Consider the following 57671-nt stretch of genomic DNA (forward strand, 5'->3'; position numbering starts at 1 on the left):
GCCAATTGGCGGTTTTTTTAAGGATAAGATAATCCATTTCATCGGGTGGTACTGAGCCCTAATTATTTACTCGTCATCCACTTTAGGAGCGACTTTCTTTTTAGGAATAAATACGGTGTCACCCACGGCCACATTATTATGAAAGCTCTTATCACGCTTAACCGGTTTCTTTGGTGTTCTCTTTGCTTGAGGCTTAGCTTTTTTGTTATCCGCTTTACCACCACGGTAATCTTTTTTCGCAGGCTTTAAGCCTTTGAACTTACCCTTCAAGCCTTCGAGCACTGAGAAACTAAGATCTTGCTGAAGATACATTTCTACGCGCTTAAAACTGTCCCAGTCTTTAGGGCCAACCAAAGATACAGCATCGCCTTTGCTACCAGCTCGGCCTGTACGACCAACACGGTGAACGTATTCTTCGGTATGTTTTGGCATATCAAAGTTAATTACGTGAGTCACATTAGAAATATCCAGCCCGCGCGAAGCGATATCGGTTGTCACTAGAACCTTGAATACAGCACGCTCGAACTGACTCATGATAGTGTTACGCTGAGGTTGAGTTAGGCTGCCGCTGAGTGCAATGGCTTTAAGCTTCTTCTCATTCAACTTTTCAGTGAGACGTTCAGTGTCAGCACGAGTCGCGGTAAAGATGATAACTTGTTTGTATTCCGCCTCTTCGAGCACTCTATCTAAAATAGCTTCTTTGTGATCTAGGTGGTCACATAAATAGAATTTCTGAGTAATGTCTTTATGTTCTTGGTTTGAAACACCCACCGAAATGCGCTTAGGGGTATCCAACATTTCTGAGGCGATCTCATTAACGTCAGAATGCTCTAGTGTGGCTGAGAACATCAAAGTCTGGCGGCGACGATGCTTTGCTGCATTATGAATTTTGCGTAACTCTGGCGCAAAACCAAGATCCAACATACGGTCGGCTTCATCCAGAACCAATGTATCTAACCCATCTAGATGAAGTGAGCGGTGCTCTAGGTGATCGGCCAAGCGGCCCGGCGTTGCCACAACAAACCTTGGATAACGACGAAGCGCTTTCACTTGATCATTGAAGTTCTCACCACCAACAACCAAAGCAGCCTCATAAGAAAGACCACCCAGCATCGTTTTAAGCTCTCCGTAAACCTGCCTTGCAAGCTCACGAGTTGGAGCCAGTATTAACCCTCGAGGATCCCTCGCTGAAAATGCTTTGCTCTTTAGCGCTTTATGGAGCATAGGGAGCACAAACGCTAATGTTTTACCTGAACCTGTTTTCGACGAAGCTAAAAGATCCTTACCAGCGATCGCCACCGGAATGGCTTGCTGTTGGATCTCTGTCGCTTTTCTAAAATCGTAGTGGCTGAGGTTTTTTAGTAAACGATTGTCTAAACCTAAATCTTTAAAGTGCAAAGGACTCTCCAGTTAATAACTATATACTCCCATTTATGGTCAATGCGCATACGCTCTAACACTAGGGAAAACAAAAACGCGATATAATACCGTGAAACAGGCTAGTATAGATATAGATCACACAAAATTAATCTGAATCTCGAGTTCATTAGCCCTTCTAATTTCATATATTCAAATCAAAGTGCTTTTATCTAGACTCAAGTATTATGTGAATAAATTAGATGAGCTTTGTCTCTTAAATGTGAGATATCTCCATTTTTTTTTGCTAATTACTTAAATTCTGGGCTTTTTTTGACGTTCTTTAACTAGGAGTTCTGTTAAATTGTTACTACAATTTACTTCGTCACTATATTGTTATAGAAATTTATAGGGCGAATCTTCGAAGACAACGATAATTTAAGGAATTTATATATGAACAAGATGTTAATCGCAGCTGCAGCATCGTCAGTACTTCTTCTTGCAGGTTGTGCTACACCTGATCAAGAAACAATGGCAAAAATGGATGACATGAACAGCCAACTGACTCAACTTCAAGACGATGTTTCATCACTAAAAAGCGAACATGCGATGCTAAAATCTGAAGCTCAAAAAGCGAAAGAAGCAGTGATGGCAGCGAAAGAAGAAGCTGATCGTGCAAACGAACGTATTGATAACATTGCCCAGTCTTACACCAAGTAAAACATTCAGCGTCATATGTTATTAAATAAAGGCCAATCTATCTGATTGGCCTTTTTATTATTCAGTTACTTTGATTCTATTTATTGGCGGGCTTCATACAGGTTGGCCCCAACGACCTCAATCGGCACCCCATTTTGTGCCAAAACCGCCGCTCGGGCTTTGCCATCAGAAATCTTAAATTCATCCAGCCACCAGGTTAATTCTTGCGGTAACAACAAAGCCTTCTTGCTACCGTCATTTCGTGTTAGTGGCTCGTGGGCTTCTAAAAACACACTGCGATCCGGCTCCAAAGCGATTTTAATGGGTTCATCAATGATTTTAACCGGTACGCCAGTGTTTACTTGATTAAACAACCACTCGATATCCTTAGGATCCATGCGAATACACCCCGAGCTTACTCTTAACCCAATACCAAAATTCTTATTCGTTCCATGGATGAGATAATCCCCCGCACCATAAGCCAGTCGAAGTGCATACTCCCCTAGTGGATTTTCAGGCCCAGCAGGCACCACGCGCGGTAGTTCAATCCCCTTTGCCAAATACTCTTTACGAATAGACTCTGGCGGCGTCCAAGTTGGGTTTGCACGCATTTGGCTAATGCGTGTTTCCATTTCTGGCGTGTCTCTGCCAATCTTGCCAATTCCGACCGGGAAAATATGAACAAGGTCAGCGTTTGGATCGAAATAATAGAGACGCAGTTCAGCCAAATTAATCACAATCCCTTCATAATTAACTTGAGGTAGAATCACCTGAGAAGGAATAGTCAGCACATGGTCAACCTGTGGAAGAAACGGATCAACCCCCTTGTTAGCGGCCATTAAAGACAAAAAGCCAACATCGTATTGCTTTGCTATATCGGCAAGGCTCTCACCTTCATTGATCGCATGGTATTGAATTCTACCAACAATACTGCTCCCTTCCGGCGGTAAATCATACGTTGCAGAAAATGCTGATGCACTCACTAGGCACAATGCCGCTAACCGATACCACATGACCTGATCCTTTCAATGCTAATTATTAAAATCATAACTCATTAACGATATGGTTTCTCCCTTGAAGTTACTTTCCGGTGGCGAAGCGTATTCTCTGACCAAAACGTGAACAATGGCCCAATCAAATCGATTGCCTTACCGCTTTCAACATATTTAGTTATCAATACCCGCTATTCTGCTCGCTTTAGGTAAATATGTGATGAACTTCTCAAGGGCTATGACTATTACTCGCTAAAATTGCCCCAACAGAATCAGAACGATTCAACAAAATTGGTAATTTAGGATGAAACCGTCCATAAATACCCGTTAACTTTGGAGAATAACAATGGCTACCCCTCATATTAATGCTCAACTTGGTGATTTCGCAGAAACTGTTTTGATGCCTGGTGATCCTTTACGTGCTAAGTACATTGCAGACACTTTTTTAGATGACGTAAAGCAAGTATGTGACGTACGTAATATGTTCGGTTACACAGGCACTTACAAAGGCAAAAAAGTATCGGTGATGGGCCATGGTATGGGTATTCCATCGTGCTGCATTTATGTTCACGAACTGATTGCTGAATTTGGTGTGAAAAATGTGATTCGTGTGGGTAGCTGTGGCGCAGTGCGTGATGATGTTAAATTGATGGATGTCGTTATTGGTATGGGCGCATCAACCGATTCTAAAGTAAACCGTATTCGTTTTAACAACCACGATTTTGCAGCGATTGCAGATTTTGGTCTTCTAGAAGAATCCGTAAAACAAGCTCGTATTCAAGATGTACCGGTCAAAGTTGGTAACGTATTCTCTGCGGATCTTTTCTACACACCTGAAGCTGATATTTTTGAAAAAATGGAGAAATTAGGCATTTTAGGGGTGGATATGGAAGCTGCAGGTATCTATGGCGTAGCCGCCGATCTTGGTGCCAAAGCCCTGACCATTCTAACCGTTTCAGACCATATCATTCGCGGAGAAAAGCTCAGTTCAGAAGACCGCCAAAAATCATTCAACGATATGATGAAAGTAGCATTAGAGACAGCTATCAATATCTAGTTCATCATAAAGCCGACTACAGAGCTACTCTGTAGTCGGTCAATTCTCGAGGGGGTGATTGTGTCTGACGGCAAGCTACCAAAGGAAGCTGTAGGGTTACAACTCAACTTTTGTAAAACATTGGCGTGTGACAACTTTGGATTGAGCAACGCAGAACGGTATGTTCTGCAACATACGAATCCTAAACGACCAGCGATGGTATGCCGTGAATGTGGCGCCTTCCCCCCCTTACTTAATAACCAAGAAGTTCTAAATGAACTTCAGCGGCTTCAGCATCTCCATAGTGAAGGGCTACCCGCTTGTCGTAACCAAGATTGCGACAACTTCGACCTCTCTGTCCATACTCATAAGACCCTCTATCATGCTTTTGGTTACAGCGGTGATCGGCAACGATACCGATGCAAAGCTTGCCAATCTACTTTTGTCGATAAATGGTCTGGTGGGAACAAAAATCTCTCATTCCAAGAAAATTTGCTTGGGCTATTGTTCATGAGTTATTCGGTGCGTGAAATCTGCCGAAAACTCAATATTAATCCCAAAACCTTTTATGACCATGTCGAGCATATTGCCAGCCGATGTCGTCGAAAATTGGCAATGATTGACGCTAGATGGATGAAACACAGCGACAGTTATCAACTCGCGTCAGATTATGTTGCACTGCAACCTAATAGCGACAACGGAGTGATATGGATTGCAACCGGCGAAGCCAATACCGGTTATATTCTATGTCAGCACGTCAACTACTCGGCTCAAGAACAAGCTGAGGGGTCGATTGATCATGACCCATATACCACACCCGCGCGATTCGTTTCAAAAAAGCACTCATCAGAAGCAAATGAAGCTGCAATCAATACCAATCAACCTCTCAGAGCACGTATTGACCAAAAATATCAAACGATTCTGGCCAGAGGAAATGTTGAAGACCCTATGGGTAACCTTAGTCACTTTAATTACCCTTCGAAAGGCGCTTTAGTTCGTGCTCCTTATACTTCATATGCACACTACTTACATATACTAGAACTCTGCGACGACAATAAACGTTTGAGCGTATTTATGCCTCAAGATCCACTACTTCGCTCAGCAGCACTCAGTGTCTGCGTCTCTCGCATCAAACGCCAAAATGTTGACTTAATGTATGTTGAAGAAGATTCAAATTGGAAAAATATAGAACACAGCCAAAAAGTCGATATTGTTCATATGGGATGGTGGCGCGATCGTTGGGCTATTGCCAACCAAGCCGATAGCGCCAAAGGTATCTGTTATCTTGCAGGCAACAAACCAGACCCAACTCATTGGTTACAAAACGCTTCTATCCATCACACTTCATTTTACCAGCAACGTTTTCAGCTGTTATTTGCGAGTTTTATTAACGAGCCGAGACGAAAATTGCGCCCTGGTGGCATTCTTCCTATGCTCGATATTTTTAGAGCATGGCATAATTTATGCTATCAAGATAAGCAAGGGAAAACCGCGGCACAGAACCTTGGGCTATCCGAACTGCCACTGACTTTAAGGGATCTACTCTCCTAAAAAGGCTTTTCCTTAAAAAAACAAGTGAACTACACCGTAGTTTTCGTTTTATATTAGTGAGGTAGTATATACTTGTGTAAGTTAGTTAGTGCTAAAACACACAAGGCTATTATAATTGTTTTAAAGGATTTAGACCTCATTATCATTGAGTAGGGATACCGTAGATTTGGATAAAACTCAGCACCTTTTAGAAGTTGAAATTGAACAGCTTAAAGCTCGAATCGAATCTGAGCCGGAAAAGGTATTGGTGGCAGCTGAGCAGTGTTATCTTCGAGCAACACAAACTCAGTTTCAAGAGGGCACCATACAAAGCTTGATCATCATGGCTCGATGTTCGTGGTGCTTAATGGATTACCGTAAAGGGCTTAAATTCATCAAAGAAGCCTACCAGTATCAAAATTCACTCGATACCGACGACTATCTTCCTGAAATTTTACATATCCACGCCCTACAATTCTGGGGACAAGCAAAGTACTATTCCGCTCAGCAATATTGGATTAACGCACTTGAGCAAGCCTCACTGGTTGATGAAGTTGAAATTCAAATTGAGTGCCTTATCGGTCTAGGCAACGTTTGGCGCATCACTCATGAATACCAACTGGCCAGCTCAACTCATGAACTCGCGGTAAAAGTCGCCAACAACATGAGGATTGACTGGCTCGAGGGCAAAGCTCGAATCTTACTCGCTTGGGATCTTTACCTACTCAATAATTTCGTCGAAATGCTGACGGTGCTTGACGGTGCAGAAGAGGTACTGAAAGATCACTACGATAAAACATGGACCGCAGAAGTCTGGGACTTTCGAGGCCTGGCATTACTGGGGCTAGAGCGATTAGAAGATGCCGAAATAGCCACAAATACTGCCCATGACTTAGCGATTAAAAATGATCTCGTCTGGATGAAGGCGCACTCTTACATCAGTCGAGCACGACTAGAGCTCCTCAGGAAAAACCCAGAAAAAGCCACAAAATTACTCATTGATGCCGAAATGTCCGCCACTAAATTTGATAATGGTGAGCTACTGTCTCAAATCTGTTTCCAACAATCCCTAGTAGCAGAGCAAAGCAATAATCACGAACAAGCGTTTATTGCGTTTAAAAAGTACCGAAAACATTCACTCGAAATGCTGCGGGAACAAACCGCGCGTATAGGCCTTGATAAAGCTCGTACTTCGAAAAGACAACTTGAGCAACGTGCTCGTAAATTGATCAACAGAATTCGTGGACAGCATGAATTTGACCCAGAAAAACACTTAACGAACATGGTCTCCGAGACTTACTGGTGGGAACAACTCGTCTTATTTAAAACCGAGCTGAAACGCTCCAATCATGCCATCATCATTATCCAGCATGAAGACAATGCCTACTTGGAAGTCTGCACCGAAATAGCACACTCTCTGTGTAACAAACAAGATCTCCTTTCTCGTCTTAGCAGCGATCGAATCGCCCTTTTACTCAGTGACAAAGACGACGTAGCAACAGATGTTTTTCAAATACTAGCAAAAATGATTGAGATCTATCCTTGGCAACGAAAAGGCCTTAAAAGTCGCTTACCTAAGGTTATTCTACAAGACATTCTAACCTTCCCGTTTACGTTAGAGCAACTCGTACAAAGCCAAGAAAAGGAGGTATCCCATGGAAATGCTCATCAATAAAATATCTGATTCTGGGTTAGATGCCTCCTCTGTTACTGGTGAAGAAGCGATCATTTTTTGGAATCATGTACGACAGCACATTGCGACCACAAGCGAAGAAAAAGCCCAAACCTATATTATCAGTGCTGAATATCGTGCTGAGCTGAACCAGATTCAAGCGTGCATTGATGAACTGCGCCTCGCACTAGAGCAACTTCAACTTCCCAAAGACGCTGAATCGATTTTATCGGTCAAAAATAGTCTGAGTGAACATCTTGTTGATATCGGTGATTACTCAGCGGCACTAGCCGAGTATTCCTCTGCTTCCTCTATTGCCGTAGAACATGGATTTATCGATCATTACGCCTTGTCTATCCTTGGGATGGGGAATCTATGTGACGCCTATGGAGATCACAGTCGAGCGTTACGTTACTACCAAAAAATCGACGGCATTGATCATGCGATTTCGAGCCGCTCTCTTCGTTTACGATACAAGCTCTACATGTTGTCTTGTTTTATTGAGCTAGGGCGATTGGCCGCAGCAAACGATCTTATTCGAGAGTGTGAAGAATTAAGTATTTTAGTCAGCAATAAAATCCTGGCAGGTCAAATTCATCTCTATCAAGCAAAACTGTACCGGCAACAAGGGAGAAGCGATGAAGCTTTACTCTCTATCGCGAACATTCAGTACAGCTCAGGTAACATTCAGTCAGCCTGGCTATCTAACATGATTCGCCTTGAATTGGCGTATTGTCTAGGTGATATCAACAGGCCTCAGCTAGCCAACCTTGTCTTGCATAACGCGAGTAAACGTATTACGGCGAATGCCACGCCGATTTTATCCAAACGATTGTTTGATACATTAAGTGATGTCAGTGAAATTCAAGGCGATTTCGAACAAGCATTGAAGTACCAGAAGAAAGGCTATCGTATTGAGTCGGACTTAATGAAGAACATCCCAATTACAGAATTGGGAGCGAGCCAATTACGTCGCTTATCGCGTTATGAATTACAGCTTAAGCTCATTCTATCCGAGATAGAAAACCGTGAATTGAAAGAAACAACCGAGAACCAGAAAAACACGGTTAAAAAACTTCAACAGGATGTCTTCACTGACCCACTGACCGACCTGCATAATCGACGTTGGTTAGATGTAAAGCTCAAAGACTTGCTATTGCACGAAACCCCTTTTTCTTTAATGGTTATCGATATCGACCACTTCAAATCGATTAACGATGAACTCAGCCACTTAGTCGGGGATAAGGCCATTGTTAATGTGTCCCATGAATTATCCGCTTACTTTCGCTTCCGCGGTGCCTCTTGTGTTCGCTTTGGTGGCGAAGAGTTTTTGGTCATTCTAGAGAAATCCACACTCGAACAAGCGGAAATGCATGCGCAAAACTATCGCGAGAGAATTTTTCAATTTGGGTGGAAAGAAATTCTTGGTGAACGAGGGCTAACCGTGAGTATCGGCGTTACCCTTCATCGGGAAGGTGAAAATACCCAGCGAACCTTCTATCGCGCGGATAAAGCGCTTTACCGGGCTAAAGCGAATGGTCGAAACCAAGTATGTACCGAATAACAAGCGTAACAAATGGCCTCTGCTATTCCTTCCAATCTAGCCTAGCTTCTGGTTTTAGCGGCTAGGCCTGGTTGATTTAAACTTGATTGCTTTAAACTTGATTGTTTTAAGCTAGGTGTGGCTACAGGCCTGGCAACTAAAGAAAAAACAACGATATTCCCAATAGCGCAAACAACGTACCAAAGAGACTGAGCTTACTAATGGTTTCACGCCTAATGGCGTAAATGACCAGCATGAACAAAGGGCTGGTTGCAATGAGTGTTTGCGCAATAGCAGGATTCGCATGTTTCAACGCCACCTGTTGTAGCCACAACGCCAAAAACGTTCCGACAAAAATAGCACTGAGTAACCAGATAAATGAACGGCTCCCCATCGAACTCAGATTCCTTTTTATCGCTTTGAACGGTTTATCTTCAACCCACCAAATAATGGCCACAACAGCAAGCACCCCAACCGCTAAGCGAATCAGTGCACCCAGTAAGGGGGGAAGGTTTCCCGCAACTAATGCGTAGTGAGAAATAACCACGCCACTTGCCTGGCACACACTTGCGAGTAGGCCATAGCCAATCCCTGCACGTGAAACCTGGTTAGTCTCACCATTAGGCTGAAACACAACCAACGCGACAGCAAACGTGGTAATAACAACGCCCAACCATGCCTGAATTGAGATAACGGTCCCTAGAAATACCAAAGCAAGCACACCTGATAACGGTGGAGCAAGAGACTCTAGCAACAAGGTTTTATTAGGACCAATTCGCTTTAAAGCCGCGAAGTACGCAGAATCACCAATCGCGATACCTATCACTCCAGACACGGCAAGCACCAAAAAATACTCCGGTGTTAACGTAAATTCTGGGCTTGGGATAAACGGAAGAACAAATAGCATCATCGCAGAAGCGATTGTCCCTTTAACAATATTAAGCTGCATCGCTGTGAACTGGTGGCTAAACTGACTGTAAATCCATGTAGCACTCGCCCACACAACAGCTGCAAATAATGCAGCGACTTCCCCATAGAACATCCACTACCCTCTTATTTTTTATGCGCTTTCTAGCCCATTTAGGTCACTCATTGCTATTAACAGAGAAAAAATACCAATCGTCACCAAATAATTGATTTTTATCTATACATTCAAACTCAACTTACATATCTTTTACATTAAGCACTGAAAGCTCACATACGTTAGCATTTTAGATAAAAGGAAGTACTTATGTTTCTCGATTATTTAGCTCTTGGCCTACTTATATTTGTCGCATTAGTTATCTTTTATGGGATTATTGTCATTCATGACATTCCGTACGAGATCGCAAAGGAAAGAGAGCACCCTCATCAGGATGCGATTCATTACGCAGGCTGGGTCAGTCTTTTCACTCTTCACGCTATCTGGCCTTTCTTATGGATATGGGCAACGTTATGGCGAAAAGAGCGAGGTTGGGGATTCAGTAAGCTCGAAGCGGAACAACACGACATTCATAACCGAGTGGATCAACTCGTCGATCAAATCGAACAGCTTAGAAGTGAAGTTTCGAGCCTAAAATCAGAATCAAATCAGGCTAATCCAAGTCAGGAGGACAAATAATGGATTTACTATTAATTCTTACTTACACCGCCTTCTGTATCGCAATTTTCAAGATATTTAAAATCCCACTGAACAAATGGACGGTACCCACTGCGGTGCTAGGTGGCGTTGTGTTAATTGGTACGTTGATTTTATTGATGAACTATAACCACCCATTCACACAAATTGGTAATCAAGTCTACTCAACAACCCCAATCGTATCTGGTGTTAGAGGTCGAGTGATCGAAGTCCCTGTAGAGCCCAATAAACCATTACGCCAAGGCGATGTGCTGTTTAAAATCGATCCCATTCCATTCCAAGCTGAAGTCGCTAAACTAAAAGCGAAAATCAAGGAAGCCAGCCAGGATGCACTTGGATTAGAGTCTGGTGTAGGAGAAGCAGAATCGACACGCTTAAAAGCCATCGCTGAACGCGACAAGGCACAGCGCGAGTTCGACCGTTACCAACGAGGCTTCGACAAAGGTGCCTTTACAGAGCAAGAACTCGATACCAGACGTCAGGCATTTAAAGCGAGCCAAGCCGCGTTAGAAGTCGCTGAAGCTCAGGTAGCGCAAGCACAAATTGCCTTAGAATCAGAGATTGATGGTGAAAATACCGCTGTCGCTGGTTTGCTGGCCGATCTAAGAAAAGCAGAGTTTAATCTAGAGCAAACGGTCGTGACCGCGCCAACTGACGGTTATGCCACACAACTTGCGCTAAGACCGGGTGTCATGGCGGTTCCTCTGCCACTGGCTCCTGTTATGACTTTCATTCACTCCGAAGAGAAGATCTACACCGCGGCTTTTCGCCAGAACTCGTTACAACGTCTACAACCAGGGTTCGAGGCTGAGTTCCTGTTTAGAGCCTTGCCAGGACGCGTATTCAAAGGAGAGGTTATCGAAGCGCTTCCAGCGATTGGCGAAGGTCAGTTCCAAGCTCGGGGTTCACTCCTAGGAACAGACTCACTGCGTACTAACGGACGAGTTCTGATTACTTTACGCATTAACGATGATCTTTCTGAGTATCATTTACCATTGGGTACCGCAGTAGAAGTTGCCGTCTATTCAGATAGCTTCACTCACGTATCCATTATGCGTAAAATATTGATTCGCATGAAAAGTTGGCAAAACTACTTATACTTAGATCACTAGGTATTCGTCTCAATAGCTATTGATCTAATAGCTAATGTTCTAATAAGTAGTGTTCTAATCACTAGTGATACAAGAAAAAGACAATGGCGAGGCTCATCATCATTTTGAGTTCTCGCCTTCTCAATATCTCACCGCAATTCTGAGGTCCAGCCTTGAGTAACCATAAACTGTCTACTTCTGCTCTTGCAAAAATAAGAGAAATAGATTCTAAACAGCTCTTTGCTGATCTTAAAAAATCAGGGTATATCAATCGTTTTGAAGATAAATGGGTGGTGACTCAGATTGGTGCAAAATTTGGTGGCGAGTACTTTCATCACCCTAAATTTGGTGATTACATTGTCTGGCCCATTCATCTATTGATTGATATAGACCGCTATTCCGGTGAGGCCATGTCTTCTACCGACATAGGCATATCATTCAATCTTAGCGCGAAAAAAATCAATCAGTTGCTCGCCGAGCTGGGCTGGATCACTAAAACAGAGCAAGGATGGTGTGCAACCCGCTCTGGAGCCTGTGTCGGTGCAATTCAAAAAGAAAACCCATCTTCAAAGCAAAGCTTTGTTCTTTGGCATGACTCTATTGCAAACAACAAGCATTTAAAACAGTCGGTTATAGAGTTCCTTGGGCAAGAGGCATCGGCACACTCTACAGATAAGTCACTTTTCAATTTCCGACAAAAATTTGAAGCCAAACACCGCACTTTAGATGGCCACTATGTCTGTTCTATCGGAGAGCTTCGAATCGATAACTGGCTTTATATGAACGGTATACCGCACGCCTATCAGCGCCAATTACCCATTGAAGAAAATGCCCTAAGCGACTTTTATCTCCCAACAGGCAATGTCTATTTGCAATATTGGGGGACAGATTCCAGCCCCACAGGACAAGAGCAAATAACCCAAACCAAAACCCTCTACGAGCAGCACCAACTGAACTTGATCGAGATTTTCCCAAGCGACAGTGACCAGTTAGATGAAGTGCTGCCAAGAAAGCTTCGAGAGTATGGGATTAAAGGCTATTAGCGCTAGAGTCTGACCATTCTTCGAGCATTGCTAGTCCGTTGTTTTGAATCAGTGCTTTCTAGTCCGTACTTTCTTATACGATCTTACGAACGATATGATGAATATTTCGCCGCAGCGGCTTCTTCTTTAGACACTACCGTTTGCCCAATTGGCGCAAGCGAAATCAATGCCAACTTCAAATGTTGTAACGCAAACGGAATGCCAATAATGGTAATAAAACACGCCACTGCCGAAAGAATATGACCAATGGCTAACCAAACACCCGCAAGCAAAAACCAAATTACATTACCAACAAATCCGAAGGCACCTGTTCCAATGTCTTCCTGATTGGTTAGCTCATCCCGGGCTATCGCTTCTTGGCCAAACGGAAAAAACGAAAAGTTTCCCATCACGAAACAAGCACGCCCCCAGGGAATGCCAACAATACTAATAAAAGCTAAAAGGCCAAACATCCACCACATTAGCCCCATAAAAACACCGCCGAACAAAAACCAAATGATATTACCTAATGTACGCATAACCACCTCGATGAAAAAACCGGCTCATAGTGCTCAACCGTTGGAAACGGATCATAGAAATGATGCAGTAACGCTTTCCATTCCTGATACTGCTCCGATTCTCTAAAACCTTCAGTGTGAGCCTGCAATGTGTGCCAATTTACGATTAAAATAAAACGATTAGGATCTTCAATACACCGCTGTAATTGATGATCGATATACCCATACATTGCTGAAATAATAGCTTGGGCTTTTTTGAATGCTTGTTGAAACTCCTCGACAAGCAGCGGCTTCACATCTAAAACAGCCACTTCCGTTATCATAGTGTTGTTTTCCTTAACTCAATATGAACTTTAATTGTTAAAACGCTTGCCATACTGCGGTTACTCCACTTACAGAACACAGTACTAAGGCTCCAGCACGTATTATTTCTTTGGGTAAGGTTTGCGTCGTGGCAATCGCCAATCTATAACCTAGCCAAGATGCAGGAATCAACGGAATCGTAATCCACAAATGGTGTGTATTCAAAAATCCGGCTGGAATCTGAATAATGAGTGAGATAAGAGAACTGAATACGAAGAAGGCCGATAAATTACCACGTAACTGATTGGCCTCCTGATGCTGAAGCAACAGCGCCATTGGAGGGCCTCCGATAGACGAACTCGTACCAAAGAATCCAGAAAAGAAACCCGCAATACCCATGCGCATTGGCGTTGGTTCAATACGATAAGGGAGTAAACTCACCGCAACCGCAAATAGGACCAGAAAGCCCAGCCAAAGGGCCAACACATCCGTAGAAACCATAACCAGAAGAAACCCACCCGCAATCGAGCCCGGAACACGCCCAATCAATGCCATTTTGAGGCCACCTATAGATACGCTGGCGCGATGTTTTCGTGCATTAAGGATAGAGATAAACAGTGCAACTAAACATATTGGCGCTGGTACATAATCTGGAGAGATCAAAAATAACAAAGGCGCAGCAACAATAGCCAGCCCAAAACCAATCGCCGTTTGGACGAAAGAGCCTAAAAAAATCAGAAACATTGCAATTAACGCTGGGGTGGTTATCCATTCGGACACGACACAATTCCTTACATCTAGATGCCAAGCCTCATCATAATCTATCTATATAAAAATCATATAACTAAATAAAAACCCACCGTAATAGCGGGTGGGTTGTATCGACAATAACAGGGGCAGCAACGATTCAAATATTTAGCTTTGAGCAGCTAACCTTACCACTGGCTTATCGTTAATTGGCAAGTGTAACAATGCCGCGATAAACGCCAATGCGACCGTAGACCACCAAATCGGATCGTAAGAGCCATAGTAGTCATAGATAAGCCCACCAACCCAAGCCCCTAAAAAGCTGCCGACTTGGTGAGTAAAAAATACCAACCCATACAATGTCGACAAGTAACGAGCACCAAAGATCTGCCTAACAAGTCCAGAAGTCAAAGGGACGGTTCCAAGCCAGCAAAATCCGATCGCCGCACCAAAAATTGCAGCCGTATGTTCGGTAATGGGCAGGGTTACAAACGCGCCGATAACAAGCGTGCGCATAAAATACAAAGCAGCCATCACGTGACGTTTATTAAAACGATCCCCCATAACTCCCCAAAAATAGGACCCAAAAATATTGAATATGCCCACATACGCTAACGCCATCGCTGCGCTTGAGGCTGGCAAATTTTTGTCTGCCAAATAGCTGGGTAAATGCGTCGCGATAAACATGACATGAAAGCCACAAACAAAGAAACCTGCATGAATGAGCCAGTAACCTTTATGTGAAAAAGCTTCATTGAGTGCTTGTTTCAGGGTTTGATTGTCTTCAGAGTTCGGTGTCAAATTAGGGGCAGACTTAGCGGTTCTCATGAACATTGCAAAGGCAATCATGACCGTACAGAGTAACGCAAATGCCTGCATGGCTCCTTGCCAATCGAAATGCGCAATTAATGTTTGAGCTCCAGGGATGAGTGCAAACATACCAAACGATCCAGCCGCGGTTGTTAATCCAAACGCTTTAGCCGCATGCTGAGCTGGCACTACTTTAGCAACCGCACCTAGCACTATTACATAGCTGGTCGCACTTAACCCTAAACCCACTAAAATCCCCAAAGACAGATAAAGCATGCTCGGATCGACAGCGATTGATGTTAAGTACAAGCCTGCTGAATAAGAGATGGCCCCCAGTATGATAATGCGCTTGGGTCCCCATTTATCCGCCGCCATGCCTACAAATGGCTGAAACACACCAAACAAAAGGTTTTGAAGGGCGATGGCAAAACTAAAAAACTCGCGCCCTGTTCCGAAGTAATCCGAGATAGGCATCATAAAGATACCGAAAGACTGCCTTATCCCTAGGCAAACAACTAAGATGCCAATCCCTAGCCATACTAAAAGTGGAAATCGAAAAATGCTCATAGATTCGTCTTACTCAATGTTAATTAATGGTGGTGCGAATGGTTGATGTCGCCCGTTTGTTGATGACACCCGCTGTTGATTGCTTGCTCAGCTAATAGCGTTAAAAGTCGAGGGGTGTAGTGAACCACCACTAACGATAGAGACAGCAATAACACCATCCTTACAAGTTGAGCCAAAATAGATTGTGAAAACCAAAGGGACTTAAGAAACATCTTGCTCACCAGTGATATTAGGGTTAAAAAATCAGCGCGAAGTGTAGTGACTATTCCCAAATGACGCCAATGACATTTTGGTACAGAGGCTATGCATAATTTGCATACCCACTGTATTCGATGCTATCGAGCTCACTCTTCTCGCCAAGGCTATTCAAATCGGGTTTGAAGTCCGTTCTAAATCAAACACAAGTGCTATATCGAATGGAATAGGTTCCTACTCATAATTCAATCACCCTTTCTCTGGCTGCTCTTATTTATCTTGCTTCTCTGACTGGTGAGGTGTTGCGAAAAGTTTAAAGCCTTCATCTAACCACCCAGTGACACCGCCGATCATCTTCTTAACGGGCCTTCCTAATTTGGCTAATCGAATCGCTGCTTTTTCAGTTCCATTGCAGTGAGGGCCAGCACAGTACACTACAAACAATGTCTCAGCAGGAAATTCACTCAGTCTCTTTTCATTTATTCTCGTGTGGGGAATATTAATCGCACCATCAATATGACCTTGATCAAATAGATTTTCCCCTCTCACATCGACGAGTACAAAGTCTTGACGATCATTCGTTGTCGCGTGGTGAACATCCCAGCAATCGGTTTCAAATATTAGTAATAACTCAAAATGGTTTAATGCCGCTTGGCTATCTGCCGCCTGAACTCTTGAAACTGCACTTGTCATAACGATTCCTTAATCAGTTTGTCCTGGGGTTATTATCAACGGCACCACCCAACAAAAACACTGGCTTAAAAGACAATATACGTTAATAATGAGCCATACTATTCAAGAATGATGACCAAAGATGGCTATGATCAAAGTGGCAATACTGTCTCATGCGGATGTTTCTCTGTTTGAATTGGCGTGTGCCGTAGAGCTTTTTGCTCTGCCAAGGCCAGAATTTGATGATTGGTATCAAGCCGACGTCATTAACCTAGACAACGCAGCAATCACAACTACTGCTCGCATTGGTCTCTCGACTCAGTTTGTCCCATCCATTGACAAATATGATCTCCTCATTATTCCTAGCTGGCCAACGATAGAGAAAACCGTACCGTCCACAATACGAAAACAAGTGAGCCAGTTTCACGCAAGTGGTAAACGAATTCTTTCTTTCTGCTCTGGGGCTTTCTTATTGGCTGAGCTCGGTATTCTTAATGGTAGGAAAGCCACGACTCACTGGAAATTTGAATCTTCATTTCGCCAGCGTTTTCCTCATATTCAATACGCAGCCAATGTTTTGTACTTGTTTGACGGAAATATAGGTTGTTCAGCCGGAAGTGCAGCGGGGTTAGATCTTGGGCTCGCAGTGATAAGAAGTGACTATGGCTACGAAGTGGCAAATCAAGTGGCGAAGCGGTTGGTTGTCTCCGGACATCGGCAAGGGGGGCAGTCTCAATTTGTTGAAACGCCAATGCTCGAAGTGCCAAACCAGTTTTCACACGCACTCGAGTGGGCGCAAGATAACCTCGATAAATCGATCTCAATTGATGAATTGGCCACCAAAGCGAACATGTCTCGCCGTACCTTTGATAGAAAGTTTAGAGGTTGCTTTGATTTGTCACCAAAAGAGTGGATCATTTGCCAGCGTGTTGAACGTGCGAAAGGGCTTCTTGAAAGCAGTAATATGACCATTGAACGGCTGTCACAAGCGTCTGGTTTTGATACATCAATGACGATGCGGCATCACTTTCGACAGTTGGTTGGTGTTTCTCCGAGTATGTACCGGCAGCAATTTTTCCAAAATTCAGGCACGGGTGCGACTCACACCAACGAATCTTTTGCAAAGTAATGTTTCTCAACAAACTCAGAAACCCGTAGTAAGTGCTTACTAAAAAATAGAGTACCACGACAAAGAAGAAAATCCGTGTCACACTCTTTATGCCCCCCTACAGTTAAGGAATACCCTTTGGCGAGTTCTGAGCGGAATATAAAAGTCTGTACGATTAATCTATTTAACTACGTAGAACCGCCGAATGCGTTTTATGATTTTGCGAACATCTATACAAAAGAAGAATGGACAATTAAAACCCGCTGGTTAAGCCAAACCATCACAAAAATCGATGCAGATATCATCGGATTTCAAGAAGTATTCAGTATTGATTCATTAAGAAAAACGATGCACTTGCTTGGCTACACCCATTTTGTCACCGTTGATACGCCAGAGGTTGAGCAAGATTACATATACTCAAATCCTGTTGTGGCACTTGCATCACGACACCCAGTCAGCCAAACCCTCTCTATTAACGCCTCATCAGCTATTGCTCGTTCCCAAAGTAATTTTAAATTTAATCGCACTCCAATTCATGCTGTCGTCGACATACCACAATTAGGTCCGATTGATGTTTATGTGGTCCATTTAAAATCTCAACGTCCGACCGAACTCGACACTCAACCTGACGAAGAGCGGCATGATGAACCATCGACTAGCGAACGTTGGTTACTCGAAAGTCAAGGTAAATGGCTGTCAACGGTTCAACGCGGTATGGAAGTCCACGTTCTTCATCACCATATGATTGAAACTAAAAAGCAAAATGAACGGCCATGCTTACTCATGGGGGATTTTAATCAATCACTGCAAAGTAACGAATTTCATTGCTTAACATCAAGACACCTCTTTCGTCTTAAAGAATCAGAAACGGCTCTATCGGCTTTCCACCTTCATAACAGCCAAGACCTGGTCCTTGAACAAACAGAAATTACCTCAACACCCACCTACTATGTGGGGGCACAAGGAAAAGAACTGGACTATATTCTGCTGTCCAACGAATTCTCTGATTGCTCAGATCAAGCCCGTGGGATCGTCACCGACTACCAGGTCATCGACTCACATTTAGTCAACCCACGCTACGGTCATGACCACATCAGTACCGATCATGGGATCGTAACGGTAAATATTTCAATAATTTAATTCAAAAAACACGCAGTTTGTGGTTTAAATATGGGAATAGCCACTGACCCAATGGAGCAACAGCAGATGGAAATCAAAGTCAGACCCACTCGAGTCGAAGACGCGGCAGCGGTATGTCACGTTTATTCCCAATACCGATCTCAACGCGAAACCTTACAACTGCCCAACCCTTCTGTAGATATGTGGGAAAACCGTTTACAGAACATCCCGACAGGCGTTTACTCCTTCGTGGCTGAAGTGGACGGAAAAGTGGTGGGTAATATTGGATTCGAACACGCTCAAAATCCCCGCCGATCGCACTGTGGCAGTTTTGGTTTAGGGGTTCATGATGAGTACCAAGGAAAAGGCATCGGCAGCAAGCTGATCGAAACAGTACTAGATTTAGCAGATAACTGGCTACAAATAAAGCGGGTTCACATCGAGGTTAACGTCGATAATCACAACGCTATAGCCTGTTATAAAAAGTTCGGGTTCAAAATAGAAGGCGAAGCCGAAAACTCGGCCTTTAGGGACGGACACTACGTAAACACTTACTACATGGCAAGAGTGAAAGCCGATTAAGCTGGATTTTAGGGGGGTTGTTATTATTCGAGTATTCGTCTTGCTCGATAGCTAACCCTACGTATACTCAGTCAGTTGCTTTAATGCCCTTTCTTTCAAAGATTCAGTGTAGTGATTGATCTTCCAATGCCCTGGGCTCCAACCTTTGACAAACCGTTGAAAGTCAGCCCAAGCAATTGGAAACAAAGGTCGCCAAGAGGCTTCTACAGACTCACAATCCAAATGGGGTTGATAGAGTGCCAGTGCCGCTCTCAAATAGAAAAAGTACTCATTGAGTACGTCTTTTTCAGCGTCATGACACGTTTTTGGCTCAATGGCACTGCTCATAAACAATGCCACATCCTTCATCGCACACCCTTTCCCTACATATTGAAAATCAACGGCCGCCGCTTGGGTTCCGCAGACCGTGAAACAAAAATTCGCAAGCTTAGCATCACCGTGAACTAAGGTTTGATAAGGCGCAAGAGTTAAGATCCGATCGATTTTTTTAGCCGCTCGCTTAAGTGCTTCGTCTGCCAATTTTTCTAATTCATCAGGACGAGTTTGCAAGTGCCAGTAGGTTCCCGATGGCCAAAGCCCTTCCCCTTCATGGCCAATATGTTTTGCGTGAAAATGAGCTAGCCATTTCAAACTCGCTGATATTTGAGCTTTCGTCGCGGCCTCACTCACCGTGGTAAACCCCACACTGGCGAGATCTTCCATCACTAACACATGTTTCAAATCGTATTGTTCAATATGAATCGGGGTTGGAACGTAGCAGAGCTGATCGCATTTCACAGCGTACTGGCGATACCATTGCATTTCAACGAGATAAGAATGGAGCTTTCTTTGATGAGATAACTCCGTATTCCACCCTTTTGGGTGACAACTGGGCTTTGGGAGCTCGATGTGTTTAACGATGACACTCTTGTTGTCAGCAGATAGCCTCACCAGCTCACCGTACCCACCCCAAAGAGGTTGAATGACGCTCACTTTAATGGGAGGGGTAATATCCAGTATCGCTGCTAATTGAGAGTAATCTGGCGTCACAATATATCCATCTTATCCAATAAAGCTGATATAGCTTTGCAAAATAATCAGGTTAACAATATCAATAAAGAAAGCACCGACGATAGGCACCACCATAAACGCCTGTGGCGATGGGCCAAACTTATTCACTAAAGAGCCCATGTTCATGACCGCGGTCGGTGTTGCCCCTAGACCAAAGCCACAATGTCCTCCAGCAATAACCGCAGCATCATAATTCGAACCCATTACTTTAAAGGTAATGAAGTAAGAAAATAATCCGAGAACCACCGATTGAACGGCCAAAATAGTGAGGAAGGGAATCGCTAAGTCGAAGATGTTCCACAGTTTCAAACTCATCAATGCCATTGCCAAGAATAGAGACAGTGAGACAGTACCCAAAATGTCGACCGTTTCAGAATCAACCTTATGTACTTTTGTCACTTCCAGTATATTCGTAATAAACACACCGATAAATAACGCATATACAAAGTCTGGAATCATCAGCCAGTCGATGTTAAATGAACTGACCCATTGCTCCAAATACGTTGAACCAGTAACACAAATCAGCAGGATAAACAGAACTTCAATGACCTTTTTGGCGGTTACTTTGTCTTCTTCATATTCGTTATAGGTGACTAATTCAGGGAAGCGTTCATGGGTGTTGATACCACGACCATATTCAGATTCAAGGCCGTTTTTGGATATCAGCTTCTGTGCAACAGGGCTGCCTATAATACCACCAATGATCAAACCAAATGTGGCGGATGCCATCGCTATTTCAAGGGTATTGGCTAAGCCAAAACTATCGGAGAACGTTTGTGACCAAGCCGCTCCAGTACCATGCCCGCCAGACAGTGTAATCGACCCTGCAATTAGGCCCATCAAAGGATCGAGCCCAAAGGTACTCGCGAGTGTCACACCAACGCCATTCTGAATGATGATATAGACAGACGCGACCGCTAAAAATAGAAAGACTTTCGCTCCACCTTTCATTAATTGGGTATAATTGGCCGCAAGCCCAACGGTACTAAAAAACATCAACATGAATGTATTTTGCAATGGCAAAGAAAAAGAAAGGCTAATACCTTTGAAGTGCATAATGGTGATACAAATGGCGATGATCAACCCGCCGACAATAGGCTCTGGAATATTAAACCGTTTTAGAATGGGTAGCTTGGTGTTAACAAAGTGGCCTAAAAATAGGACGCTAATTGCGATTAAGAAAGACTCTAGTGGCCCAACTGAAATTAAATGATTCATATAACCTCTTCCGTTGTTTCACTCATCATCCTTAACGAGTAGGAGTTTCCGCGTTGTAAAAAGAATCACACCAACGCATCTCTCTATTTTAGATGAATTTTTCATACTGATTGCCATGATGAGCAACGCCATTTTACTGACCTGGCTGGCTGATACGAGTATCAAAATCTTAGGTATTGATGCTCTCAGAATGAGAATATGGCGTGCATTATTAAACAGATCGCCCCTAATTGTCGAATTTAATGAAAAATCACGGATGGATTATGCTGCACCTAACCTGACTATTGGAGGGGTACGGTTGCGGATCTGCGGGCAAAAAAATGGCCAATCGCAATAGAGCGATTGGCCGATATAATGTGTGAACAAGAAATTCACTAACAACGTCAGTTGGCTAGGTGACCCTCGGCTTAAGAAGAGTCAATATTCATATAGCAGTTATCGTGCCAACTTTAAAAACCCATAAATTGAGCATATAGATCGCATAAACCTCACCTTTTTAGTGATATTCAAGATCTGATTTTGCATTTTGCAAATGCATTATGCACAAAACGGCAAAATGCTACTCTACTGGTTTCTTATTAATAAAAGACATAGTATTACCAATTTCTTGTCGCGTAATCTTAAACTCACCACTGATTTTCATACTTCTTTCGCGCAAGAGTTTGTATACTGCGTGCATCATTTATCACACGTTGTAACAATGAACTATTTCACTACATTTTTGAAAGGTATGGCAATGGGTGCCGCAGATGTCGTTCCGGGCATCTCTGGCGGCACGATCGCATTCATCACTGGTATCTACGACACACTTCTAGAAAGTATTCGCCGAATTAATCCGTCCGCATTAACTCTGTGGAAAAAAGAAGGGTTCTCTGCTGCGTTTTCTCATATTAATGGGCTCTTTCTGATCGCATTATTTAGCGGAGTTCTTACCAGTATTGCCACATTGGCAAAATTGATATCTTGGCTATTGATTGAACACCCAATCCCTCTTTGGTCGTTCTTTTTTGGCTTAATCTTGATTTCAATAGTGCATATCGGAAAACAGATAGAGCAACGTTCTCTTTCTCGACTGGCGTTTTTCTTGTTGGGTATCGCAGCGGCCTACAGCATTACCGTGCTTCATCCTCTTGAACTTGAAGTCACCAATGTCAATATACTACTCGCGGGTGCTATCGCGATTTGTGCAATGATTTTACCCGGCATTTCAGGCAGCTTCATTCTCTTACTGATCGGTATGTACTCACCGGTTCTAACTGCCGTGAAATCATTTCAGGTTGATGTATTAGTCTTGTTTCTCAGCGGCTGTGTTATTGGGTTGCTCTGCTTTTCTCACCTTCTCTCTCGCTTATTACATTCATTCAGAGATCTTACCTTGATTTTCTTAACAGGGTTAATGGTGGGTACTTTGCCAAAAATTTGGCCTTGGAAGCAAACGCTATCATGGCGCACTAACTCAAGTGGTGAAAGTGTTCCTTTAGTTGAGCAAAACTTGTCCCCATTTCAGTATGAGACGATCACCTCAGAGCCGTCTCAACTATTGCTAGCCGTTGTGATGATGTTTTGTGCAATGGGTCTAGTACTCGGACTAGAAAAATTTGCTGAAAGCCATGATGTTTAAATGCTAGTAGGACCTTGTTCAATTTTTGTCTCTATTTACCCATTAGAGACACAAAATAGAAATAACGGACAGTCCATCCTTTAGCATCAGTGACGTCTCGTGTCGGAGCCCTCAATGTTCCGACACGACTGTTAGCACATTTTTATAATTGTCTTAAAATACATATCGCTAAGCATGTTAGTATTCCATTTTCATAACGTATTGAAATGGATATACCCATGCATCCTGCACTAAAAGTTGCAGCTGTTATTGCAGCGCTTGTGATTGGTTTTTTTGCCAATGACCTTCGCCAACTGGCCTCATCTTCAACATCGACATCTTCTATCGATGATTACTGCTTTATTTCGACAGAGCCTTGCCTTCAAGACGGTGTCACCATGAGCCTCGATACTGACACAGTGCAACCACTGGTACCAACAACGTTCACCGTAAAATGGAGCAACCCTCAAACCAAGACTTTAGTCCTAGATTTAGAAGGATTAGAAATGGATATGGGCACGGTAAAATACGTACTTAACGCAAACGAGGAGAATCTTTTCCAAGTTGATATTCTTTTACCCGTTTGTACCACTGAAAAAATGACGTGGGTTGGAAGTTTAACCGATGGCGATCACTCTGTATCGCCCGCTTTAAGGATGGAACGATGAGTAAAAATTGGTCATTAATACTGGTCGTGGCTTTTGTGTTTGGCCTGTCGGTCAATACCTACCTGACAAAACAAGCTGAATCAGATGCTCAAAAGGCCATGGATTCTACAACAGCCAAAACGGAACAAACAAAGAGCCACCCCGAACCGGTTATCTTTCATGGTAAAGACAAACAAGCCATTGATTTGTTTGATACCACCGATACCCGAACACGAATCATTTACTTTGGCTTTACCCGCTGCCCTGATGTGTGTCCAACGTCACTCGCCATGCTTGCCGGGGCCATCAACGAATTAGATGAAGCATCAAAAGAGAGCATTCGGCCCGTATTCATATCACTCGATCCTGAAAGAGATTTTGCTGAATCCGCACATCAATATGCACAGTATTTTCATCCCATGATCGAAGGATTATCTGCCCCGCTCGCGACCACTACAGAGCTAGCACATCACTATGGCGTTATTTTCAGAAAAACGGAGCTTGAAGGGTCAGAGCTTGAATACACGATTGACCACAGCTCTTACTTCTATTTCACGTCACCTGATGGGACCTTATTGACCAAAGTTCCACACACGCTCTCTCCAGCTCCCTTAGTGGACGCAATCACGAGAATTCATATGGATAAAAGCCATACGAAATAGAAGCCATACTCAATAAAAATAAAGTTCAATAGAAGCAGGCTCCAATGCAAACCGAGCCCAATAGAAACCAAAACAAATAAAAGAAACATAAAAGGAAAACGCCCATGAAACTGAATGCTCTTCTTCTTTGCACTCTTATCCTAAGCCCGATCGGTTATGCATCAGCAGAGAAAGTGTCGCCAGAAAAGGCAGCAGATAGTGCACATATGGATGTGATGGTACATCACGCCTACGCAAGAGCGACACCTCCTAACGCAGTCAACAGCGCTGTTTTTACACAGTTGATGAATAAAGGAAATACAGACCGTATATTAGTGAGTGCATCAACCAACGTGGCAGGGAAAGTTGAATTGCATGATGTCATTACTGAAGGCGATATGATGAAGATGCGTCAAATTGACGAGATCAAGATACCGGCAAATGATCACGTTGAGCTTAAACCGGGTAGCTTGCACATCATGTTATTAGACCTAAAAGCGCCATTGATTGAAGGTGAAGCTATTGAGGTTAACCTGACATTTAAAAATGGTGAGCAACAGGTGTTTACAGCCCCTGTTAAAAAAGTCATGAGTGGCATGAAACACCACTGATCCTACTTTATACAACTCTATCTCCTAGGGAAGCAGAAATGCTTCCCTTTTTTACCTCTTCTATAAATGCCAACCCAACCCCGCGCTAAAATTGATAATCACCAATAATAATTAAAACCACAAAATCAACCATAATCAGCATTAAATTTTACACTGTTAGCAAAAATGCAATTTTTAACACCAAATTAAATTTATTTATAGACATGAAATTGTGCCTCTATATCATATCGCCGTTCAAATGGATGAACTTAATTATTACAATCCAAACACTCGCACATCACAGGAATGACCATGCCAAACAGCAACATTTTTGCCCGTTTTACCAGCGGAAATCTGGTTTTACAAATCCTAGCCGGAATTATTCTCGGCGTTCTTCTCGCGACAATATCGCCCGAAAGTGCCATTAGCGCCGGACTCTTAGGCAGTCTGTTTGTTGGTGCTCTGAAAGCTGTTGCCCCTATTTTAGTCTTCATTTTAGTCGCAGCTTCAATTGCCAACCAAAAGAAAAATCAACATACACACATGCGTCCAATCATCGGTCTGTATTTGATTGGTACATTAACCGCATCATTAACAGCGGTTGTACTCAGCTTCATGTTCCCAACAACGTTGACACTGGTTGCCGGTGCAGAAGGCGCTACGCCTCCACAGGGAATTACTGAGGTTCTCAACACTTTGCTATTCAAAGTCGTGGACAACCCAGTTAACGCGCTAATGAACGCGAATTACATTGGCATTCTAGCTTGGGCAATTGGCTTAGGGCTTGCGCTTCATCATGCTTCAGCGACGACTAAAGCTGTGTTTGAAGATCTCAGTCATGGCGTCTCTCAGATTGTTCGCTTCATCATCAGGCTTGCGCCATTTGGTATCTTTGGTTTGGTATCGGCTACCTTTGCAACAACGGGCTTTGAAGCTCTAGCTGGCTATGCACAGCTCGTGTTTGTATTGCTAAGCGCCATGACTTTCATCGCATTGGTTGTAAACCCAATCATTGTTTTTTTAAAAACGAAAGAAAACCCTTACCCATTGGTTCTTCAATGTCTTAGAGAAAGTGGCGTTACCGCGTTCTTTACTCGTTCAAGTGCTGCCAATATCCCTGTCAACATGGCACTTTGTGAAAAACTAAAATTAGATGAAGACACCTATTCTGTCTCTATTCCACTGGGTGCGACTATCAACATGGCAGGTGCGGCCATCACCATTACCGTACTTACCCTTGCAGCCGTTCATACTGTGGGTATTGAAATTGATCTCATGACTGCGCTACTACTGAGTGTCGTTGCTGCGGTATCAGCTTGTGGTGCTTCAGGCGTCGCTGGTGGTTCACTGCTATTAATTCCATTAGCATGTGGACTATTTGGTATCCCTAACGACGTCGCGATGCAAGTCGTTGCTGTGGGCTTTATCATCGGTGTGATCCAGGATTCAGCAGAAACAGCACTGAACAGTTCAACTGACGTTGTCTTTACTGCCGCGGTATGCAAAGCAGAACAAAAGCGCGGACAATAATCTCACTAAATTGAGATAACCCCCTTTACTCAGCGAGTAACAATCCTTTACTAACAACAATCCCTGCGAATAAGGCAGGGATTGTTCGTTCGATTACAATGAAAATTACATCACTACTGTATCGGTTTATCGATTTGATTGGGCGAATAATTAAAGTGATTTTCTAGCCCTGAATCGTTCGTTTTTGTCGATTCGGATTTTTCGAGGTCAACACCTAAATCCTCTAATGCTTCATCTTCTGATTTAATCACCTTCTCCGGCAAATAAACTCCGCGTTTATAGAGCTTATTCAACGCTTTAATGATGGAATGCTTGCCCACTTTGTTCGCGCTTATTTTCTGAAAGAGAGGTTTAGCCAACGACTGAAGACCGACAACAGAATCAACCCCAATGTTACCGCCCACCCTATCTCGTATCGCTTTAGCCGGCTCGTACCCAAAGTACGCTGATAAAAATAACCAAATATACGCAATGGCATTACCACTGCTGCCTCTATCAATCCAAGCTTCACCGGCATGACACATCGATTGAGCATGGCCCTTTTCAGCGGCACGCTCTAACCAGTAACAGCCCTTACTGTGATCTTTCTCTACACCAACGCCATTGAGATAAGTAAGCCCAAGTTTCATTCGACCTTCATTACTGTGTAATTTAGCGGCTTTGGTATACCAAAAACTCGAGTCTTTTGGCGTCGGTATTGGATTGCTATCAGACGTGCACCAATCTCCCATAAACAGAATGGCAGGGATGTATTTGTCTTCCGCAGAAGCCCGAATCATGTCCAAAGCTTTCTCTGCATTCACCGTAGTGCCTCGCCCATTTAACAAGGCCATTCCCATATCAAACTTCGCTTGCGGGTTGCCCTCTAATGCCTTTATGCATATCTGCCAATACTTCGCTTTCTCTTTAAGTATGAGGTCTTCTCTCACTTTCTGGCTAATACGAATCACGCCATACATGCCAGTAATATTATCTAGCTCCGCGGCTTTACTGTACCAATACAGCGCTTCTTTAATGCTCTTCCTTTCACCTTCCTTCGCCAGATAAAGAATCGTAGGAATATGACCGTTCTCCGCTTTATTCAAACGTTCTTGTCTTTCCATCTGACGCGATTTCTCTAATGCTTTTCGATAGGCCGCTTCTCGTTGTTTTTTTTCTTCTTCTAGCCTTTTTTTGCGCAGCGATAATGACAGCATCCACAGAAACGCTATGATCAATGACAAACCGGTTGCGCCAATCGCAATCCCTATAATATTCATGTGCAGAATTCTTTTATTATGATGCTAAGTTATCGGTAATTTGATCGAGAAGTTGAGAAATACCGGCTCGTTTGACTTACCCAAGTAAAATTATATGCGAATGAACCCTAAGTAACATAGCTTATATTTATGACCTTAAACTACCACATCCATCATTCACCGTGACTGTTTCCATAAAAAAACCCCGCAAAAGTGCGAGGTTCTCACTGTTTACCACGCGAAGCAGTAAGGCTACTAAGAGCTGGTCCGTGTCGCATTGCTATCGACCATTTTAGGCTCTGACATCTTCTTCGCATCACTCAATTCAACCACTTGCTGTTCGGGCATTGCGTGAGTCGCTCCAGTGAATCGTCCACCCGTTTGAATGCTCAAATTGTCACTGTATATCGTTCCTACCACACTGCCTCGTGACAAAATTTCAATCGTCTCAGCGTGGCAAGTGCCTTCAAACTTTCCGTTGACTAACACTCGTTCAGCGTAGATTTCGCCACTGATGATGCCCGTTTCACTAATGGTGAGTGTGTGTTCAGCGTGAATCTCTCCATCCACGGCACCATCCACTTGTAGATCACTTTCTAACCTGAGTTGGCCTTCGATCGAACAGCCTTTTGCGATGACAGTTGTAGCTGACTGCTGACTCTTGACTCGACCTTGTTTACTAAAGATTCCCATCGGATACCTCTTACTTTACTGAATATGGTCTCAAAATCATTAACTCCCCAGTCCACAAAGGGTCTTGGATCTAATGAACGACCAACAAATCTAATTTCATAATGTAAATGTGGACCAGACGACAACCCACTATTCCCAGAATGGGCAATTAAATCGCCTTTCTGGACGAAATCACCACTTTTAACCAAAAACTTATTTAAGTGAGAATACGAACTCGTAAAGCCATAACTGTGTTGAAGTCGAAGAAAATTACCCGACCCTTTTTGACTTGACCGAGTTACCTCGACAACCCCATCAGCAGGTGCATACACAGGTGTACCCGTATTGACCGCAAAATCCTGACCGCGATGCATTTTAATCGATCCGGTCACCGGATGTTTTCTCTTGCCGTATCCTGACGAAATTCTCGCATTATGAACAGGCGGACCACTCGGAATTTGAGTCAACATCACCATCCTGACCGACGAAGTAATCGCAGCGGTATCCAAGCGTGATTCAAGTTCACTGGCATCTTCGATGTCACCCATACCCAATACTTTTTCAAGATCACCCAAGCGGTCAGAAACGAGATTCATCCGCTCTTCTCGATCAAGCAAATCACTCTCTAAATTAATCTTGAGTTCTTGAAGTGAAGAGACCTCTTCAGTGAGCGACATAGATTTAGTTTCTAGTTCTTTTTGTTTTAGCTTCGCAAAATCAACTTCATCGACTAAATGATAAATAACACCAGCAGTGACAATGACTGCAATTAAAGCAAAATAACCCAGCCCTTTTAAACCGTGCCTGATCCACTTTCCTAGATGAAAATGTCTCGTCCCGTGAATAGACGAAACTGAAACTACGACTCTATCTTCCATACTTCCATCAGTTCAATTACATAAAATCAGGCTGGATTCTAGCAAACAAGTTCGACTAACAAAACTAAGTCCTGTTTGCGATTGCGCGAATATCACAGCTTTATTGTTAACTCTGTGATTTACGACGAGTCATTTTTAGCCCTTATTTAACCCAAGCTACCAGAAACCTTCACTATTTTTTACTGTACCTGAGTAAAGCCATTTCTTTGCTTTTTTATTGTTTCAAAATCTCTTAATATCGCTCCATGATTTTTTAACCGTCACGATTATGAACAAAAGCTTATTTACTAACGTTTCTGCCCTGATCATTCTCATCTTTGGCTTCTACTTTGACAATGAAATCGTTTTTTATGCCGGTCTTTTTGCCTTTTCAGGCGCGGTAACAAACTGGCTAGCCGTACACATGTTATTTGAAAAAGTACCTGGGCTTTACGGCTCGGGTATCATACCCGCCAGATTCGAAGAATTTAAAGCGGCCATTAAAGTCCTCATGATGGATCAGTTTTTTACCCGAGAGAACATTGACCGTTTTCTAAATAAAGAGATGGCTGGCGATAAAACCCTGAATTTAGAGCCAGTATTAGAAAAAGTGGATTTCAATCCGACCTTTGATTCTTTGGTTGAGGTCATTGCCAATTCGTCTTTCGGCGGTATGTTGGCCATGGTGGGTGGAACAGAAGCACTTGCACCATTAAAAGAACCTTTCGTAGAAAGAATGCAGCAGGCTGTTGTCGAGATCAGTCAAAGTGATTCAGTTAAAGAAGCCATCAAGGCACAGTTTGAAACGCCGGAAATGATGGATGAAATAACCGTCAACATTGAAAATATTATCGACCAGCGATTAAATGAACTCACGCCTCAGTTAGTAAAATCAATGGTTCAAACTATGATCAAAACTCACCTTGGTTGGCTTGTGGTTTGGGGTGGCATTTTTGGCGGTGTCATTGGTGTGATTTCTTCGTTGGTTCTATAGCCAGACTTCACGATGCCACTTAAGAAAACATGCAGAAAGGAAGATGTGGATGCATTTTCCTTTTAAATCATTGAAAGCAATTCAGGGTTAACCCCATATCCTCGTTTGTGCTCTTCTATCACCACTTCACTTCGGGTTTGAATCACCCCAGGTAAGGTTCCAAGCTTACTCGACATGAATAATTGATAAGCTTTCATGTCTTTCACTCGTACTTTTATCATGGTATCGAAGTCACCCGATAATGAGTAACACTCTTCAATTTCAGGCATGAGAGACACAGCGTCGGAAAATTTCTCAAAGATTGAAAAACTGGTTTGATCGAGGCGTATATGAATAAAAACCTGCACGTCTAAACCGAGTTTCTCTGGGTTTAGTTCAGCACGGTATCCACTAATAAAGCCCTCTTTTTCAAGACGTTTGACACGGTCGGAGCAAGGTGACGTGGTGAGGTTAACCTGTTTAGCAAGCTCTACTATTGATAAACGGCCATGCAGGTGAAGTGTTCTTAATATTTCTCGGTCTATACGATCTAAATCCATTTTCGTACGCGCATCCATCAAAGTTAAACGTGATCATATACTAATAGTGCATTGTTGACGTTAAACTCGTTTTACCACATTAGTAGAGCGTGGATCAGATCACTCTTATGTTCGAAAAACTCGTTTCTGTTAGCGTTGAACGGCTATTACAGTCGCGACAAAATCCTTGTTTCTCCATTTTTACGTAGTGCTCTCCTTGAAATAAACTCGAAAAAAGCATCTGTAGTGAGTGCAATGTCGACTGGGGCTTTTCTGTCTGGCAGCGCTTCATAACCACTTTATGGTGTGTAGGTTTGCGGCAACAATTACAGTAGACCTTGGACATTTTGATTTCTCCAGAACGATAAATGGGGGTTATTGATAATGGACTCATTGTGAATCTGTTAGTTCCATTAGCTCAAACTTTAGTCTAAGAAACGTGACCTAAGTTACGAAAGAAAACCCTCTTGTTCACCAATACCAGCGACTTTCTAGCCTAGATCTCATAATTTTAATCAAAAATGCCCTACCAAAAGGCAGGGCATCACTGATACTAGAGCCTTAGACCGACGGTTAAGTCAGGTCCAGGTCATTGCTTTTCAAATTATAGTTAAAACTAGTCAAGCTCTTGCAGCTGTTTTTCAAACTTCGCATGCTGTTTCATAACGGCATCTTCTGGTTCAGCCGTTAATAGGCTAACAACAATGATGCTTATTGTAGACAGTATGATACCCGGAACAATTTCATATACATCAAACCAACCACCGCTGAGTTGCTTCCAAATTACGATAGTGACACCACCAACAATAATACCCGTCAAAGCACCATTGCGGTTCATTCTTGACCAGTAAAGGCTAAGAACAACCGCTGGACCAAATGCGGCGCCAAAACCAGCCCAAGCGTAAGAGACCAAGCCAAGAACTGAGCTATCAGGGTTCATTGCTAGAAATAGCGCAACAATAGAGATACCAATGACAGCAAAACGACCGATGCGAACGATGTCTTCTGAGCTCGCATCCTTATTCACAACCTGCTTGTAAAAATCCTCTGCCAATGCAGAAGAAGACACAAGCAATTGAGAATCAGCCGTACTCATAATGGCAGCGAGAATAGCGGCCAGTAGGATACCCGCAATCACTGGATGGAAAATCGCATCGACTAACAGCATGAATATTTTTTCGCCATCAGCCAAGCTTCCCATTGAAGAGTTAGTGACATACACCAAACCCACCAAGCCAACTAACATAGCACCAACCATAGACAGTGCAGACCAAATGACCGCGATACGACGAGCGGTTGTTAGATCTTTATTTGAACGAGTCGCTTTGAAACGAGCCAAAATGTGAGGCTGACCAAAATAACCTAGACCCCATGCCGCTAAGGAAATAATAGCAATGGCCGACAAAGGCTCGCCTTTAGTGTCATTCCATAGGGTTAATAGCTCTGGATTAATGTTATTCAAATCCGTGGTTAGATCGCCAATACCGCCTTGCATTGCTGCGATAGGGACAATTAATAGCGCAGCTGCCATCAATAAGCCTTGGACAAGGTCGGTCCAGGACACGGCCAGGAACCCGCCGAACAATGTGTAAGACACCACACATAAAGTGCCGATAACGAGCGCAACCGTATAATCAATACCAAATACGGTTTCAAATAATTTACCACCAGCGACTAAACCAGAACTTGTATAGAAAAGGAAAAATAGCAGAATGAAAAATGCTGAAATAGTCTGAATCAATTTCGTGTTGTCGTTAAATCTTCTTGACAGGAACTCAGGTAAAGTCAGTGCATCTGTCGTAATACTGTACGTTCTTAAACGCTTTGCACTGATAAACCAGTTGGCCCATGTACCTAAAAGCAGACCACCAGCAAGCCAAAACGCTTCGATACCCGCAGCGTAGGCGTAACCAGGCAAGCCAAGCAGTAGCCAGCCACTCATATCCGACGCCCCAGCAGATAATGCTGAAGGCCAAGGCCCAAGAGAGCGGCCACCTAGGAAATAGTCGGTAGAATTTTTTGTACGTTGGTAAGCGATAACCCCAATGGCCAACATCATTATGAGATAGGCAATAAAGGTTGTTGTAATAGCAAAGCTATTTTCCATTTTTTGTTCCTCTGGTAAAAAGACAGTCTTCCATGAACGCCACGACAAACCCGTGGCGATTACTTGAAATAGTTAATGAGCTTCATTTCCAAGCTCAAGCAGTGTGGCATTACCCCCCACTGCCGTTATATTGATGGTTCGTGTTCGCTCGGTAATAAAGCGCAAGCACAGTGCTGGGTCTTGCGCATGAGTCAATTGCGCCATATCTGTTTCTGAAGTCAATAATACGATTGCTCCATCTTTCTGAGATAAGTGGCGATTAATCGCGATTTCTGTATCCATGCGGCCTACATAGCCGAGAGACCGAATATCGGTATCCAGTAATGGTTGATGCGCATCGAGAGACTCAAACTGCAATACGTTGGCGGGCAATTTTGCTGCCCTAAACGCCGCTTCCAGCATCGAAACCAGCTCGAAATCATCGCTACAAACAATCACGCTATTGCCTGCAAGCAACGCCGCTGATACATATGACGTAACAACTAGATTGGCGTTATTTTCGGTGCTGTCATGAACAACAAGAGCGACGCCACGACCTGTTGTGTACAATTCGTTGGTTTCACCTGTTGGTCCAGTAAGCTGATGAGTATTACCGAGTAACTTATTCGAATGCTGAAGGTGAAACTTCATCACAGAGCTTAACGAGGTTTTCTTTTTTTCAACCTCCGTTAAGGCGAGTAGCAAGTAAGCACTTCTGGTTTTATAATCAAGCTGACTCCAACTTTTCCATGCGGTGTAAGAATCAGAAAAACGTGTGATTTGATGCATTATGTTTTTTCTCCTACACCGATGGTGTTAGTTTCAATTGAGTAAATCGATAAAGATAGTGAGGCCCACCCGCTTTAGGACCAGTCCCTGATAGACCTTGTCCACCAAATGGTTGAACTCCCACGACCGCGCCAACTTGATCTCTATTGATGTAGCAGTTACCCACTCGAGAATGCGCTTCAATCCAACGGTATGTTGTTTCATTTCGGCTATGGATTCCCATCGTTAAGCCAAATCCCGTTTGATTGATTTTTTCAACCACACTGGCGAGCTCATGAGCTTTATAACGAACGATATGCAAAACCGGCCCGAACTGCTCTTCTTCCAGCAATGAGATGTCCTCGATTTCAAAAGCACAAGGCGCTATAAAGTCGCCGTATTCACAGCTATCATCTAAAGAAAGTTGCGCCACTTTTTTCGATGAGGTCATCATTTTTTCAATGTGTGTGAGTAGCTTTTGTTTTGCTGCTTTATCAATCACAGGACCGACATCTGTGCTGTGCAGATACGGTACGCCCACTTTGAGTTCATCCATCGCACCTTGAATCAGCCCAATGATGCGATCGGCGATATCTTCTTGCACATAGAGCACTCGCAATGCTGAACAACGCTGACCTGCCGAAGCAAACGCAGAGCGAATAACATCGCGCACCACTTGTTCTGGTAAAGCCGTGCTATCAACAATCATGGTATTTTGGCCACCCGTTTCCGCGATAAATGGCACCGATGACTGTTCTCGTTTTGCGAGAGATTGATTGATGCGTTGCGCGGTGAGTGTTGACCCAGTAAATGCAACACCAGCGATAAGAGGATGTGTCGTCAGTACCGAGCCAATGTCACTGCCTTTGCCAGGGAGAAGTTGAACCACGTTGCTTGGAAAGCCCGCTTGATGCATCAACTCTACCGCTTTAGCGGCAATTAAGCTGGTTTGTTCCGCAGGCTTAGCCACGACAGTGTTACCCGCTACCAATGCAGCCGTTATTTGGCCAAGGAATATCGCGAGTGGAAAGTTCCAAGGGCTAATACATACAAAGACACCAAGCGCTTCGCGAGAGGCAAAATTTAACGTGCCGTCAAACGCGATAATTTGCTCTGGTGTGAATTGTTCAATTTGCTTTGCGTAATAACGACAGAAATCCACCGCTTCACGAACTTCATCAATGCCATCATGAATCGTTTTTCCCGCTTCTTGATGGCAAAGCGCAACCAGCTCAGCAAGGTTCTCTTCCAGTAAATCGGCTAATCGGTCAAGAGCAGCGGCTCTATCGCTGACTTCTGTCTCATTCCACCCTTGAAATGCGTTAGCGGCACTGGTGATCGCTTGGGACACATGACCAAGGTTTGCATAAGTCACCTGACCGACGTTAATACGGCGATCGTAAGGCGCGGTTACTGTCACCACCTCTAATGATTCAGTTTCCTGCTCGGCGTCGATCTGAATGCCATCAATCATCGGCCCCGCTGACCACTGTTTATCCAGGAAGCTCGACACTTGGTTGTCGAAAACCTTCGCTTCGCTTTCGATATCAATATTGACGCCAGACGAGTTTTTCCGCTCTGAAAAAACCTGTGCAGGTAAAGGAATGCTTTGGTTGTTAAGAGAATCAAAAGCCAACAGCATATCAACGGGATGCTGAGTCAAGCTACCAATTGGACAGCGCGCATCGACCAATCGATGGACAAATGAACTGTTCGCGCCGTTTTCCAATAAACGACGAACAAGATAAGGCAAAAGATCTTTATGGCTTCCAACCGGAGCATAAATGCGAACAGGCTGCTTGAAGGTTGCTTTTGCATGCTCGTGCAAAGCATCTCCCATACCATGCAAACGTTGGTACTCGAATTGATCGTGGGTCGCCATTACCGATATTGCGGTAACAGTTTGCGCATTGTGGCTGGCAAATTGTGGGAAGATATGTCCTTTAACACCCTCACTCAATAAGAATCGAGCACAAGCAAGGTAGGCGACATCGGTGGCTTCTTTCCGAGTGTACACTGGGTAATTAGCATACCCACCTTGTTGAGATAACTTAATCTCAGTATCCCAATAGGCACCTTTAACTAAACGGAGAGGGATTTGGTCGCCTTGATCTTTGGCCAGTTTGGTTAACCAGACAAGCACAGGAAGCGCTCTTTTTTGATACGCTTGCACGACAAGGCCTAACTTACCCCACCCTTTTACTCTTTCGCTTCGATACAGCTTTTTAAACAGATGCAGTGACAATTCCAAACGGTCCGCTTCTTCTGCATCAATGGTAATAGCGACATCCAATTCAACGGCTCTATCCAGTAATTGCATCACTGTGTCGTACAGTTCATTGAGAACGCGCTGCGAATTGGCCACTTCGTACCTAGGATGCAATGCCGAAAGCTTAATCGAGACTGACGACGGCGAGCCGCTGGTTTGCCCTTGGATTTGACGTCCGACAGCTTCAATAGCCATTAGATAACTTTTAAAGTACTTGTTAGCATCGGCGGTTGTTAATGCCGCTTCACCCAACATATCAAAAGAATAGCTGTAGCCTTTATCGACGAGTGGACGCCCATTCTTTTGTGCTTGCTCGATACTGCGACCAAGCACAAATTGATGCCCCATGATCTTCATTGCTTGGTTCATCGCTTGACGAATCACAGGCTCGGACAATTTGTTGACTAATCGATTCATCGCCTGAGTTGGGCTGTTCGACTCTTTTTCTGATAGGCCTATCACTTTACCCGTCAGCATCAATCCCCATGTTGAGGCATTAACGAAAACTGAATCCGAATTTTTCAAATGAGACTTCCAATCAGCAATGATCAGCTTATCTTTAATCAATGCATCGGCCGTCGCGCTGTCAGGAATTCGCATCAATGCCTCAGCCAAGCACATAAGTAAAATACCTTCATGGGTATCTAGACTGTACTCCAATAGCAGAGCATCGATCATTTGAATGGATTTTTTGTCCGCTCGAATCGCCTCAATTAAATGCGTTGTTTTCTCTTCAATTATTTGTTTTTCATTGTTTGAAGAGGTTGCTAAAGGAATGAGCTGCTCAAGCCATTGTGACTCATCAACCATATATAGGGGAGAGATCTGCGCCCACAGGGTATCCAGTGGCTGATCCATAAACTCTGCTTTCAACACATCGGTCGCTGTAAACATGGGTTTCCTCAATTTGACACCTAAAGAGAATCTTTAGGTTTCCTACCATGGCAGGGAGTGTATTTTGAGCCGACGATGATTACTTGTCAAAAACTCCGAATGATTTGCTGTATTCTACGTTATTTAACAGAATATAAACAAAATCACACCGAATTAACTAATGGATGATACTGCATAAACAATTTTATTTAACATTAAGTACATTTTTGTATTGGCGAGGAGACATACCCTGCAGCCTAGAAAAGGCATGAGCGAAAGTACTTTGCCCAGAGAAACCCGTTAACTCAGCCACTTGACCCAACGAATAGTGGCCTTTTTCAATCAATGATTTAGCTCTGTCGATGCGTTTACCTAAGACATATTGATGTGGTGTAATCCCCATCTGCTCTTTAAATAAGTAATGAAACTGACTTTCCGCTAGAAACACACATCCAGCGAGCTGAGCGACCGATATTTTGCGACTAAGGTGCTGCTCTATGTATCGATCTATCGTGTCTAAAGAGAAACGTGACTCTTTTTTTGAGTGTTGAAACGTCGAAATGTGCCTCTGTAAAAGCGCAACCACCGTATCGTTGCAGGCACGACTTAATAACAGATCATCAGGGTGCAGCTGCATTTCGTTCGTCAGCATCTGAATCAATTTTTGTATCTGATCGTCTAATTGAAAATACGTATTGCTGCAAGAGAGTTGATTCAGCTTTTGAAGCAGCAATGGGTCATCATTTTTGGGCTTGGGCATATTGAGAACCAATATTTCTGAGTTTCCGACAACACCACCAAAAGCATGATCGCTTCCTGATGTCACAACGCAACCTTGACCAGGACCAACCAAATTACCTTTGCCTGCAACTTCAAACTCTGCTTTGCCTTTTAAACCGATGACAATTTGCGTGTATTGATGTTCATGGCAGTCCATATAAGAAGGTAAAGTGATCAATTCCGCAGGCTTAGGCGACAAAAGATTGGCTCTTTTTCCAAAAATAGGCGTCATGATTTCATTCATCTCTTTCATTTTTGCTAATCTACCCTGATGTATTTGCACATACTATCGCAAAATCCATCGATTATATAATGGCGCCGATCGATTAAAACGGATATAAAATCACACTCATACCCCTGAGTGCCCACCCAAACCCCATGGTTAAAATTTGAGCGATCGCATAAATGGAACAATGATCAAGTGCACATTAATTACGGTTAATGTCGATTCAATCGAAATAGATGGATGCTGCATCAAATTATAGGCTTGCATATTTTAAGATAAAGACCAAAATGGACAGGTACTGATAAAAATTTATCGAACACACTATTATATCAACTTGTTATTGATAAATTTTCCGTGCTGATAGAAACAAAATTTTTATTATGAGACGACCAAATAAGTCGTCAAAAGTTTGTCTTTTCCACTGATAAGTGGGTTAACACGTTAATTTGTTGCAGGGACCTATGATCAAACGTCGAATCCCAGCGCTCTTGCTTGCGCTAAGCCCTTTTTGGGTATCTGTATCGGTGAATGCGGAAGAAGCCAACCAGATAGACCCGGTTGCCGCTATCGATGAAAAAATCAACATTAAGCAAAATGAACTCGATACCATTGCTTCAGATTATGAAGATGAAGCGGGTAAACTTCAGCAGCTTAAGAACGAGCAAGCTCGTCTAACGCGCGATGCAAAAGATCTCAATGCGAAACGCAATCGAGCTAAATCTGCGTTAGATAAGCAGTATAGTCGCCTTCTTGACGACCCTGAGACTGACCTAATTTCATTCCAAAAGAAATATCAGGAAACTTGGGCAGCGGTTAAGAAAAATCAATCTGATACACTGGAAAATGATCAGGCGATGACAGAAGTCGAAATGCGCCTTTCTCAAGTAAAACAGAAGCAAGCTCGTCTTAACACAGAGTTTTCTAACTTAAGAGAATTGCGCGTAGATGCTCGCGTTAAGCGTATTCAATCGGAGCTTCGAGAAAGCGATGTTCTTGAAACCAGCTACAAGACGACCTGCTCGACTACGATGACACTGGGTGAGTGTGCCAACCAAGGCAGTCACTTAACCAAACAAAAGGCCGTTAAAGCCTTTAGGTCTCAGCTGCTTGATAACCTTACAGAGTCGGTCATTGCTAAACAGAATCTGAAAGGTGTTCAGCTCAATATTCATATCCAGGAAAGCCAAGTGGTTCGCAGTGGTTTCGAAGGAAACAACGAATACTTCACTCAATTACAAGCGCAACTTCAAGCCAAGCCAGAAGCCGTTGCGGCCTGTAAGCTTCTTAATGTCTCAAGCCGTTACTGCCTAACCAGTGATTCGACTGCTACGACAAACAAGAAAGATGATAAAAAATGGGCAAACGTGACCGTGCGTTCCGACCAATATAATGACTCCGTTGTCATTAACGGGGTAAATTATGGCAGCACGCCTGTTGAAGTTGTGTTGCCCAATGGTCGTCACCAAGTGAGTGTTTCTAAAAATGGATTCGAGACGTATAACCGCGTGATCACTATCAACGGTAGTGACACGGTTTGGGTGAAGCTACTCCCAAGCAAAGAGAGCTAATATTTAGGAAATGAAAGCAAGCGCGTATTCGTTCTTGCTTTCGTTTTTTTGTGATCATTATGACATGACGCCATTTTCTCATTGCCTCGACAGGATGTAATGAGCAAAAGTGGCGTTTTCGTTCAAAATATAACCGTTAATTTTTAATTTGATGAAGTAGGAAAACAATGCGACGAGGTTTACCCGCTCTCTTGCTAGCACTTGCTCCTGGTTTAGTTGCAACCTCAACCATTGCAGAAGATGTACCAACATCGGTCCTTGCAATCGATGACGCACTCTTTACCAAGCACACCGAGTTATCAAACGCTCAGAAAGACTCAGACACCCAACAGCAAGTCGTTGAGACCCATGAACAGCAATTGAGTGATACCAACAAGCAAGCGAAAAAACTGGACCGTTCTTTAGCCAAAGCTAAGTCTAATCTGGAACGCGATTATAACCGCATGATTGACGAACCCGAACTCGACCTTACTTCTTCGCAAGAAAAATACCAAAATGCCTGGGCCAGTGTAAAACAGAATCAAATTTTACGTCTCAATGCAGAACAAGCTCTACAAGAACAGCAATCCATTCTCAATCAAAAGAAAGCGATTGTGGCTAAACTTGAAGAGGACATTACTCACCTAGACCACTCTAAATTACGCGCTCGTGCGGATCGTTTGAAGTCCGAGTTGCGACAATCTGGCACTCAAAATGTTAGCTTTACCAATGTTTGTTCGGCGACAATGACCATTGAACAATGTGATAAGCAAACCGTGGATCTCGCACTTCAAAAATCAGTTAATCAATTTCGAACTGCCCTTGTCAGCAAAACCAGTGAAGAGACACTGATCAAGCAAAATTTAGATAAAGTCTCTTTGAATATTCATGTGCTGAAACACAGTACGATTGAATCGGGTTTCTATGATGGCAAGCGCTACCGTACGATCATGGACGTTGAGCTAGATGCAAGACCAACCGAAGTCACAGCATGTACACTGCTTAACCTTGACGCTAAGTTCTGTTTTGCGCCAGGCCAATACAGTGAAAGTACCGTTAAACAAAAAGAAACGGCCTGGGTGACGCTCATTGTGCGTTCCAATCAACATAATGACCGTGTCGTGGTTAATGGGGTCAAATATGGTAGTACGCCCGTAGAAATCATGTTACCCGTCGGTTCGCACATGGTAAGCGTTGCAAAAGAAGGGTATAGCTCTTTTAATCAAGAGTTGAAAATTAGCTCGGATCATCAACTTCGAGCCGTGTTGCACGAAAATCAAAATGAGCTTAAAGCCGGTCATGTATTTGCAGATGCGCTAGCAAATGAAGGTGTTGCACCAAACCTCGTCACCTTTGTACCTGGAACCTACCTAATAGGAGAACATGGTTCAAAGCAATATCACCTTGATCATGCTTTCGCGATCGGGGCGACTCCGACGACTGTTAATCAGTTTACACGCTTTATTGAAAGCACCAACTATCAGACCGATGCTGAGTTAACCAAAGTATGCACAACCATCACAAGTTCAGAAATCACTCCGATCCCTGATAGTTATTGGCGAAACCCTGGCTTTAAACAGTACGCAAACTCACCCGTTGTTTGTGTCAGTCAAAACGACGCGAACGCCTATACTCGCTGGCTTAGCGAGCAAACAGGATATCGCTATCGACTGCCCACAGAAGAAGAATGGGAAATCGCGGCAAGAGCGGGCGCACAAACTAACTACTGGTGGGGTGACAAGTTTAAACCTGGTGAAGCGAATACCGGTTGGAGTGGCACGCCTTGGTCAAATACCAGCACATCGCCCGTCAGTGCGTTTAAACCCAATAGCATGGGGCTTTACGACATGGTAGGAAACGTATGGGAATGGACAGGGGATCGCCGTGGCATGTCAAAAGGTGGGGCTTGGAGTTTTTCCCCAGCTATGGCTTCATCTCACGAACGACTCTTTGTGGCCCCTTCTTCCGCCTCAAATTATGTGGGCTTTAGGATTATTCGTGACATCAACTGAATACCTAATGTGTCATTAGAGTAAAACTGCTCAGTATAACCATGACGCCACTGACCCTCCGGTTCGTGGCGTTTGTGTTATTTTCATCCAGATACTGAACGTAGCGCGGTGAGCATCCCGCATTTTCAATCAGTGATTTCTTTTGTCAATAGGTCGGATAGACTGTATGACTGCCTCAGTTTTGAGATGTGCGTTGTAAAAATCAAAAGTCACACGCTCATTCAAGGGCCCTATTTTCAATGCTCCCCTAGCTCCATGTCCGCAACCCACTCATATTATTCATGTTAATTGTCAATAAAGCACTGCATCCATCGTATTGGCGTAATACAAGAGAAATATACACGCACGTAACATTTCTTTATCATTTAGCATCGCAACGTTCAGGGAATATCAGTTAGAGAACTCAATCAATGAAAAATGAAGAATTGGATAACAAAATATGCGAAGTTGCCTGTCTATCTCTTGCCATCATGGTCTTGGCAGGAACGACTCTTAGACCTTTGTTTAACGAGCAGCACTACCTATTTACTCTGATTGGGTGTTTCAATTTTCTTATTGCATTCAGTTCGTATTGGTTAATAAAAACGAAGCGAGTGACTCAACATGCAGCAACGTTAGTTCTTACCGTAACGGGGATTTGTTTAGTTCCACTCCTATGGATTTCAGGGGGGCTATTTAGCCAGTTCAATTATCTCATTCCCGTTATTCCAGTCTTTACCTGCCTGTTTGCTAACTGGAAAGTAGTGCTCGCTGTTAGCATTAGCTTAATTTCATTAGTTTTACTTATGTACTTAAAAATGCACTGGTTCATCGATATAGACCAAGAGATCCATTACTCAGAAAGCAAACAAGTCGCCAAGACATTTTGGCTATTAACTTCCATTGTCGTCAGTGCTGCACTTGGTTACTACCATCGAGCACAAAACCAGCAAATAAAGACGCTCCTACACAAGCACGCTTATGTTGATCCTCTGACTGAAATTGGGAACAGACGCTTCATTGAAACCAATTTATCTCAAACTTATGAACAGGTGAAAGCGAGCGAAGGAGCACTCGGTGTCATGATTATTGATATCGATCACTTCAAAAAATTTAACGACAACTTTGGGCATGAAACTGGAGATAAAGTCCTCAAAGAAGTCGCACAACAACTAGACACACATATTGGAAGCGGCGGCCTAATCGGCCGATTTGGTGGTGAAGAATTTCTTATCGTTTTACCGGAACTTTCTAAAAACGAATTCGAGCAAATGGGCAATAACATCGTCAATATCATCCATTCGCTTGAAGTAAAAGACAGTGATATACAACATAGTGTGACGGTCTCTATTGGCGGTTATTGGCAAGACGGCGCTCGTTTAATGCCTATTAATAAGCTGGTGAAACTCGCCGATAACGCACTCTATAAAGCAAAGAGTCGCGGTAGAAATCAATTTATCGCACACTGCCAAAAGACCGAGGACAGACAAGAATTGTCCTATATCATTTGAATACAAAAACCTTGGAAGTGCTAGATGGTAAGGATTTGAGTGGCAGGTATATTTGTATGATGTTTCATACCATGACTAGGGCGTGTTGAACTTTCGAGGTTCAATTTCGTTCGAGATAAATCCGCTCAAAATATCAACAAGCCCTTAAATGGCATATCACTGAAATGGCAGTATCATTGTAAATACAAAGCCCCTCACTCTAGGGTGCAAGCCTATCAATAGTCCACTTGCCTTCATGCTGAGAAAATAAGAAACGATCATGAAGTCGGCTCTCACCACCTTGCCAAAACTCGATGGTTTCGGGTTTGATGCGGTACCCACCCCAGAAGCTTGGAACCGGGATTTCACCCTTCTCAAACTTCTTTTTTAGCTCTAAAAACTTGCCTTCCAGCACACCACGAGCAGAGATACGGCTGCTCTGCTTACTCGCAATAGCGGCTATTTGACTGTCTTTCGGACGAGAAGTGAAATACTTCATATTCTCCAAAGCAGTGAGCTTTTCTGCCGTCCCGGTAATATGGACCTGACGCTCCATTGAATGCCAAGGAAAATGTAAGCTAATCTTACTGTTAACGCCGATCTGCTGCGCTTTTCGGCTTCCCAAATTGGTATAAAAAACAAACCCGTCTTTGTCTGCATTTTTGAGTAACACAATACGCTGAAAAGGCTGTCCATGCTCATCCACAGTGGCAACCGTCATCGCTGTTGGATCGGTCAAATTGGCATCAATAGCTTGTTGCAACCAGCCATTAAACTGGTCAACCGGATCCGCATTGAGATCACGTCTTCTCAATCCGTCTTTTGCGTACTCTCTGCGAATGTCTGAAAGTTCCATAGTAGCTCCTAATCATTTTACTCGATTGTGCTCTGATAGGCCTTAGAACTCAAGTATGTTGTCACACACAAAGTTCAAAAATGAAGCTAAACTGAATGATAAGCCACAAAGCCAATGCTAAACATGACCTAAATAAAATAGATATCATTAATAATGATTAGCAAAACCTTAACATTTGAGTCAATTAGTAATAAAATCAATTAAATAATAGCTATGGTAAGGAAGTACCGTGAGCAAAAGCAGTTACGAAAAGCTCTCTCCTACAGAATTAGATTATGTTGATGACAAAACTGCAGCGCTTTTGCTCAATACCCCGAGTAGCGCTCGTGTAATGTTATGGGTCATGATTCTCTTTTTTATTGTCGCTATTGCCTGGGCATCTTGGGCTGAAATAGACAAAGTGACTGTCGGTCAAGGGAAAGTCGTTCCTTCGTCACAAGTTCAGGTCATTCAAAACCTTGAAGGGGGTTTAGTGAAACAAATTCTCGTTCAAGAAGGGGATTTTGTTGAAAAAGGACAGCAGCTACTACTCATTGACGACACTCGCTTTCGGTCTGATTTTCGCGAGCGTGAGCAACAGGTATCCAACTTAACAGCCAGCGTGTTTCAACTTGCAGCGTCTATTTCTAGCGTAGTGGTAAAAGACGAGTTTAATCTCGACAACTGGCAGACCAACGTCACGATCAATTACGGGCAACTTGTCTTCCCCCCTGCACTCGCCGAATCCAAACCTGAGTTAGTTGCACGGCAAAAAGCCGAGTACCGGCAGGATCTCAATAATTTAAGAAACCAAATCTCAGTCATTGATCAGCAAGTCTCACAGAAACTTCAAGATCTCGTAGAGACCCAAGCCCGCATAAAAAACCTCCGACAAAGCTACGATTTCGCCAATAAAGAGCTCGAGATTACTCGCCCTCTAGCTGAAGAAGGCGTGGTGCCACGCATTGAACTATTGAAACTTCAAAGGCAAGTGAACGACACTCAGCGAGAGCTCACATCAAGCGAATTGAAAGTGCCTATACTGCGTTCGGCGATCAGGGAGTCCATGCTCAGTCGTATTAATGCGGCCCAAGATTTTCGTTCTGAGCAACAAGAGAAACTTAATGAAGCGCAAGACAGGCTCTCTTCTATGACGGAATCCAAAATAGGGCTAGAAGATCGTGTGAACCGGACGGTTGTGGTTTCGCCAGTGACCGGAACTGTGAAAACACTCTACGTCAATACCGTGGGCGGGGTTATTCAACCAGGTATGGATATCGTCGAGATCGTACCCACAGAAGATACACTCTTAGTCGAGGCACAAATTGCGCCACAAGACATTGCATTTTTGCGCCCTGACTTGACCGCTATTGTAAAATTCAGTGCATACGACTTTACCAAGTACGGTGGCCTAGAGGGCTCGCTGGAACATATCAGCGCGGATACAACGCAAGACGAGGAAGGAAAAAGTTTCTATTTAGTACGTATTCGCACAAATCAAAAGGGATTAGGTACAGATGATACTCTACCCATCATCCCTGGTATGACAGCCTCGGTTGATATTATTACCGGAAAAAGAACGGTGATGAACTATCTTCTAAAACCAATCTTAAGTGCTCAGCAGAACGCGCTAAAAGAATAAAAACGATAACTTCGATGGCTTTAACCAGCACTAAAACTGCGAGCTATAGAGCGAATTCAACGACCAATGGGATGGTATATGACCACGTACTTGCGACTCGGGATGTAATTCTTTCATGCACAATTATTGGCTGATATTACTACTGGTACTATTTACTGCATCTAACTCGGTGGCTCTGAACACTCAAGAGCAACAATGGGTCGATGCAGTCCATAATACCTATGGTGATAGAGCAGGGAAACGAGTCGATACGTGGCGCAAAAAAATGGCAGTATTTCATGGGTTGCCTGAACGAGATCAATTGACAGAAGTTAACCGTTTTTTTAACCAACTTAACTTTGTGAATGATATCAACCTCTGGGGAAAGAAAGACTACTGGGCTACACCCCTTGAATTTTTGGGCGCCAATGCTGGTGACTGTGAAGACTTCACCATTGCTAAATATTTTTCTTTGCTCGAACTTGGTGTTCCAGATAAAAAACTTCGTTTGGTTTATGTTAAAGCGATAGAACTCAATCAATTCCATATGGTTCTAGCTTACTACTCTACACCGAGTGCGGAACCGATTATTTTAGACAACATTAACGGACAAATTAAACCAGCCTCAAAAAGAACCGATCTACTGCCTATTTACAGTTTTAATGGTAAAAATTTATGGCTGATGAAATCGAAAAAGGGCCAACTGGCTGGGGAGTCCTCGCGCTTGAGCTTATGGAATGACCTAAGAGCAAGAGAACGATCACTAAAACTTAACAAACCTATTGTTAGTTACGATGAGTAAGCAACATGACACTATATAAACAGCTTGTCGCTGGTATGATTGCAGTTTTTGTAATGCTGATGGCATCGGTATTCATTATCGAGTTCAATACCACACGAGATAACCTCGAGCAGCAGCAACGTTCGGAAGTCAATAACACCATCAACACGGTCGGACTCGCACTCGCACCTTACCTACAAGATAAGGATATCGTTGCGGTTGAATCGGTCATTAATGCCCTTTTCGATGGCAGTAGTTACGCCATTGTCCGATTGATATTCTTAGATACAGGCGAAGAGATCCTGCGCTCTTATCCGATAAAACCGAACAATGTTCCAGATTGGTTTACCAACCTTGGGCTGTTTGAGCGCATTCACGATCGACGTGTGGTGACCAGTGGTTGGATGCAACTGGCTGAAGTCGAAATTGTCAGTCACCCTGGGGGCGCATATGTTCAACTCTGGAACGCTCTCCAACGCCTCGCTATTGCTTTCTCCATGATTTTCGTACTCGGATTGCTTTCGATTGCTTTTATCCTGAAACGGGCTCTTCGACCGCTGCAACTTATCGTTGAAAAAATGGAACAGGTTGCCAAAAATCAATTTGGTGAGCCACTTCCTAGGCCTGCAACTAAAGACTTAATCTACGTTGTCGACGGCATTAACAGCATGTCTGAACAAGTTGAAAAAGCGTTTCGCGCGCAGGCAAAAGAAGCGCAGCAGCTTCGTGAGCGAGCTTATATTGACCCAGTATCTAAGCTCGGAAACCGCGCTTACTATATGAACCAGCTCAATGCTTGGCTGAGTGAAAATTCAAACGGTGGCGTCGCTATTTTAGAAGCTGGATTTATCAAAGAGTTGTACGATGAAAAAGGCTATGAATCCGGTGATGGTATGGTCCAGCAGTTGGCTGATCATCTTAAAATTTCCATCTCATACCCTAACCTAACCATTGCTAGAATTTCGACTGAGGAATTCGGATTTATATTCCCTAACATCGATGACAGTGAGCTAAAAATCGTTGCAGAGAGTTTGCTTAGCTATGTTCAAGACATTAATTCCGACCCGACAGGAACTGCGGCTCTGAACCTATCTTTGGGCGTGGTTCATACTAAAGATTCAAAATCCTCAACCGAGATTTTAACCCTGCTTGATAACGCACTAGCGACGGCTAAGTCCAGCCCAGAAATAAGATATGGTTATGTATCCAGTACAAATACTCAGAACATCATGGGTAAGCAACAATGGAAAGCACTAGTCGAAGAAGCCATTCACAACAATCTTATACAGTTTCGCTTCCAAGCTGCCAACAATAGTTGGGGGCAAACCTATCACCGCGAAGTCTTTTCTTCGATCGAAAAAGATGGGGAGCGCTTTAGTGCAAACCAATACCTGTTCGCATTAGAGCAATTGAACGCCAGCCATATTTTTGATGAATTCGTCATTAATTCGATGATCGATAAGCTAGAGGCAAACGAGTTTGTTGATCCTGTCGCAATCAACATATCCCAAAGCAGCATTTCCCAACCAAGTTTCATACGTTGGATTGGTCAAAAACTGTCGAAACATACCTCGATCACCGACAAGCTTCATTTTGAGATTCCAGAAACATGCTTTAACACCTCACCTCATCATACCGCACTGTTTTGTAATGCAGTTCGTAATGCTGGTGCAGAATTTGGGGTAGATAATTACGGAAGGAACTTCCAATCTCTCGACTATATCAACGAATTCAGACCTGCTTATGTAAAACTGGACTACCTATTCACTCACCATTTAGATGATGAGAAACAGAAGTTCACTTTAACGTCGATCTCACGGACAGCGCACAACCTTGGCATCAAAACCATTGCATCTCGTGTAGAAACACAAATGCAGCTCGACTTTTTGTCTGAGCACTTTATTGAAGTTTTCCAAGGCTTTATTGTCGACAAATAACATGAAGGTTTAACTGAATGCAGGATCCGCTACTTAATTCGCTCATTTATGTGAGCCGCTATTATGGATTAGCAAATTCACCAGAAGCATTGATCAATGGCTTACCATTGTCAGAAGGTAAATTAACGCCCTTTTTATTCCCGCGTTCAGCTGAACGCGCAGGTTTGGTTGCAAAAGAAAATCAGGCTCAATTAAAAGACATCCCAACTCTGATTTTACCCGTCGTCCTTCTACTCAAAGATGGCGACGCATGTGTGCTTAATAGCATCAATCTAGAAAAAGAAGAGGCGGAAATAGTCACAGGTGAATCCGGGCTTGTTCCAATCTCGATCTCGCTGGCAGATTTAGAACCCCAGTTTACCGGACGATATTTCCTAGTTAAAAAACAGTTTCGCTACGATGAACGATCGCCTGAAATACTGAAAACTCGCGATGGACATTGGTTTTGGGGGACTATTTGGCAGTCGAAAAAAATCTACCGCGATGTTTTTATTGCATCCATACTGATCAATATTTTCGCCATTGCCGCACCCATGTTTACTCGCTTAGTTTACGATAAAGTTGTGCCAAACTTGGCTTTTGAAACTCTGTGGGTGTTAGCCAGCGGCATCTTCATCATTTTCTTATTTGATTTATCACTAAAACTGTTACGAAGTTACTTTATTGATGTTGCGGGGAAAAAGTCCGATATTCTCATTTCCTCGAAGCTGTTTAGTAAAGTCCTTGGCATTAGAATGGAATCCAAGCCGCCTTCCGTTGGCGCTTTTGCTCGACACTTGCAAGAGTTCGAATCGATTAGGGAATTTTTCACCTCAGCGACGATATCTTCATTAATCGATCTGCCGTTTTCATTGCTCTTTCTTGCCTTAATTTGGTTGATGGCTGGCGATCTCGTCTATGTGCCGATTGCCGGAGTTTTGATCCTAGTTATTTACTCCCTTTTAATTCAAGGACCACTGCGACGTGCGATTGAAGAAGGGTCTAGACTAGCATCTCAGAAATACGCCAACCTCATCGAAAGCCTCGCTGGCCTAGAAACCCTCAAGCTGTTTGGCGCTCAAAGTCAGTTTCAGTATCGTTGGGAAGAGGCGGTTGCGCATATGGCGAACTGGAACATCAAAAGCCGACGTATTACAGACGGTATTCAAAACACGGCAGGCTTTGTTCAACAGGCTTCAAACGTTGGCATGATCATCCTTGGTGTTTATCTGATTGCTGAAGGCGAGTTAACCATGGGTGGCCTGATTGCTGCGACGATGCTAAGTGGACGAGCAATTGGCCCTATGGTCCAGCTTTCACTGCTCTCTACTCGTTATAACCAGGCTAAATCGTCCATGTCTATCATCGAACAAGTGATGGGGATGCCCGATGAGCAAGAAGAAGGCAAGCGATATATTCACAGACCCATCGTCCAAGGAAAGATTGAACTTGACCGAGTCACATTCAACTACCCAGATTCTCCTATTGCTTCGATTCGTGAACTTAGCTTAACCATAAATCCTGGCGAAAAAGTCGCCATTATAGGTAGAATAGGTTCAGGTAAAACCACACTAGAGCGCCTAATTATGGGCCTGTACCAGCCTATTGAAGGCAGTGTACGTATTGATGATACGGATATTAAGCAGCTTCATCACATTGATATTCGTAGAAATATCGGCTGTGTCCCCCAAGACAGTAATCTATTTTATGGTTCAATTCGTGACAATATCACCCTCGGTCGTCCGTTAGCAGATGATCGCGATGTCATGGACGCAGCGAATCGAGCTGGGGTAACTGTGTTTACTCAGCAAGATCCAGCGGGTCTTGAACGCCAAGTCGGTGAAGGAGGACTGCTATTATCGGGCGGCCAAAGACAAGCCGTTGCCATCGCTCGGGCAATTTTGGGAAGGCCACCCGTGCTTCTTCTTGATGAACCAACAAGCGCGATGGATAATCGTTCTGAAATGCACATCAAGCATCAACTGGGTCAAATGAAACCCAATGAAACGTTGATTCTGATTACTCATAAAACGTCAATGCTGGATATTGTTGACCGCGTTATTGTGATGGAAAAAGGCAGTATTATTGCCGATGGCCCTAAAGCGCAGGTTCTTAATAGCCTAAAACAAGGCAAAGTTCGCGCACCGAATAGCTAGGCCATTAGGCCATAACAGACACGTCTGAAATACAATGCCCATCAAAAAAAGCTCTGCAACGTTGCAGAGCTTTTTTGTTATGTTTATTCTCTTACAAGCAGTCTGAATCAACTATACCTGTAGATGATAGGTTAAAGCGGAAATGGAATAGTGACGGCTATAGTACAAGCCATTGCAATTTGAGGAAGAAATAGTGCTGATAAAATAGTTAATGCTTTAATATTTTTTTTCATTGTTCTTTCCCTATAAAATAAATTAAATATGCGTAGATATAAATTTTATATATTATTTATATCTCTGTATTGCCTGTAACAAGGCAATACCAACCTATTCCAAGTAATTATAAATTGCTGTAAAACACAGCTTGATTGACAGATTAATGGTGCAATTCGACTACTCATCACAAAATAATGTAACGTGTGTATTTAGCTCAATATTGAATCCAAAAACCTCTGACAATCATAATCAGAGGTTTAGTTTGAATCAGACTCTAAGGTTGACGAGCCACGGTACAAAACAGCAAATACCTAGTTGGTATTAACACCAATTGCACGCTTAGTTAGGTAAACAAACGCCAACTTCTTTCCATACCCCCCATTGACCAGTACTTTGTGGGTCTTCACCCCTTGTCCACCATTTTGCTTCATAGGCTTTACCGGCAGATGAAACTTGCTGACCACCTGTATATACCGCTCCTTTATCCCAAGGAGTGCTGCAAGTGTTCCCACTCGTTGTCGTTTTAAGTACTGTCAAATTAGAAGTAGTCGAAGCATCAGCCTGTCCATCACTGACTAACACTACAAAACTGAGAAATGCATCTTCTGTGTATTCTGCCGCTACAAAGCTGACGCTCGATCCTTGAATGATAGCCGATATCGAGTTAGGCACATCCCACGAGTACGTCAACGTATCACCATCAGCATCAATCGATGAGGAAGCGTCAATCACGACTACATCACCGGCATTAACCTGAGTAGGTGCTGAAATTAAAGCAACAGGTGGCGTATTAACTGGAACTATCTCTTTTGGGTTAACAGTCACGGTGACGTTATCACTCGATTTTGCACCTTCGTCGTCTGTTACTGTTAATGTAAATGACAATCTATCGACCTGAATAACTTCTGCTATCTCAAAGCTAGCTATTGCACTATTTCCATTGACCAAAGAGACCGGAGTTCCTGCTGTCTGCTCCCAAAGATAAGACACGATTGTACCATCACTATCTTTTGAACCATTAGCATCTAATGTAACCAAGGCAGGTCCAGTAATCACTTGATCGTTACCCGCACTTGCGGTTGGTTTACGGTTAACAGGGTCAGTTGTTCCACCCGCTAAACCTTCATGCATTGCATTTAAAATATCACCATTATCCGCATCTATTTCCCATGAGAATAGTCCAGCCAAACCTAAATTACGGGCATATGCGCCTTTTGCCTTCACTGATCGAGCATCATCAAATGTCACTAGTTGGCCTGATGTTGGATTCCAAACCCAGGCAGCTTCTGCCTGTTCATCGTACCCATACTCAAAGCCATTAATACCCGTGCTATTGGCACCAAGCATGAAGTCTTTCACGCCTTTATAATCAATAACACCATCTTCCCAAACTCCTTGGGCACTTGTACCTTTTAGCTTACCATTGCCTACTCCAGTCATAGGATCTAATGGATCGTTTAATGAAGAAGGCACTACCCCTTCCCAACCTCGACCATACATCGCAGCGCCGAGTACAAGCTTATTCGCTGGTACACCCTGGGCAAGCAATAGTTGGATGGCATTGTCTGCTGTATACGCAGGGCCTTTATATGGTTCACCCGCTTCATCTAAGCCAGAACCATCACACTGACCAGGGCGCATAAATCCGCCACAGTATAGACCGGTCTGGTGCCCAACTATGTTATTCCAACCACCATAAAAATCGTAGGTCATAGCAAAAATGTAGTCCATATATTGAACGGCATCAGCGTAATCTACGTCTTCAATCTTGTCGTAGCCAACACCTATTGCTGACGTTAGTTCATACGTACGACCCGTAGCTGCCTCTAACCCATCGAGCATCGTCCGTAACTCTTGCATCAATGCGATGTAAGCTGGACCATCGTTTATCTGGTCGCCTAAATCTGAGGCTTGACCCCCACCGCCTGGGAATTCCCAGTCAATATCAACACCATCGTAGAATTTCCATGTTTTGAGAAACTTCTCTACTGATGCAACAAACGTGTCTCTATTGGCTTTTGTAGTGAAATCGAAGAATGGGTCTGATAATGTCCATCCACCTATCGAAGGAATAATCTTAAGGTCTGGATTACGCTGCTTTAGCGCCATCATCATTGCATAATTACCTTTGATAGGCGTGCTGTATTCATGCCCAGCCTGAGTGAAGCTTTTCTGAAATGCCGCCCATGGGTCATGGATCACGACTTCATAGTCATTAACACCATTACAAGCGGTCATGAGTGCATTGTAACTGTTACCACCTACTGATTTTACAGATTCATTCGGACCACAAATTGGGATAAAGCCATAAAGGATATGGGTCAAATTATCTGCAGGGATGTTATCTACCGTATAGTCTCGACCATAAATACCCCACTCAACAAAGTAGGTTCCAACCACCGTAGAAGGGTCGGTCGTATAGGTCTTATTGTTCGGATCAATATTCATGGTAAGTGGTGCTAAATGAGCACCGTCTGTATCGGCAATAGTGACCTCTACAGGTGCACTTTTACTACAACCTGTTTGATCACAAGCTTCGATTTCCATTTGGAATAAACCACCGCTTGGGTATTGAAAGGTGGCTTCTGTCTGGCCGCCAGAAATAGGACCTGTCGCTACCTGTGTTCCATCAAAATAGATATGATATGTATCTCCAGTTTGGCCACTCCATTGGTTGAACTTTATTGTAATATCAGCCTGATCATAATAAGTCACCATATCGTTGTAGCCGGCAGTCGTTTCCATAGCCAACTCTATTTTTGAAAATTGGAGATTGTTAGATCCATAGACATCTATAGTAGGAGCGCTAGGGGCGGCATTCGCTAAGCCAGAAAAGGCTATCGCGACACTCGCTGCGCACATCGTTATACGATTCATATCGTTATCGTTCCTTGAATGTTTCACTTAAGTTTGTGGCGCCAGCGATCAATCTTCAATTCGCTGAATCCGTTCGTTCTAATCCCAAATAGGGGATGTAAGAACATTAAACTCAGTATTCTAGAAACTTATTTTTTTAGACGAAAAAATAAACACACTTACGAGACATGAATAAAAAACAAACAGATGTTATCAGCTTGTTGCATTGTGTTTTTGATATCGAGTCAAGAAAATAGCCTGACGCTATCTACACTTCAGGCTATTGTCATTCAACTAAATAGCCCGAAACTTGGCAGTAAAATGCCTTAACACAGAAGGCTCGTATTCAAATTCAAGCCCTTTCATCTGCTTGGCATGTTTACTCACTTCAATAATGGCATCTGCGACATAATCCATATGATCATTGGTATAGACACGTCTTGGAATAGTGAGACGCATTAGCTCTAGCTCTGCGGCTTTTTGCTTACCAGTTTTGGGATCTCTCCCCAGTAGCAATGAACCAATTTCAACAGCCCTAACACCAGCCTCTAGATAAAGGGCATTACATAAGGCTTGTGCGGGAAATTGTTCTGGCGGTATATGCGGTAAAATTTTAGCGGCATCAACAAAGACGGCATGTCCTCCCGTAGGGTACTGGATCGGAATGCCAGCTTCTCTGAGACGTTCTCCCAAATACTCCACTTGGCTGATGCGGTAATGCAAGTAATCTTCATCAGCCCCTTCATACAGTCCTCGGGCTAACGCTTCCATGTCTCGCCCTGCCATTCCGCCATATGTCACAAACCCTTCCATTGGAACGCATCGAGTTCGTACTGCCTGGAACAGTTCTTCATGATCACGGATACAACACAGCCCACCAATATTAACCAGCGGATCTTTCTTGGCTGACATCGTTAACATATCTCCGTATTGATACATCTCGCGGATAATGTCTAGAATGCTACTGTCTTGGTAACCAGCCTCTCGCTGTTTAATAAAATACGCATTTTCGCAATAGCGAGCGGAATCAATCACCACAGGAATGTCGTTTTTACTCGCAATCTCATAGACAGCGCGCATGTTCGCCATAGAGACCGGTTGCCCACCCGAGCTATTACAAGTGACTGTCGTGATGATCGCACAGATATTTTCAGCGCCGTATTCAGTAATCGTGCTCTGCAGCTTATCCAGATCAAAGTTACCTTTCCAATCATAAGCCTTGCCGGTATCAAACGCCTTCTCTGTTAACACATTGATGGCCTTACCACCGTTTAACTCAATATGCCCAGCTGTTGTATCAAAATGATAATTGGAGATAAAAACCGGCGCGGTCCCTCCCCTTACCTGTTGCATCCGTTCGATCAGTGCTGGAAACAATATCTGCTCCGCCCCACGCCCTTGGTGTGCTGGAACCGTTAATTTATAGCCAAAGAAATGTTCTACAGCATCACACAAATGGTAGTAATTTCGGCTACCAGCGTAAGACTCATCGCCCATCATTAATCCGGCCCACTGGTGATCGCTCATCGCGCCTGTACCAGAATCGGTCAATAAATCGATGTATACATCGTCACTTCGAAGTAAGAATGGGTTGAGTCCAGCCTCTTTGAGTGCAACTTGGCGGTCTTCAAGTGTGGTCATTTTGATGGGTTCAACCATCTTGATTCGAAATGGTTCTGGAATGCGTTTCATGTGGTTTTCCTTTCTATATCTTTACGGCAGGTGCAACTCGTCCTGCACACTCTGCCTGAATGTACTTTAATAAAATCGGGAGGTACTTTAATAAAAATAGGGTAAAGCGGTGCAAAACACCGATAGAAAGAAACTAAAGGATCTGTTTATTAAGAAGGGATAAGCAGTAATCTATATTATACCAAGGTGACAAAACGAGCGTGCCATCAAGCCGATACGTTAAATCCAAAGCGTTGCCTCCATATTAATAAATGATGGCAACAATATAGCGGCAAGGTGATATCGATGTCTGTGATGCTTGGCTCAAAAAATCGTCCTGTAATTTATACCACTCAATTATCGACATCGAGCTATTGTTGAAACTTAAGAGAAGAATTGTCCAACTTCTAACATGCCCTCTATTGCCTTTATTTTTATTCCTAGGCAATCTCTTAAAGTCATTTTTGAGTCACACCTAGGATAATTCCAATGAACGTACTAAAAACGCTGTCATGTACTTGTGCTTTAATCATTAGCCATTCTGCATTTGCGGATATCACCATTCAAATTCCCGACAATATCGAATTATTTATCGCTAATGGTGAAAAACCAGAATTGGTGGGCGGGTTTTTCTCGGCGAATAAAACGTTGACACTTCCCAATGGTGAGAACCAAATTGCTTTCCGCTACTCGTCTCTTTTCGATCGAAGTAACGATAGGACCACCGTAGAAAGCGATACGATCATCGCTAAGTTTGAAGCTCAAGATCAAGAGCTGACCTTTTCACTGCCTCAATACCGTAACGAAAGAGAGGCTCAAACAAAAATCAAACAACTAGAATGGTCTCTGATTAATCAATCGGATGAAGTGATTGAGGTGCACGAAGATAAGCTTATGAAAGAAGGAATGCAGCTCGGTAGAGATTACCAACGCGAAGTCGCTGATTACAACCGAAGCAACGGCATTGCAGCGATCACGGCGACGAGCTTCGTTGCTGCCAGTGCAACCCCAGCCATTTCTGCCGATCCTGCTTTAAAACAAACGTCGGGTAAAAACGTAACAGCAGAGAGTACGGCGGAAGAAATGCTGCACTTTTGGTATGACAAAGCCGATGCTGAAACAAAAGCCAGATTCAAAGCGCATATTAATCAGTAAACCTCTTTGGTCCTTAAGTACATTTCGCCATGCAAGCCATTTTGCTGCATGCATGGCGTAACGCTTTTGACTATGTCCAGAACATCATTGCAATCAACGTCAGGGCACCAATACACGCAGCGTTAAGGACAAGGCCGACTCGCATCATCTCTTGCTGCTTAATGTGACCAGACCCAAACACAATCGCATTAGGTGGAGTAGCGACAGGTAGCATAAACGCACAAGACGCCGCCACCGCGATTAAAACCGACAAAATAACCGGTGATAACCCAAACACCTCAGCAACCGAAGCAAAAACAGGAATAAGCAAAGCGGCACTGGCTGTATTACTGGCGAACTCAGTTAAGAACACCACAAAGGCAGCGACAATGAGAACAATGAACACAAGACCAAATTGTGAAATTAAATCGCTTAATTCATTAGCCAAGAAAACACTGGTTCCCGTCGCTTTCAGCACGTTACTCAAACAAATACCGCCACCAAATAGCAACAACACGCCCCAATCTGCGGTTTTTTCGATGTCTTTCCAATGAACAACTCGTGCAAAGTTCACCATCACAATCGCGGTTAAGGCAACGATGGTATCAAATTTTGCGTACCCACCAAGCATCGCGTTAATAGGTTTACTGAAGATCCAACACAATACGGTGACGGTAAAAATAGCAAGTGTCACTATCTTACCTTTATCCCACTCTACGGGGGTTTTATTGAGTTCGAAGTCTCCTTTTAGGTCTGGCTTAATGACGAAATACAATACGACGATAGCGAGAGGAAGCAAGATCATGGCAGCGGGAACACCAAAGGCCATCCATTCCGTAAATGTTAAACCAACCTCAGCCGCAGCAATGGCATTCGGTGGGCTACCGACAATGGTCGCAATACCGCCAATGCTGGCACTATAAGCGATGCCTAACAGCACAAACACATAAGTTTTATGCCCTGTTTCTGCATTCACTTTACTCAACACACCCAGTACCAGTGGCAACATCATTGCGGTTGTTGCGGTGTTGCTTATCCACATGGACAGACCTGCTGTCACGCCAAATAGCATGTAAACTGCTACGCTCATGCGGCCCTTTGCCAGAATCAGTACTTTATCCGCAATGACTTTATCAAGCCCTTGCCGGTGCATGGCGGCGGCCAATGCAAATCCGCCAAGAAAGAGAAAGATAATGGAATTAGAGAAGTTATTGAGTGCCGTCTGAGTATCAAAGACACCAAAAAGAACCGCCAAAATGGGAACCAAAATAGCGGTCACGGTAACGTGTAGAGCTTCCGTTAACCAAAGGATGGCAATAAATGTAAGCATACTCAGGCCCAAAACGACTTGAGGATCAAACGGCAGCGTTTTATACAAAAACAAGCACAAAACAACATTCGATAAAATAATGAGGCTGTTACGGTTTAAAAACCACTCACGTGTATTTGAGGGGAGTGGCACACTGTCATTTCGGTTCATGGTTATTGTTCCTTTCTAGGTAAATCTGACAACAATATGCTTACATAGAAATAACCATTTAAATAATTCACGCTACGAAGTTGTTAACCACATCAACAATAAGGTTAATGAAGTTAACATCCTGAAATAATTATTAATTTAAAATAAGTTCACCTCTCGTATAACGCCAAGATTATCAATAGAACTATCAATTTACTTCACCAGTAATTGATCAAAGCTCTCGAATACTTGAGGACATGT

General features: G+C 43.3%; 49 protein-coding genes (1 of these 49 running past the window's edge). 25 read left to right on the forward strand and 24 right to left on the reverse strand.

From position 1 onward, the window contains the following. Window positions 1–66: 66 nt before the first annotated feature. A complete protein-coding gene (locus A1QO_RS14740) occupies window positions 67–1398 on the reverse strand; it encodes a DEAD/DEAH box helicase (protein ID WP_017036227.1) in 1332 nt (443 codons plus the stop codon). 411 nt (window positions 1399–1809) lie between these two features. On the opposite strand from A1QO_RS14740, the gene A1QO_RS14745 reads away from it, so the two are divergent. Beyond that, entirely contained in the window at window positions 1810–2076 is a 267-nt protein-coding gene (locus A1QO_RS14745; protein ID WP_017036226.1) for an Lpp/OprI family alanine-zipper lipoprotein, read from the forward strand. 80 nt (window positions 2077–2156) lie between these two features. On the opposite strand, the gene A1QO_RS14750 is transcribed toward A1QO_RS14745, so the two are convergent. Then, complete coding sequence (locus tag A1QO_RS14750) at window positions 2157–3068, reverse strand: L,D-transpeptidase family protein (protein WP_017036225.1); 912 nt, start codon at window positions 3066–3068, stop codon at window positions 2157–2159. A 325-nt stretch (window positions 3069–3393) separates the two neighbouring features. Here A1QO_RS14750 and deoD point away from each other — a divergent pair, with 325 nt between their 5' ends. The 4 genes from deoD to A1QO_RS14770 all read left to right on the forward strand — a co-directional run bounded on the left by deoD (window position 3394) and on the right by A1QO_RS14770 (window position 8849). Further along, entirely contained in the window at window positions 3394–4104 is a 711-nt protein-coding gene (gene deoD, locus A1QO_RS14755) for a purine-nucleoside phosphorylase (RefSeq protein WP_017036224.1), read from the forward strand. Between the two features lie 60 nt (window positions 4105–4164). Then, window positions 4165–5634, forward strand: a complete 1470-nt coding sequence (locus tag A1QO_RS14760; protein WP_017036223.1) for a lactate dehydrogenase — start codon at window positions 4165–4167, stop codon at window positions 5632–5634. Between the two features lie 166 nt (window positions 5635–5800). Continuing rightward, entirely contained in the window at window positions 5801–7288 is a 1488-nt protein-coding gene (locus A1QO_RS14765; RefSeq protein WP_017036222.1) for a hypothetical protein, read from the forward strand. Continuing rightward, the gene (locus tag A1QO_RS14770; RefSeq protein ID WP_017036221.1) at window positions 7269–8849 is read left to right on the forward strand and encodes a GGDEF domain-containing protein; all 1581 of its coding nucleotides are present in this window, start codon (window positions 7269–7271) and stop codon (window positions 8847–8849) included. Before A1QO_RS14765 ends, A1QO_RS14770 begins: the two co-directional genes overlap by 20 nt. Before the next feature lie 136 nt (window positions 8850–8985). On the opposite strand, the gene A1QO_RS14775 is transcribed toward A1QO_RS14770, so the two are convergent. Beyond that, a complete protein-coding gene (locus A1QO_RS14775) occupies window positions 8986–9870 on the reverse strand; it encodes a DMT family transporter (RefSeq protein ID WP_017039667.1) in 885 nt (294 codons plus the stop codon). Between the two features lie 189 nt (window positions 9871–10059). Here A1QO_RS14775 and A1QO_RS14780 point away from each other — a divergent pair, with 189 nt between their 5' ends. From A1QO_RS14780 to A1QO_RS14790, 3 genes are all read left to right on the forward strand, one after another. Beyond that, window positions 10060–10428 carry a DUF3302 domain-containing protein gene (locus A1QO_RS14780; protein ID WP_017036219.1) on the forward strand — a complete coding sequence of 123 codons (369 nt, stop codon included), beginning with the start codon at window positions 10060–10062 and terminating at the stop codon, window positions 10426–10428. Continuing rightward, window positions 10428–11558 (forward strand): HlyD family secretion protein, encoded by a 1131-nt coding sequence (locus A1QO_RS14785; RefSeq protein WP_017039668.1) that lies wholly within the window; start codon window positions 10428–10430, stop codon window positions 11556–11558. The genes A1QO_RS14780 and A1QO_RS14785 overlap by 1 nt, the downstream gene beginning before the upstream one ends. Before the next feature lie 152 nt (window positions 11559–11710). Continuing rightward, on the forward strand, window positions 11711–12580 hold the full coding sequence (locus tag A1QO_RS14790) for a hypothetical protein (protein ID WP_017039669.1): 870 nt from the start codon (window positions 11711–11713) through the stop codon (window positions 12578–12580). Window positions 12581–12663: 83 nt separating this feature from the next. Here the strand turns inward: A1QO_RS14790 and A1QO_RS14795 are convergent, their stop codons facing one another. From A1QO_RS14795 to A1QO_RS14815, 6 genes are all read right to left on the reverse strand, one after another. Continuing rightward, on the reverse strand, window positions 12664–13098 hold the full coding sequence (locus tag A1QO_RS14795; RefSeq protein ID WP_017036216.1) for a YccF domain-containing protein: 435 nt from the start codon (window positions 13096–13098) through the stop codon (window positions 12664–12666). Further along, window positions 13086–13400, reverse strand: coding sequence for an antibiotic biosynthesis monooxygenase family protein (locus A1QO_RS14800; protein ID WP_017039670.1), 315 nt, complete (start codon window positions 13398–13400; stop codon window positions 13086–13088). The genes A1QO_RS14795 and A1QO_RS14800 overlap by 13 nt, the downstream gene beginning before the upstream one ends. A 37-nt stretch (window positions 13401–13437) precedes the next feature. Continuing rightward, window positions 13438–14124 carry a sulfite exporter TauE/SafE family protein gene (locus A1QO_RS14805; protein WP_050989669.1) on the reverse strand — a complete coding sequence of 229 codons (687 nt, stop codon included), beginning with the start codon at window positions 14122–14124 and terminating at the stop codon, window positions 13438–13440. 171 nt (window positions 14125–14295) lie between these two features. Next, window positions 14296–15504 (reverse strand): MFS transporter, encoded by a 1209-nt coding sequence (locus A1QO_RS14810; protein WP_017036213.1) that lies wholly within the window; start codon window positions 15502–15504, stop codon window positions 14296–14298. A gap of 23 nt (window positions 15505–15527) precedes the next feature. After that, entirely contained in the window at window positions 15528–15716 is a 189-nt protein-coding gene (locus A1QO_RS20635) for a hypothetical protein (RefSeq protein ID WP_084818950.1), read from the reverse strand. Window positions 15717–15969: 253 nt separating this feature from the next. Next, complete coding sequence (locus tag A1QO_RS14815; protein ID WP_017039671.1) at window positions 15970–16392, reverse strand: rhodanese-like domain-containing protein; 423 nt, start codon at window positions 16390–16392, stop codon at window positions 15970–15972. Window positions 16393–16513: 121 nt separating this feature from the next. Between A1QO_RS14815 and A1QO_RS14820 the strand changes: the two genes are divergently transcribed. From A1QO_RS14820 to A1QO_RS14830, 3 genes are all read left to right on the forward strand, one after another. Next, a complete protein-coding gene (locus A1QO_RS14820; RefSeq protein WP_017039672.1) occupies window positions 16514–17500 on the forward strand; it encodes a helix-turn-helix domain-containing protein in 987 nt (328 codons plus the stop codon). 117 nt (window positions 17501–17617) lie between these two features. After that, on the forward strand, window positions 17618–18619 hold the full coding sequence (locus tag A1QO_RS14825; RefSeq protein ID WP_017036210.1) for an endonuclease/exonuclease/phosphatase family protein: 1002 nt from the start codon (window positions 17618–17620) through the stop codon (window positions 18617–18619). 66 nt (window positions 18620–18685) lie between these two features. Next, complete coding sequence (locus A1QO_RS14830; RefSeq protein WP_017036209.1) at window positions 18686–19180, forward strand: GNAT family N-acetyltransferase; 495 nt, start codon at window positions 18686–18688, stop codon at window positions 19178–19180. A gap of 57 nt (window positions 19181–19237) precedes the next feature. Here the strand turns inward: A1QO_RS14830 and A1QO_RS14835 are convergent, their stop codons facing one another. After that, window positions 19238–20209, reverse strand: a complete 972-nt coding sequence (locus A1QO_RS14835; protein ID WP_017040493.1) for a phosphotransferase — start codon at window positions 20207–20209, stop codon at window positions 19238–19240. Window positions 20210–20221: 12 nt separating this feature from the next. Next, window positions 20222–21448, reverse strand: coding sequence for a sodium/glutamate symporter (gltS, locus tag A1QO_RS14840; RefSeq protein ID WP_017041179.1), 1227 nt, complete (start codon window positions 21446–21448; stop codon window positions 20222–20224). A gap of 700 nt (window positions 21449–22148) precedes the next feature. Here gltS and A1QO_RS14850 point away from each other — a divergent pair. The 5 genes from A1QO_RS14850 to sstT all read left to right on the forward strand — a co-directional run bounded on the left by A1QO_RS14850 (window position 22149) and on the right by sstT (window position 26456). Next, entirely contained in the window at window positions 22149–23069 is a 921-nt protein-coding gene (locus tag A1QO_RS14850; RefSeq protein WP_026027006.1) for a DUF368 domain-containing protein, read from the forward strand. 218 nt (window positions 23070–23287) lie between these two features. Further along, a complete protein-coding gene (locus tag A1QO_RS14855) occupies window positions 23288–23716 on the forward strand; it encodes a hypothetical protein (protein WP_017036205.1) in 429 nt (142 codons plus the stop codon). Next, complete coding sequence (locus tag A1QO_RS14860; protein ID WP_017040711.1) at window positions 23713–24357, forward strand: SCO family protein; 645 nt, start codon at window positions 23713–23715, stop codon at window positions 24355–24357. The genes A1QO_RS14855 and A1QO_RS14860 overlap by 4 nt, the downstream gene beginning before the upstream one ends. 104 nt (window positions 24358–24461) lie before the next feature. After that, window positions 24462–24947, forward strand: coding sequence for a copper chaperone PCu(A)C (locus A1QO_RS14865; RefSeq protein ID WP_017040712.1), 486 nt, complete (start codon window positions 24462–24464; stop codon window positions 24945–24947). A 291-nt stretch (window positions 24948–25238) separates the two neighbouring features. After that, the gene (gene sstT / locus A1QO_RS14870; RefSeq protein ID WP_017036202.1) at window positions 25239–26456 is read left to right on the forward strand and encodes a serine/threonine transporter SstT; all 1218 of its coding nucleotides are present in this window, start codon (window positions 25239–25241) and stop codon (window positions 26454–26456) included. A 113-nt stretch (window positions 26457–26569) separates the two neighbouring features. On the opposite strand, the gene A1QO_RS14875 is transcribed toward sstT, so the two are convergent. The 3 genes from A1QO_RS14875 to A1QO_RS14885 all read right to left on the reverse strand — a co-directional run bounded on the left by A1QO_RS14875 (window position 26570) and on the right by A1QO_RS14885 (window position 29244). Then, complete coding sequence (locus A1QO_RS14875) at window positions 26570–27715, reverse strand: tetratricopeptide repeat protein (protein ID WP_017036201.1); 1146 nt, start codon at window positions 27713–27715, stop codon at window positions 26570–26572. A 234-nt stretch (window positions 27716–27949) separates the two neighbouring features. Continuing rightward, on the reverse strand, window positions 27950–28276 hold the full coding sequence (locus A1QO_RS14880) for a bactofilin family protein (RefSeq protein WP_017036200.1): 327 nt from the start codon (window positions 28274–28276) through the stop codon (window positions 27950–27952). Between the two features lie 14 nt (window positions 28277–28290). After that, window positions 28291–29244, reverse strand: coding sequence for a M23 family metallopeptidase (locus A1QO_RS14885; protein WP_017036199.1), 954 nt, complete (start codon window positions 29242–29244; stop codon window positions 28291–28293). Window positions 29245–29512: 268 nt separating this feature from the next. On the opposite strand from A1QO_RS14885, the gene A1QO_RS14890 reads away from it, so the two are divergent. Continuing rightward, window positions 29513–30217 carry a hypothetical protein gene (locus tag A1QO_RS14890; RefSeq protein WP_017036198.1) on the forward strand — a complete coding sequence of 235 codons (705 nt, stop codon included), beginning with the start codon at window positions 29513–29515 and terminating at the stop codon, window positions 30215–30217. Window positions 30218–30279: 62 nt separating this feature from the next. Here A1QO_RS14890 and A1QO_RS14895 read toward each other — a convergent pair whose 3' ends face one another. From A1QO_RS14895 to A1QO_RS14915, 5 genes are all read right to left on the reverse strand, one after another. After that, window positions 30280–30756: an Lrp/AsnC family transcriptional regulator gene (locus tag A1QO_RS14895; protein ID WP_017036197.1), complete on the reverse strand. Its 477-nt coding sequence runs from the start codon at window positions 30754–30756 to the stop codon at window positions 30280–30282. 595 nt (window positions 30757–31351) lie between these two features. Then, window positions 31352–32842 (reverse strand): sodium/proline symporter PutP, encoded by a 1491-nt coding sequence (putP, locus tag A1QO_RS14900; protein ID WP_017037774.1) that lies wholly within the window; start codon window positions 32840–32842, stop codon window positions 31352–31354. Between the two features lie 72 nt (window positions 32843–32914). Continuing rightward, on the reverse strand, window positions 32915–33610 hold the full coding sequence (locus A1QO_RS14905) for a hypothetical protein (RefSeq protein WP_017036195.1): 696 nt from the start codon (window positions 33608–33610) through the stop codon (window positions 32915–32917). A gap of 13 nt (window positions 33611–33623) precedes the next feature. After that, window positions 33624–36752 (reverse strand): bifunctional proline dehydrogenase/L-glutamate gamma-semialdehyde dehydrogenase PutA, encoded by a 3129-nt coding sequence (putA, locus tag A1QO_RS14910; RefSeq protein ID WP_017041180.1) that lies wholly within the window; start codon window positions 36750–36752, stop codon window positions 33624–33626. Between the two features lie 184 nt (window positions 36753–36936). Further along, a complete protein-coding gene (locus tag A1QO_RS14915; protein WP_017040162.1) occupies window positions 36937–37755 on the reverse strand; it encodes a helix-turn-helix domain-containing protein in 819 nt (272 codons plus the stop codon). Window positions 37756–38198: 443 nt separating this feature from the next. On the opposite strand from A1QO_RS14915, the gene A1QO_RS14920 reads away from it, so the two are divergent. From A1QO_RS14920 to A1QO_RS14930, 3 genes are all read left to right on the forward strand, one after another. Continuing rightward, window positions 38199–39305, forward strand: coding sequence for a PEGA domain-containing protein (locus A1QO_RS14920; protein ID WP_017036747.1), 1107 nt, complete (start codon window positions 38199–38201; stop codon window positions 39303–39305). A gap of 167 nt (window positions 39306–39472) precedes the next feature. Next, window positions 39473–41296, forward strand: coding sequence for a formylglycine-generating enzyme family protein (locus A1QO_RS14925; protein WP_017041181.1), 1824 nt, complete (start codon window positions 39473–39475; stop codon window positions 41294–41296). A 410-nt stretch (window positions 41297–41706) separates the two neighbouring features. Then, window positions 41707–42786 carry a GGDEF domain-containing protein gene (locus A1QO_RS14930; RefSeq protein ID WP_017040160.1) on the forward strand — a complete coding sequence of 360 codons (1080 nt, stop codon included), beginning with the start codon at window positions 41707–41709 and terminating at the stop codon, window positions 42784–42786. A gap of 199 nt (window positions 42787–42985) precedes the next feature. On the opposite strand, the gene pdxH is transcribed toward A1QO_RS14930, so the two are convergent. Beyond that, complete coding sequence (gene pdxH / locus A1QO_RS14935) at window positions 42986–43621, reverse strand: pyridoxamine 5'-phosphate oxidase (RefSeq protein WP_017036744.1); 636 nt, start codon at window positions 43619–43621, stop codon at window positions 42986–42988. 229 nt (window positions 43622–43850) lie between these two features. Between pdxH and A1QO_RS14940 the strand changes: the two genes are divergently transcribed. From A1QO_RS14940 to A1QO_RS14955, 4 genes are all read left to right on the forward strand, one after another. Then, window positions 43851–45242 carry an HlyD family type I secretion periplasmic adaptor subunit gene (locus A1QO_RS14940; protein WP_017037780.1) on the forward strand — a complete coding sequence of 464 codons (1392 nt, stop codon included), beginning with the start codon at window positions 43851–43853 and terminating at the stop codon, window positions 45240–45242. A gap of 115 nt (window positions 45243–45357) precedes the next feature. Further along, window positions 45358–46023, forward strand: a complete 666-nt coding sequence (locus A1QO_RS14945) for a transglutaminase-like cysteine peptidase (RefSeq protein WP_017036742.1) — start codon at window positions 45358–45360, stop codon at window positions 46021–46023. 5 nt (window positions 46024–46028) lie between these two features. Further along, entirely contained in the window at window positions 46029–47939 is a 1911-nt protein-coding gene (locus A1QO_RS14950) for a bifunctional diguanylate cyclase/phosphodiesterase (RefSeq protein WP_017037782.1), read from the forward strand. 17 nt (window positions 47940–47956) lie between these two features. Then, on the forward strand, window positions 47957–50074 hold the full coding sequence (locus A1QO_RS14955) for a type I secretion system permease/ATPase (RefSeq protein ID WP_017036741.1): 2118 nt from the start codon (window positions 47957–47959) through the stop codon (window positions 50072–50074). Window positions 50075–50629: 555 nt separating this feature from the next. Here A1QO_RS14955 and A1QO_RS14960 read toward each other — a convergent pair. Together A1QO_RS14960 and A1QO_RS14965 are read right to left on the reverse strand one after the other, a co-directional pair. Beyond that, complete coding sequence (locus A1QO_RS14960; RefSeq protein WP_017041182.1) at window positions 50630–53167, reverse strand: glycosyl hydrolase family 18 protein; 2538 nt, start codon at window positions 53165–53167, stop codon at window positions 50630–50632. A gap of 273 nt (window positions 53168–53440) precedes the next feature. Then, entirely contained in the window at window positions 53441–54838 is a 1398-nt protein-coding gene (locus tag A1QO_RS14965; RefSeq protein ID WP_017037786.1) for a tryptophanase, read from the reverse strand. 468 nt (window positions 54839–55306) lie between these two features. On the opposite strand from A1QO_RS14965, the gene A1QO_RS14970 reads away from it, so the two are divergent. Further along, on the forward strand, window positions 55307–55972 hold the full coding sequence (locus A1QO_RS14970) for a DUF2057 family protein (RefSeq protein ID WP_017036738.1): 666 nt from the start codon (window positions 55307–55309) through the stop codon (window positions 55970–55972). A 70-nt stretch (window positions 55973–56042) separates the two neighbouring features. Here the strand turns inward: A1QO_RS14970 and A1QO_RS14975 are convergent, their stop codons facing one another. Further along, window positions 56043–57431: an SLC13 family permease gene (locus tag A1QO_RS14975; RefSeq protein WP_017040158.1), complete on the reverse strand. Its 1389-nt coding sequence runs from the start codon at window positions 57429–57431 to the stop codon at window positions 56043–56045. A gap of 192 nt (window positions 57432–57623) precedes the next feature. Continuing rightward, a protein-coding gene (locus A1QO_RS14980; protein ID WP_017040157.1) for an alpha/beta fold hydrolase crosses the window boundary here: on the reverse strand, window positions 57624–57671 show its 3' portion. 807 nt of this gene lie beyond the right edge of the window; 48 of the gene's 855 nt are visible here — the last part of the coding sequence; the start codon falls outside the window, past its right edge — the gene reads right to left on this strand; it ends in the stop codon at window positions 57624–57626.

Origin of the sequence: Vibrio genomosp. F10 str. ZF-129, from assembly GCF_000287055.2 — a bacterium.
GTDB lineage: Bacteria > Pseudomonadota > Gammaproteobacteria > Enterobacterales > Vibrionaceae > Vibrio.

What these genes read in the sequence shown, in the direction of transcription:
- A1QO_RS14745 (WP_017036226.1), top strand. Translation starts at nt 1,810, where the DNA reads ATGAACAAGATGTTAATCGCAGCTGCAGCATCGTCAGTACTTCTTCTT.
- A1QO_RS14750 (WP_017036225.1), bottom strand. Translation starts at nt 3,068, where the DNA reads ATGTGGTATCGGTTAGCGGCATTGTGCCTAGTGAGTGCATCAGCATTT.
- deoD (WP_017036224.1), top strand. Translation starts at nt 3,394, where the DNA reads ATGGCTACCCCTCATATTAATGCTCAACTTGGTGATTTCGCAGAAACT.
- A1QO_RS14770 (WP_017036221.1), top strand. Translation starts at nt 7,269, where the DNA reads ATGGAAATGCTCATCAATAAAATATCTGATTCTGGGTTAGATGCCTCC.
- A1QO_RS14775 (WP_017039667.1), bottom strand. Translation starts at nt 9,870, where the DNA reads ATGTTCTATGGGGAAGTCGCTGCATTATTTGCAGCTGTTGTGTGGGCG.
- A1QO_RS14780 (WP_017036219.1), top strand. Translation starts at nt 10,060, where the DNA reads ATGTTTCTCGATTATTTAGCTCTTGGCCTACTTATATTTGTCGCATTA.
- A1QO_RS14785 (WP_017039668.1), top strand. Translation starts at nt 10,428, where the DNA reads ATGGATTTACTATTAATTCTTACTTACACCGCCTTCTGTATCGCAATT.
- A1QO_RS14795 (WP_017036216.1), bottom strand. Translation starts at nt 13,098, where the DNA reads ATGCGTACATTAGGTAATATCATTTGGTTTTTGTTCGGCGGTGTTTTT.
- A1QO_RS14800 (WP_017039670.1), bottom strand. Translation starts at nt 13,400, where the DNA reads ATGATAACGGAAGTGGCTGTTTTAGATGTGAAGCCGCTGCTTGTCGAG.
- A1QO_RS14805 (WP_050989669.1), bottom strand. Translation starts at nt 14,124, where the DNA reads ATGTTTCTGATTTTTTTAGGCTCTTTCGTCCAAACGGCGATTGGTTTT.
- A1QO_RS14810 (WP_017036213.1), bottom strand. Translation starts at nt 15,504, where the DNA reads ATGAGCATTTTTCGATTTCCACTTTTAGTATGGCTAGGGATTGGCATC.
- A1QO_RS20635 (WP_084818950.1), bottom strand. Translation starts at nt 15,716, where the DNA reads ATGTTTCTTAAGTCCCTTTGGTTTTCACAATCTATTTTGGCTCAACTT.
- A1QO_RS14815 (WP_017039671.1), bottom strand. Translation starts at nt 16,392, where the DNA reads ATGACAAGTGCAGTTTCAAGAGTTCAGGCGGCAGATAGCCAAGCGGCA.
- A1QO_RS14820 (WP_017039672.1), top strand. Translation starts at nt 16,514, where the DNA reads ATGGCTATGATCAAAGTGGCAATACTGTCTCATGCGGATGTTTCTCTG.
- A1QO_RS14830 (WP_017036209.1), top strand. Translation starts at nt 18,686, where the DNA reads ATGGAAATCAAAGTCAGACCCACTCGAGTCGAAGACGCGGCAGCGGTA.
- gltS (WP_017041179.1), bottom strand. Translation starts at nt 21,448, where the DNA reads ATGAATCATTTAATTTCAGTTGGGCCACTAGAGTCTTTCTTAATCGCA.
- A1QO_RS14850 (WP_026027006.1), top strand. Translation starts at nt 22,149, where the DNA reads ATGAACTATTTCACTACATTTTTGAAAGGTATGGCAATGGGTGCCGCA.
- A1QO_RS14855 (WP_017036205.1), top strand. Translation starts at nt 23,288, where the DNA reads ATGCATCCTGCACTAAAAGTTGCAGCTGTTATTGCAGCGCTTGTGATT.
- A1QO_RS14860 (WP_017040711.1), top strand. Translation starts at nt 23,713, where the DNA reads ATGAGTAAAAATTGGTCATTAATACTGGTCGTGGCTTTTGTGTTTGGC.
- A1QO_RS14865 (WP_017040712.1), top strand. Translation starts at nt 24,462, where the DNA reads ATGAAACTGAATGCTCTTCTTCTTTGCACTCTTATCCTAAGCCCGATC.
- sstT (WP_017036202.1), top strand. Translation starts at nt 25,239, where the DNA reads ATGCCAAACAGCAACATTTTTGCCCGTTTTACCAGCGGAAATCTGGTT.
- A1QO_RS14875 (WP_017036201.1), bottom strand. Translation starts at nt 27,715, where the DNA reads ATGAATATTATAGGGATTGCGATTGGCGCAACCGGTTTGTCATTGATC.
- A1QO_RS14885 (WP_017036199.1), bottom strand. Translation starts at nt 29,244, where the DNA reads ATGGAAGATAGAGTCGTAGTTTCAGTTTCGTCTATTCACGGGACGAGA.
- A1QO_RS14890 (WP_017036198.1), top strand. Translation starts at nt 29,513, where the DNA reads ATGAACAAAAGCTTATTTACTAACGTTTCTGCCCTGATCATTCTCATC.
- A1QO_RS14895 (WP_017036197.1), bottom strand. Translation starts at nt 30,756, where the DNA reads ATGGATTTAGATCGTATAGACCGAGAAATATTAAGAACACTTCACCTG.
- putP (WP_017037774.1), bottom strand. Translation starts at nt 32,842, where the DNA reads ATGGAAAATAGCTTTGCTATTACAACAACCTTTATTGCCTATCTCATA.
- A1QO_RS14905 (WP_017036195.1), bottom strand. Translation starts at nt 33,610, where the DNA reads ATGCATCAAATCACACGTTTTTCTGATTCTTACACCGCATGGAAAAGT.
- putA (WP_017041180.1), bottom strand. Translation starts at nt 36,752, where the DNA reads ATGTTTACAGCGACCGATGTGTTGAAAGCAGAGTTTATGGATCAGCCA.
- A1QO_RS14915 (WP_017040162.1), bottom strand. Translation starts at nt 37,755, where the DNA reads ATGAATGAAATCATGACGCCTATTTTTGGAAAAAGAGCCAATCTTTTG.
- A1QO_RS14920 (WP_017036747.1), top strand. Translation starts at nt 38,199, where the DNA reads ATGATCAAACGTCGAATCCCAGCGCTCTTGCTTGCGCTAAGCCCTTTT.
- A1QO_RS14925 (WP_017041181.1), top strand. Translation starts at nt 39,473, where the DNA reads ATGCGACGAGGTTTACCCGCTCTCTTGCTAGCACTTGCTCCTGGTTTA.
- A1QO_RS14930 (WP_017040160.1), top strand. Translation starts at nt 41,707, where the DNA reads ATGAAAAATGAAGAATTGGATAACAAAATATGCGAAGTTGCCTGTCTA.
- pdxH (WP_017036744.1), bottom strand. Translation starts at nt 43,621, where the DNA reads ATGGAACTTTCAGACATTCGCAGAGAGTACGCAAAAGACGGATTGAGA.
- A1QO_RS14945 (WP_017036742.1), top strand. Translation starts at nt 45,358, where the DNA reads ATGCACAATTATTGGCTGATATTACTACTGGTACTATTTACTGCATCT.
- A1QO_RS14950 (WP_017037782.1), top strand. Translation starts at nt 46,029, where the DNA reads ATGACACTATATAAACAGCTTGTCGCTGGTATGATTGCAGTTTTTGTA.
- A1QO_RS14955 (WP_017036741.1), top strand. Translation starts at nt 47,957, where the DNA reads ATGCAGGATCCGCTACTTAATTCGCTCATTTATGTGAGCCGCTATTAT.
- A1QO_RS14960 (WP_017041182.1), bottom strand. Translation starts at nt 53,167, where the DNA reads ATGAATCGTATAACGATGTGCGCAGCGAGTGTCGCGATAGCCTTTTCT.
- A1QO_RS14965 (WP_017037786.1), bottom strand. Translation starts at nt 54,838, where the DNA reads ATGAAACGCATTCCAGAACCATTTCGAATCAAGATGGTTGAACCCATC.
- A1QO_RS14970 (WP_017036738.1), top strand. Translation starts at nt 55,307, where the DNA reads ATGAACGTACTAAAAACGCTGTCATGTACTTGTGCTTTAATCATTAGC.
- A1QO_RS14975 (WP_017040158.1), bottom strand. Translation starts at nt 57,431, where the DNA reads ATGAACCGAAATGACAGTGTGCCACTCCCCTCAAATACACGTGAGTGG.